The following is a 57671-nucleotide window of genomic DNA, read 5'->3' on the forward strand; positions in this document are numbered from 1 at the left end:
CCATGAATAAAATAGTAACATTAATCTGCTACAATTTAGGTCTTTGGGGAATTTTAGGATTCTTCGTTACAATCCTGCTTGGTTTCTTAGCCTGCTGTGCCAATTTATCATCTGCTGTATTTTATACTTCATTAATTGTGTTTGGAATAATTGGCCTTAGTACCACCACAATTTGCGTAGCTCGCGGATGCAGAAAGCACTAAAAAGAAGCAAGATTACCAATAACCTTTCGAGCCGGTACCGTTCGTTGGCCCGGAAGAAGTATGTGTTTTAATACCGCTCCAGTTTTGGGTAAGCTTCGTGCCAGGCATTCCAGCCACCATTAAGCGAATAAACATGTTTGTAGCCGAGTGTCATCAGCGATTTTGTTGCCAGCGCCGATCGGCTGCCACTGCGGCAATACAAAATTATAATATCTGATTTTTGGGGTACTGCATGACGAAAGCCTTCCCAAACCGCTTCTTTCTCAATGTGCGATTCCAACACACCACGCTGTACCAAATAAGCTCCGGGAATATGACCAGCCTGGTATTCATCTTTTGTGCGCACATCAATTAAAATATAACCGGGCTTACGACTTTTCAGTCCTTCCTCATATTTTTCATGAAATCCTTCCGTATCCACCTCATCTATTTCCTGTTTTACAGCAGCAACCAATTCTTTATAACCGTTATAAACCTTGGTTTCCTGAGCCGAAAGCACAGTAAGCATCGCCATCATCAGTAAGATGACAACTCCAAATTTCTTCATCATATCAAAGCTATTAACACATTCCTCAATGCAAACCATCACCACTTGCTATCCAACGCCAAAATGGTTGGTTCAAAAACAATTTCGGAGATTGTAGGTATAAAGAATTTCTGCCTTATTTTAAGTTTCGAATCCTTAATTCTGTTTTGTTTTGATTTTTTAATAGTGCCACCAATTCATCGGTATTTGTCTCTCCGAAATGATACGGATAAAGCACTTTGGGCTGAAACATTTTGGTAGCATCGGCCACCATTTTCGGTGTCATGGTATAAGGCAGGTTCATGGGCAGAAAAGCCACATCAATGTCTTTCAACGCTGCCATTTCCGGAATATTTTCGGTATCGCCGGCAACGTAAACTTTTTTATCGCCAAAATGAAGCACGTAACCATTTCCCACGCCTTTGGGATGGAAAGGTTGCCCCGCTTCGCGTTCATGTTTAATATTATAAGCAGGTACGGCATCAACTTTAATACCTGCAAAAATTCCCGATTCGCCATTACTAATCACATTGGTTCCGGTGTATTTTTCGTTGCATTTTTTTGTGAGCACCACCAGAGTTCCCTCTTTCTTAACAGCATCAATTGCTTTGGCATCCAAATGGTCGCCATGCTCGTGTGTTATCAGAACTATGTCGGCTTCTGGCATTGTTTCATAATCGGCATACCACGACACCGGATCGATATGAATTACTTTTCCGTTAAAATGCATCATCAGTGTTCCGTGAGCAATAAATGTAATTTCCAAATCGCCTTCTGAAGTAGCAAAAATATCCTTTTCAAATTGCTGCGCCTGCGCAGAAACAGCAAATAAAAACAGTGCCAGTAACGTAAGTATATTCTTCATAACCTTTGCTTTAAAATTTATCGTAAGATAGGTATAAAATCATTTTTTTGCATCTACTTTAATAAAAAACAGAACATATGTGTATGTTTCCAGCACCATTAAATTTGTACTTTCGAAGCAAAATTTAAAACTATCTGATATGAAAAAACTATCGCTATTAATTACTCTTATTGGCCTTGTATTCACCCTTTCGGCCAAAGAATATTCGCTTGAGTCGCCGTCAGGCAAAATTCAAGTGAAAGTAAATATCGACAAAAATGTTTCCTACTCGGTATTGTTAAACGGAACCCCAATTATTGCACCGTCGCAAATTTCGATGGAATTGTACGACGGAACAGTTTGGGGCGTAGATGCCAAAGTGCGCAAAGCAAAAACCAACAGCGTATCGCAGGTGCTTACGCCGGTTGTTCAACGTAAAAGTGCAACGATAAAAGACGAATACAAGGAGTTGACCCTGTCGTTTAAAGGTTATGCGCTGCAATTCAGAGCATACGATGATGGTGCTGCTTACCGCTGGGTGTCGGATAAAGATGGCGAATACAAAGTGAAAAGCGAGCTGGCTTCTTTCGTTTTTCCGGCCGATAACAAGCTTTGGTTCCCCGAAGAAGAAAGCATGTACACACACCAGGAACGTGTATACCTGAACGAAACGCTATCGGATATTGGCAGCAATCGTTTTGCCTCGACAGGCTTGCTGGTTGACTGCGGCAACGGTGTTAAAACCTACATTTCGGAATCGAACCTGATGGATTATCCGGGAATGTTTTTGCGTGGTTGCAACGATAATCAATATGCATTGATTGGGAAATACCCGGGTGTTGTACTGGAAACCGAGCAGTTGAGCGACCGCGATGTAAAACCTACAAAATATGCCGATTACATTGCCGAATGTAACGGACCACGCGATTTTCCGTGGCGTGCTATGGTAGTTGCCGAAAACGATGGTCAGTTGATTGAAACCGAAATGATTTATAAACTGGCGCCCGAGTGCAAACTCGAAAATACCAACTGGATTAAACCCGGAAAAGTAGCCTGGGACTGGTGGAACGCCAACAACATTTACGGTGTTGATTTTGTGGCCGGCGTAAATAACCCGACCTATAAATACTACATCGATTTTGCATCGGAATACGGATTGGAGTACATTATTCTTGACGAAGGCTGGTACGTACTTTCTGATATTATGAAGCAGGAAAAAGACATTGATGTAAAAGAACTGGTTGACTACGGAAAAGAAAAAAATGTTGACATTATTCTTTGGGTTACCTGGAAAGCGCTCGACGACAAACTGCAGGAAGCACTCGATCAGTTTGAAGCATGGGGAGTAAAAGGGATTAAAATTGACTTTATGCAGCGCGACGATCAGTGGATGGTAAATTTCTACGAAAAAATTGCCCGCGAATGTGCGGCACGTAAAATGCTGGTCGATTTTCATGGCGCGTACAAACCTTGTGGCCTCGATCGTGCTTACCCCAACGTAATTTCGTACGAAGGCGTAAGAGGAATGGAAAACAACAAGTGGAGCCAACTACCTGATCCGGAGCACACTGTAACCCTGCCGTTTATCCGAATGGTAGCCGGTGCAATGGACTTTACTCCGGGAGCCATGAAAAATGCCAACAAAACCAATTTCCGCGATGTGTTTACCGAGCCCATGAGCGCCGGAACACGCTGCCACCAATTGGGCATATACGCGATATTTGAAAGCCCGCTGCAAATGCTGTCAGATAATCCGTCGAACTATTACCGCGAGCCGGAATGTATGGAATTCCTTGCGGCAGTTCCATCGGTTTGGGACGAGACTAAAGTGTTGGAAGCAAAAGTTAGCGACTACATTGCCGTTGCACGCCGCTCGGGCGACAAATGGTTTGTGGGTGCTTTAACCGACTGGGATCCGCGTGAGATGGAATTAAAACTCGATTTCCTTGGCGAAGGAACCTACACCATGAAAGTTTGGAAAGACGGCCTGAATGCCGATAAACATGCTGCCGACTTTGCTCAGGAAACGCTTGAAGTAACTGCAGGATCAACTGTAAAAGTTAAAATGGCTCCTGGTGGTGGCTGGGCTGCTATTATTGAGAAGAAATAGATACGTGTTCAAAAGAAAGGATCCGATCCTTATTATTCTGAATAGATACGGATCGGATCCTTTTTTTCGAATTACATAAGGATGGAATCTTTTTACAGGGATGGGCGGTTTTTAACCGCCTTTTTTCGTGCGGATGCAAACCGCAGATCCAATTTATTGAAGCATGAATTTTACAGTAAAAACAAGTGTTTCGCTTTTAAATTCCGGAATATTCAGTTTTGGAAGTTGAAGAAGTACCCTTTTGGCTTCACGATCGAATCTTCCCTGAACACCCAATACATTTGTATCAGCCGGTTCTTCTGCTTTGTATCCAACCACCACCACCTCATCAACAGGCACGGCTCCTTCTACAACCTTATCATCAACCGATACAATACTTCCGCTTTTATTCACCTTTACATAGAGTTTGCTTACGCCTGTGGCATTTGCGTCGCGTAATTCTGATGGATATTTAATCTTCTTCGCAATAAATTTACGCATGTCCATATCCGAAGTTATATCGGACAATTTTGTTCTAATAAGTATCACACCATCTTTCCCTTCTTCGCCATAACTTTCAATAGCTGACTCATCTTTCAGAACAGTGATTGATTCAATGTCATTCGAATCAATATCACCCATATCTCCGGTAAATTTTTCACCATCGAGAAATATCAGCGGCGACTTTCCATTAAAATCAGCTGAACCCTTTAGTTTAATCGATATAGCGCCGTTTTTCGCTATTGGTCCAAATCGCTTGGTAGCACTTTCGTCCTTCAGCACTTCCATTGATTCTATTGTTTCCGGATCAATATCGTGAATATCGCCATCGTATGGAATACCTTCAACCATTACTACAGCCTCGTCCATTTTGGCTTTGGCTGCGGCTTTTGTGGAGATAACGATTACGCCGTTTTTGCCTTTTTCGCCATATAAAGCAGTAGCCGATTCATCTTTTAAAACCGAGATGGATTCAATCTCTTCTGCAGAAATATGCGCCACATTGCCCATTTCTTTTCCATCAACGAAATATAAAGGAGCCTCGCCGGTGGTGGTTTCAAAGCCCAGCTTTTCAATTTGTACATTCGAAAAGCTTTTGCTGGTTTGTTCTCCTAAACCAATGAGTTTTACGTTTGCCGAATTTTTTGCTGCTGCTTCTTTGGTGGTAACAATTACCACCCCATTTTTACCACCAACCGAACCGTATAAAGCCGTAGCCTGCGCACCTTTTAATACCGAAACGCTCTCAATCTTTTCGGGAGGAATGGAATTAATGTCGGTAACCGGCACCCCATCAACAATATACAGCGGCTCGTTATCCAACGGATCGGAAATAGGCATACTTGCTTTTTCAATTATCACCACTTGTTTTGTCTGCTGGCTGTTTCCGGTTACTTTCGGCTCTTTGGTTTTTTCGCTTCCATCAGCTTTTAACTGCACATTAAGCTCCGATTTTCCATCGATAGCCACTTCTTTTTCAGCATAGCCTATCATTTTAAAAACCAGGGTGCTGTTTTCGTCGGTTTTAATCTCATAATTTCCTGAAAAATCAGAAATAGTCCCAATTTTGGTTCCTTTTACCAACACTGCTACAGCTGGAATTCCTTCATCATCTTCGTTGGTGATCTTGCCGGTAATGGTAAGCTCTTTCTCCGAGTCGCTCTCAGCAAGAACTATCTTCAGTTCCTTTTTGTTGCCATAATAAGCAACGTCATTTTTGTAATAACCGGGTGCCGAAAAGCTTAAAACCAGCGGTTTTTCGATTTCGTTAAACGCAAGTTCAAAGTTGCCTTTTTCATCTGCCACAAATTCTTCCGACGTTTCGTTGTTAAGGATTTTTGCATTCGGGATCGCCTCGCCCAAACCATTTTCGACTGTGCCTTTTACGGTAAAATTCCCGTTGCGAACAAGAACTACAGGCTTGTTTATCATTTTATCAAACTCGGGAACAGTGCCTAGCTCATAGTCGCTGGTTTGAATGCAGTAAACTCCATCTTCTCCCGGATTTTTATCGAACGACATGGCATTGGCAACCACTTTGTCTTCCAGACCGAGTGCTCTTATTATTTCGCCTCCATCAAATCCATTGGAGAAATCAAGTTTCATCAGGTCGGGATGATCGGCAGGAAGCTCAACACCATCAACAACTACTTTTAGTTGTCCGGCATCGTGAAGCACTTCGGTTCGTACTTCTTTGTTCGACAAGCCCATAATTAAAACGGCCAGCAGGGGGAGTACAACCAGCTGTTTGAGCAGGCTGTAACGATTTTCTGTTTTCTTTTTCATCATGATAATACGATTTTTTAATTGTGAGCCGTTAAGCGCAGTTAAAAAGGGAGCCACTCCTTTTTTATGCGCTAATCCTACCATGGCCAATTGATAAGCTTCGGCATTATGATTTTGGGCTACCTGATGATCAGTCAGGTATTCCAGGTTATTTCGCATCGCATCGCGGGTTAACCAGGCAAAGGGGTTAAACCACTGGAAGAGAAACAAAAGCTCGGCAAAAAGGATATCAAGCGTATGACGTTCCCGCACATGCACCATTTCGTGATCGACGATCATTTTCAGATCGGGATTCTTCAATGTTTTCTCCGACAGCACAATTCGCGAAAAGAAAGAAAACGGATGCACATCTTTTCCGGTCAGGTTAACTTGTGCGCCAAACAATTCTTGCAGGCGGCTAAAACGGATAATTTTTATGGCTTTGAGGTGCCCGATGAGCAGATTCAGGAGAAATACAATTATTCCGAGTGCGTAAATCGCCAACAGGTAATGATACCATTCGAAGGTAAATTGCGGTTCGCCAGCTAATGCAGCTTCGGGGAGAAAAGCAAAACTTTCGGAAGCAGCCACCGGAATCGGCTGTATGTAATTTACTTTAGTGAAGGTAATCAGCGGAATAAGGAAACTAACCAGAAACGACACCGGCAAATAAATGCGGTTAAACAGAAACTGTTTCTGGTGCTGGAAAAGTGCCAGGTAAGCCAGAAAAAAGGCACCAAGCGCCAAAGCGGCTTTTCCGATGTAGAGGATAAAATCTTCCATTACTTTTTATTTTTAATGAGCTTAACCAGTTCGTCGATTTCTTCGTCCGACAGGTTTTTCTCTTTTACAAAAAAAGCCACGGCACTTTTATACGAGTTATCGAAATAGTCGCTTACCACCTGGTTCATAAACGAGCGGCGGTACTCTTCTTTCGAAATGAGCGGGAAATACTGGTAAGTGTTGCCGTATTGTTTAAAGCCGATCACACCTTTGTCCTGTAACAGGCGCACCAACGACGAGATGGTGTTGTAATGCGGTTTCGGATCGGGATACAATTCAACAATATCTTTTACAAATGCTTTTTCCAGTTTCCAGAGGATCTTCATCAACTCCTCTTCCTTTTTTGTTAGTTTTTTCATTTTTCCTTCTTTTCAGGTTTATTGTCATTTCGAGCAAGAAACGAACGAGAAATCTTTTTCCAAAGCAATGAGATTTCTCCTCCTCAGTCGTCGAAATGACATTTTGCTCAACATGGAAACAAACATACAACTGTTTTTTCAGTTTTCCAACTGCTTTTTCAGTTGCCAAATGCGTTTTTATCTGAAAAAGATACATTTAGCACCTCAACACCCTTGTTTTAGTACGTTTTCTTGAAATAAAAAAAATGCCATTCTTTTAAAAAGAACGGCATCTTGTAGTATTGTCTTTGCTAATTAGCGTTAAAATTCTCCTCCTCCCATATCCATTCCGCCATCGCCGCCACCTTCGCCACGACGTTCTTCTTTAAAGTTGTTAATCTTGTAGCTCAACGTAAGCATTACTACACGTGGTTCGCGTTCAAAACGAAACCAGCTATTAAAGTCGTCGCCATAGCTTGTACGTTCAAAACGCCCCGTTCCCAAAGGATCGCGAACGCTAACCGTAGCCGAAAGTTTTTTATTCATAAACTCCTGACGGTACGAAACATTGGTGAAGAACATGGCTCCGCTTTCGCCCTGCGCCGATACTGATTTACCGCGGTAAAATGCATTTACCTGAAGCCTCGAATTTTCAGCAAATTTAAACGTGGTATTCATTCGCCCTCCCCAGTTGGTGCTTTGCCTGTCGATGGATTCGCCATTCAACTCGCCGGTAATTTTATAATCGTAAACATTCACACTGGCATTAACAGTCAACCACTTTTTGTAACTCAGGTTTCCGGTTACTTCAAGGCCGGTGCTGTAGTCTTTATCAAAATTGTCGGTGTATAGGTAAAAAATGCCATCTTCGCCCAGTTCCTGTGTGCGGTCGATTTTATTGTTGGTTACCCTGCGAAACACATCGACCGAAACAAACGAACGTGTTTCCCCGAAACGTTTCATAAAACCCAGTTCGTAAGAGTTGGTGTATTCCGGCTCCAAATCGGGATTTCCGTAACGAATGGTGTAACGGTTGTAGTAGTTCGGTGTTGGGTCGAGATCGCGGCCACCTGGTCGGTTTATCCTTCGGCTGTAACTTGCGGTAACATCGGCAGTTTGTGCCAGCGGATACGAAAAGTGCGCTGTTGGGAACAGGTCGAACCGATTTAGCGACGAAACATTTTCGGCACTTGTATTCTTAATTTCGCGAATGGTCAGCTCTCCGCGCAACCCGGCCATGTATGCCAGTTTGCCCACCTTGTTGCTGTAGGTAGAATAGGCAGCATGTATATCGCGCTGAAAATCGGTAGCACTCGAATAATTTTCGTTTATGATCCAGGTGTCGGTTGCCTGATCGTAATCGCGAAATTCAAGCGTTTCCATTTCACTTTCCAGGCGCCCCTGGTAACCGGCCTCAAAACGGCCATCTTCGCTAAACGGATAGGTATAATCCAATTTTAAACGAATGTCTTGCTCATCTTCGGTTTCAAATGTCGAAACATTCGACAAATACTCGTTGGTAGGATTAAAATTGCCGTCGGCGAGCAATTCACCTTCAATTTCGTTGTCGGTTCCGGTCTCATCCGAGTAAAAGGCGGTGGCTTCAATACGGTGTCCCTTATCATCGAATTTATGCTGAAAATTCATATTCAGTGTGTAAAAGTCGTTATTACGTTCCGAGGTTTCTTCGCTGATTGACAAGATTTGTTCTGATGCCGGAATTGTGAAGTTTTCCGTTCGGCCACCCCCTTCGTTTCCACGTTCTGATGTTCCGGTTTCTCCTGAAAGAGTTAAGGTAGTGTTAGTGCCCAGGAAAAAATCTGCACCTCCCTTAAAACGGTGTCCTCCCCGAATCCACTTCCGATCGCCAGCCATATTCAGATATTCGGTGGTATCGCTGTAATACGTTTCGCGTTCCGAGGCCATTTTTCCGTGATTGATCTCATCGCGCCAGTCGGCTCCAAAAAACAGGTTCAGTTTTTCAAAGCGGTAATTCAGCATTAAATCGACAAGGTATTTATCGCCCGTTCCAACACTGGCGTTTACAATACCGTTCAGTCCGTTCATCGAGTTCTTTTTCATTACCAGGTTAATGATACCGGCTGCCCCATCGGGTTCGTATTTTGCCGATGGATTGGTAATGATCTCGATATTCTCGATTGCGGAAGAAGGAATCTGGCGCAACGCATCGCTACCACTCAAAACACTCGGGCGGCCATCTATTAATACGGTAAAATTTCCCGATCCGCGTAACGAAACATTTCCTTCAATATCAACCTGAACGGAAGGAGTATTCTCCAGAACATCGACGGCAGTACCGCCAATGGCACTGATAACCTGGCTAACATTAACCACCTTTTTGTCGAGTTTATATTCTACTGCAGCTTTATCGGCAACCACGTTAACCTCGCCAATGGCAACGGTTGAAGGAGCCAGATTGATCTCGCCCAAATCATGTACACGGTTGGTACGATCCAGCTTAATATCCACTACATTTCCCTCATCGAAACCTATAAAATTGGCCACAAGGTAATAATTGCCATAATCTAAATTTGTTATTTCGAATACGCCTTTTTCGTTGGTAATACCTCCGGTTACGAGGGTTGAATCGGCCTCTTTATAAACGGCTATATTGGCAAATTCCATGGGAGTCTCTGTATCCTTTTCCACGATCGTACCAACGATCTTCCCCTTACCATCATCGTTTGGGTCGTTCTCTATTACAGGATTTTTAAGTAAGGCATAAGAATTTACCCCTATAAATAAAAGGGCAATTAAAATTACGTTCTTCAAGTACTTCATTGCTGTTTAAATTGTTTCCTTTTTTCTGTTTATTATATTAAGACCGTTATTTCCTTATTAAGTTTAACCCAAGCGTGTTAATTAGTTGTTAACGTATTTCAGCACTGCTGCCGGCTTTAAAAAGTGTGGTTTCTCAGTAGTTGGTGTGGTTTCGGAATCGGCCCATTTCTAAAAAAACAACGACGTCCATTTGGGTAGGCGCTAAAAAAAATGCCACCCTCCCGGATGGCATTCTACCAAAACTTAAAATCTATGGAAAAAGTGCCTTCTGCTGCTTAATCCATAAGGATTGCAAAAATAATGCGAATGGAATCACCACAAATTAAGACAACAAATTGATGGTTAATTTTAATATATTTTAAGATTTAGTTTAACATTCAAGATATATAAGGTTCAAATTTCAAGCTGCATTTTGCAACATATACTTTGTTATACTTATTCGTTCGTTTAACTTTGCTATTCATCAAGTCTTAAAAAAACTACTTATCATGAACGAACAAATAAACAAACCACAAGTACCACCGCCTAATTATTTGGTATTTGCCATTCTTGCCACCTTGTTTTGTGGAAAAATTTTTGGAATTGTAGCCATTGTTTTTGCCGCGCAGGTAAATTCGCACTGGAATGCCGGAAATTACGAAGCAGCCAAATCAGCAAGCAGAAATGCAAAAATATGGGCCTGGGTATCGTTTGCTGCCGGACTTGCCTGGATAATACTTTTTGCAATGCTATCAGTATTTGGCGTACTTGCAGGAATAATGCAGGGAGCTTTTAATTAATAATAGATGAAACAAACCATCAATAGCATACTGCTACTCGTAATTATTGGGGTAGCAGTTCTTTTTTTTGTAGTCGACCCGGCCCAACACGAAATATTCCCGCAGTGCCTGTTTCACTCGCTAACCGGGGGTTATTGCCCGGGATGCGGCTCGCAACGCGCCTTACACAGTTTATTGCACTTCGATTTTGCCGGTGTGGTGGGGTATAACTTTTTGTTTCTTCCGGCAGCGCTTTTTATTTTGTACCACTACCTGTATCCTTTGCTGAATAAAGCTTTCGGGTGGAAACTTCCGAACCTGTTCTACAAAAAACAAACGCCCCTGATTGTTTTAGCCATAGTAATTGTGTTTTGGATTGCGCGAAATCTGCCGTGGTATCCGTTTAATGTGCTTGCACCTGTAGGCTAGGAACAAAAAAACGGATGCGAAAACGCACCCGTTTTGTATATTCAATTTGGTTAGGATCACTTCACGAATGAAGCTTCATTTAAAAAATCGAAACATTTTTCAACACCTTCAAACTGAGTCATACTTCCGTCCCTGATTCCTTCCAGTTCCACATAGAAACCTTCCAAACCATTTTCGTACGCTTTGTTAAAGATGTTTTTAAAGTTCATCATTCCCGACTGGCCAAGAACCGAGCGGTCTTTTATATGCAGCACAGGGAATCTGCCTGCATACTTCTCGAAGTATTCCAACGGATCGTTAGCTCCCATCACCGTCCAGTAAACATCCATTTCGAAGAATACCAGATCAGGATCGGTACCATTCAGGAACAAGTCGTAAATTACGTCGCCAACCGGCATCCACGGATTACGTTGTTTATCCTTGTCTTCCGGTTTTACGATTCGGCCGAATTCCATATGATGGTTATGGTAGCCAAATTTAATACCTGCTGACTTTGCAATCTCGCCAGCCTGGTTAAACGATTCGCAAACCACTTTTACGGCATCATGTGTTGGCACATTTGGCATCATTGGCTGAACCAACGTTTTCACGCCAAACTTTACATGGTCTTCAACGGTTTTTTTCCAGAAATCAGCAAGCTCACCCAGTTTATCTTTTGTAATATCACGGGTAGGAGGATTTACGTGCGATCCTGTAATTTTCAATCCTGCATCATCGGCGAGTTTGCGGTACTCTTCAACCGAATACTCACCCATTTTGCGATTGCCGTAACCGGCCAGCTCAATGGTGCTGTAACCGATATCTTTTATTTTCTTTAAGCCATTCGGAACATCAGCATTCAATTCACGCATTACCGAGTAAATTTGCAAACCAATTTCCTTTTTGCCCCTTCCAACCATAGCCGCAGCACTGGCAGGCTTAATGGAACCTGCTACCATACCTCCGGCGGTAAGCAGACCCATTTTTTTCAAAAATTCTCTTTTATCCATAAGGTTTAATTGTTGGTTGATTTATAGTTTATACGAACCACGGTATTCGTAATCATACAAACGGTGGTTCCATGCTTCCTTATCGGTTCCGAAGCTGTGTGTTGCAGGATTCCATTTTACCGAACGCTGTAATTCGGTAGCCATGTTTCCTAAACAACAAGTGATAGCTGTACTTGCACCAACTTCAACCGGAGCAATTGGCTTTTGACGAGAACGAACACAGCTGATAAAATCTTCCATGTGTGGAGAACTGATCTCGAAGCTGCCACCGCCTTTTGCCTGTGCTTTCTGCATTTCTTCGAACATTTTTCTGCGCTCTTCCGGAGTCAGGTTTCTCGGACGATTTCCTCTTAATTCATCAGGTACTAATTCTGATTTTGAACAAGCCAGGTATCCGCGAGCTACTTCAATCCAACCATCGTCGCCGATGAATTTAATTCCCTGTGCAGCAGGCATGTCTTCTAAATAAGGTTGCTCTGTCATTACCACACCATTCAGGTATTTGAAAGTCAGGTAGTCGGCACCATCAACTCCTTTAGGAATAATTTCAGCAGGGCCTGAACCATCCATACCAATAGCAGCCTGTGCAATATCGAACATGTGCGCGCCCCAGTCGGCAGTAAATCCGTTACCGGTTTCGCGGTACCAACGCCATGCACCCCATAATTTTTCTCTTTCCGCCGGATCGAGCGAAATAGGAGGACAAAGATCAGGGTGGTAATGTATTTTAGGATCATTCAATGGTCCCATCCAAAGGTTGAAATTCAGGTTACCGGGAACTTTCATTTCAGGTAAATCAAGTGGTGCAGGCGGATCGCCCACCTTAGCATATACTTTGTCGATATGACCGATAGCGCCACTTTGAACCAATGCGATTGCTTTTTGGAATTCAGCACTTGAACGCTGCTGGCTTCCTACCTGAACAATACGTTTTGTATCGTTTGCCACGCGAACCATTTTTTCGGCTTCGGCAATGGTAAAAGAAAGTGGTTTTTGAACATACACGTCTTTACCGGCCTGACAAGCATGAATAGTCATTAAAGCATGCCAGTGGTCGGGCGTACAAACTTCTACTGCATCAATGTCTTTACGCTCAAGTAGCTCTTCGTATTGCTCATACTTGTCAACGCGTGGAGATAAGCCAAGACCTTTTTGCCATTCTTCAACGGTACGTTTAAAACGCTCTGTTTTCATGCTGTCAACATCGCAACCTGCAACTACTTCTACTCCGGGAACTGCCGAGAAACTGCGGAAGTCGTTCATGCCTTGCTGTCCGAGGCCAATAAAACCCATTGTAACTCTGTCGCTTGGAGCGATTTTAACACCGTTGATTGTCCAACTCGGAAGGATGGTCAAACTGGATAAACCCAGTGCTGAAAGACCCAGGAATTTCCTTCGGTCTAATTGATTTGATTTCTTCGAATCCATAGGTTTAGATTTTTATTAGTGATCAAATGTTTTTCGAAATTCGACACAAGATAATTGAATTTGTCAAAAGGACGCAATGAAAAATTAAAAAATGTATTCGCCCTGATAATGTTAATTCTATTTAGATGCCTTAAAAGAAAACAAATTTCCCTGAAGTGGCTTTTTAAGTTCCTCAATATCTGAATAATGAATAAGTACAACGTCTTTACTCCCGGCAATCATAGCTGATAAATTGTGTTTTGGCCCTTCGCGAAAAAGACATAGCACCGGTTTTCCCATTTCCACTGCCCGGCCAATTTCGTAACCAACTCCCATCGAAACGGCAGTTACTTCAGCCACAATTACATCGGAGCTTTGCAGCCATTTCAAATCGCGATCGTGAATAAACTGATCGTTTGGCCCATCGTCGCCGGCACTGGTTAATGCCGGATCGCCAACATGCTCAGTCAGCACTTCGCCAAACGATTTCAGGTATTGAATGATTTGTTCGTACAGGGCGGCATCTTGTCTGCCTCCACGTATAGAACCGGCAAAATAAATCTTCATTAATATTTAGGCTTTTGTTTTGTTTAGCAAATCGGTGGTTGACTTTTGTTCTCCCTGTTCAAATACAACACGCGTTCGCGGTAAACTTTCGGGGTAATTCTTCTGAATAAATTCAATCATTTTCTCGCGGATAAAAACCCGCAAATCCCATGCAGTTGGCGAGTCTTTGGCACTTACCAAAGCTCGTATTTCAACACCATATTCTTTGGCATCGGTAACCTGCAACACATTCACCCGTTTATCCCACAGCGGAGTGCTTTCAAGCAGGCGGGTTAGCTCTTTGCGCAACGCATCGAACGACACATGGTAATCGGTATATAAAAACACGGTTCCCAAAATCTCAGCAGAGGTTCGTGTCCAGTTCTGAAATGGTTTTTCGAAAAAATACGTGGATGGAACCACCAAACGGCGCTGATCCCAGATTTTTACCACCACATAGGTAAGTGTAATTTCTTCAATTCGTCCCCATTCATTTTCAATAACAACCACATCGTCGATACGAATGGGCTGGGTAATGGCAATTTGCAACCCGGCCAAAACGGTTGCAATAAGTTTTTGTGCTGCAAAACCAATAATAATACCGGCAACACCTGCCGATGCAAAAAGACTGATTCCCAGCTGCCTCACTTCTTCGAACAACATTAACGAGGCTCCAATTGCGATTAAAACAATCAGGAAATAAATAATACTTTCCATGATATTGAATTGCGTAAGAAACTTGCGCTGGCGTAAATTATCTTCTTTTGAAGTGTCGAATTTGGAAAGGATAACCTTTTTAAAGGCACGCAAAATGGCCATCAAACTCCATGCAATACTTACGATGAGCAAAATGGAACCTGCTTTTTTAAAAAAGTTATAATAATCGGGTGAAACCAGTTCGCGCTTTTCGACAAAAACCAGAAAATATACCGCTATAAGCAGCAATAAAAACGGGATAATAAATTTGATGATTTTCTTCATATAAAAAGTGTAGTTTATTTTGGTTGTTCAACAGTACTTTTAATGTGTATATCGTGCTGCGGGAAAGGAATTTGCACGCCATTTTTCCGAAACTCATCATCGATGGCGTAACGCAACTCGCTCTTTGTATTTTCAACGTAAAACGATTCGCGCACCCAAAAGAAAACCTGAAATTCGAGTGCCGAATCGCCAAAATTATTAAACCTGACAAAAGGTTTTGGCGAATGCGAAACATTGTTGTTTTTTGCAGCACAATCGAGCAGAATCTGAGTTACCAGCCTGGTGTCGGATCCGTAAGCCACACCCACATCAACCGAAAAGCGGGTGTTGTAATCCATGTGGCTCCAGTTGATAATTTTATCGTTTACAAAATTAGAATTAGGCACAACCTGAATAATATCGTCGCGGGTTTTTAATCGCGATGTGCGTAACCCGATATGTATTACCCGCCCCACGGTTCCGTCTTGCAGCTGAATAACATCGTTAATCTGCAGGTTGCGTTCTACCAGCAATACAATCCCCGAGGCGATATCGCTGAACAGCTGCTGAATACCAAAACCAACACCCACCAAAAGGGCCGTAATACTGGCCAGTAAAACCGACACTCTAAATCCCGACGACTCTAAAAGAAAAACGATAATAATCACCCATACGATATACCTCAATATCAGGTAAATCGACCAATACGAGCGCCGTTCGGCTTCTTGCTTATTTATGAAACGCTTGAAAAAACGCCGGACTATTTTTAGCGCAATTAAGGTAATCAGAACTACAATTAGTATCAGAAAGATGTTGTAAACTGTAATTGTAAAATCTCCTTTGCTGTATAGTTCAGTATTTAAAATCTCTTTAAATGTCATAACTCTTTATCAAACAATTGGAGTTAGAAAAGTACTAAAAACCGACAGATTTGAAAAGTTTTAAGGGCGTTAATGATTTCGTTTAATTATTCCAACAACGAATGGGCAGTATGGTTGAAAAAAAAGGAGACCTTTTAAAAAAGACCTCCTTTCTTCCTGTAAGAAACGTATTTCTTAGTTCATTCCAACTACCAGCCCGGGCTTAAAATAAGCGGCATAAGCTGTTTCAGAATGTAATGCTTCTATTGTTTTTGCAATTCCTTTGTCGTCGTTAATCGATGCTCTTATCGATCCTTTTTGGTAATAAAAACGCGAAACAATCTCGCTTTCGAGCAAATCGCTGATTTCCGGTCTGAACGCCGCTAAGTCTTTATCCAAATCCGGTTCAATTTTGGCTGCCAGTGCATCAAACTCCTCTTTCGCCAGCTCGTAATACTTTTCGTATTTTGCCGTCTCCAACAACTCTTTTAAATCGTCTTGCGATGCCGATTCGTAGTTAAAGCCGCTTTGTTCAACAAAATCGGCAAACTGCCGGTAAATGTCATCGGTAATCGAAAATTCTTCCGGCTCCGGAATACTTTCGTTTTCGTTTGAATATTTAGTGGCAAAATCGAAAATTAAAAAACGGGTAACCAGCTCGATACTTAAACTGCTGAGTTTGTCGCCTTCAATTTTCACATCAGGAACAACACCACCGCCATCGTAAACTTTACGGCCTTTTTTTGTTGTAAACTCAGAAATAAGCGAATCAGGAACGTGTCCTACACTACCGTCTTCGTTGCGGTGTGAGTAATCCAGCGCCTGAATACAACGGCCACTCGGAATGTAATATTTAGCGGTAGTAACTTTCAGTTTTGTATTGTAGCTTAAATCGCGCGTGGTTTGTACCAATCCCTTTCCAAATGTGCGTGTACCCACAATAATTCCGCGGTCGAGATCCTGAATAGCCCCTGAAACAATTTCGGATGCCGATGCCGATCCGCTGTTTACCAGAACGGCAATTTTCATTGTGGTGTCCAAAGGTTCAGCCGTTGCTTTATACACTTTGTCCCACTGTTTTACTTTACCGCGGGTGCTAACAATTTCTTCGCCTTTCGGCACAAAGAGGTTTACGATTTTTACAGCTTCAACCAATAAACCGCCCGGATTGCCTCGCAGGTCGAGGATTAGTCCGTCAGGATTATTTTCTTTTAGTTCCAGGAAAGCCTTTTTTACATCTTCGCTACAGTTGGTTGTAAAATTCGATAACCGAATGTAGGCCGTATTCTGATCGATCATTCCGTAATAAGGAACAGCGTCGATACTGATTTTTTGGCGAACAACATCAACGGTAAAAGGCTTTTTCTGGCCGGGTCGCTGTAATTTTATGGTAACAGGTTTGTTGGCCGGCCCTTTTAACAGCGTGCTCACATCCTCGGTGTTCATATCTTTGGTATCTTTCCCCGAAACCTCAAGAATAATGTCGCCCGCTTTTATGCCAAATTTCTGTGCCGGAAATCCCTCGTAAGGTTCGGCAATAATAATGTTGTCGTTTTGTTTGCTGATTAACGCTCCGATACCTGCATATTCGCCGGTGGTCATAAACCGAAAATCTTCCATCTGATCTTCCGAAATATAATTCGTATAAGGATCAAGCGAGGATAACATTTCATCAATACTGGTTTTTACCAGGTCGTTCGGATTCACTTCGTCAACATAAAACATGTTCAACTCGCGAAACAAGGTATGGTAAATATCCAGATTCTTTGCAATTTCAAAATTCTTCTCGTCGCGGGTAAAGCTGAAAAAGCTAATACCAATTACCGCAACTATCGTTATTCCTATTAATAATCTTTTCTTCATAATTCCTTCTTTTCTGAATTCACTTTCAGCACAATTGTACCGAACTGCCAAAAGTAACAAATCTTGCCTGATATCGGTAACGCCAGCCGGTAATCCATTACGTTAATTTATATTAAAACCAACTGTTTATGCTTATGGTAGAACATTTTTAACGCCGAAAAGTTAAAGGTCGTTAAAAAAACGCAGCATTAAACCTTTTTGTAACTACGCCGTCAAAATCTTAAAAATCGGATGTAATTTCCACGAAACCAACAACCCGTGATCGTTTTAAACACGGTGCTTAGTGGTTAATAGATAGATGTTTTGGGAGCCGGTAATTTAATTTGCCGGCTTTTTTCTGATTGAATATTTAAACACTAAGACGCCAAGACACTAAGTTTTTTTGAACTACATAGAAACATAGAACACAATAGATTCGATTTACGCGCTAAGCGCATAGAATTGGCGCTGCTAACTGCCAACTGAGAACTTTCTTCCTACTGCAATCGAATTTCATTTGGGTAACGAGTTTCGGGCTGCAAGTTTCGGGTTTTTCGTCTTTGTGCAACTTTGTGCCTTCATTGTGCAACTTTGCGGTAGAAAATTTTTAAACACGAAGACGCCAAGACGCTAAGTTTTTTTGAACCACTTAGAAACATAGAACACAATAGGTTCGATTTACGCGCTAAGCGCATAGAATTCACGTTGCTAAACTGCCAACTGAGAACTTTCTTCCTACTGCAATCGAATTTCATTTGGGTAACGAGTTTCGGGTTTTTCGTCTTTGTGCAACTTTGTGCCTTCATTGTGCAACTTTGCGGTAGAAAATTTTTAAACACGAAGACGCCAAGACACTAAGTTTTTTTGAACCACTTAGAAACATAGAACACAATAGGTTCGATTTACGCGCTAAGCGCATAGAATTCACGTTGCTAAACTGCCAACAGAGAACTTTCTTCCTACTGCAATCGAATTTCATTTGGATAACGAGTTTCGGGCTGCAAGTTTCGGGTTTTTCGTCTTTGTGCAACTTTGTGTCTTCATTGTGCAACTTTGCGGTAGAAAATTTTTAAACACGAAGACGCCAAGACACTAAGTTTTTTTGAACTACATAGAAACATAGAACACAATAGGTTCGATTTACGCGCTAAGCGCATAGAATTCACGTTGCTAAACTGCCAACTGAGAACTTTCTTCCTACTGCAATCGAAATTCATTTGGGTAACGAGTTTCGGGCTGCGAGTTTCGAGTTTTTCGTCTTTGTGCAACTTTGTGGTAGAAAACTTTTAAACACGAAGACTCAAAGGCACGAAGATTTCTTTGAACCACATAGAGACATAGGACACAGTAGATTCGATTTACTGTAAACTGAAAACTTTCTTCCTACTTCTAAAAAAGTTAATTATCATTCTAAATTCTCTGCGTTCAATTCCTGCTTACCGACAAAATACCCCGGTTTAACGAAATAATCTCCGGTATTCGTATGGTTTCAATAATTTGCATAACAATTATAAACCAGACAATAAGTTATGAAACAGTTTACAGTATTGCTTTCGGCCATCATTTTATCGCTTTTTACTTCTTCGTGTTTATTGCAATCAACCGTTAAAGGAAATGGAAATGTAACCACCGAGGAGCGGAATCTTGAAGATTTTAATGCTTTAGATGTAAGTCGCGGAATGAATGTTTATGTTACCATGGGAAACGATTATAAAGTAGTTGTTGAAGCCGATGAAAACCTGCACAACAGCATTGTTACCGAGCTACACGGTGAGGAACTACAAATAAAAGCCATCGACATCATTCGAAATGCAAGCAGCCTGAAAGTATTTGTTACACTGCCACAACTCGAAGCAGCGAAATCATCATCGGGCAGCAATGTGTATTCTGAAAATGTATTAAAAGTAAACGACATCGATCTTTCGGTTTCGTCGGGTGCCAATTTAACCTTCTCGCTTAATGCCGGTGCGGTAGAAGCGAAAGCCAGTTCGGGATCGAATATTTTTCTCGAAGGAAATGCCAGTTCAATAAACGCCAAAGCCAGTTCGGGATCGAACATTAAAGCCGGAGATTTAAAAGCAAAATCGGCCCGGGCAAATGTTAGCAGCGGTGCCAACATTTGGTTAAGCACCGAAAACGAACTGCAGGCAACTGCCAGCAGCGGTGGCAATGTTTTTTATAACGGCAATCCGCCAAGTATAGAAATAAGCAAATCGTCGGGCGGAAATGTGATAAAAAATTAGCCACAACTGTAACTTTCCATTTTTGGCTACGTCTTTTCAACAGTCTCAATTCAAAAAAAACAAAAAATAAAGCACATGAAATGAGCATATAATATGGATTCACACCAATTGAAATTTAAATTAAATTCAAAATGCGAATTCCATACGATGCTTAATAAGCAAACAATTTAATCGTATGAAAACATTCTCAAAATTTCTATTCCTGGTTATGATTGCTGTTACCAGCTACGGAACAGTACTTGCCGGAAACCGCGACGAAACCCAAACGCGCCAAATCAGTGGTTTTAATGCCATAAAAGTATCAACCGGAATCGACCTTTACCTTACAATGGGCAATGCCGAAGAAGTAAAAGTTGTTGCCGACGATGACCTGATTAACGATCTGATTACCGAAGTGGAAGGCGGAACACTTAAAATTTACATGAAACGCCGCAACTGGTTTAACTGGAGCAGCGGCAACGAAACCAGAAAAGTTTATGTTACCGTAAAAGAGCTGAAAGAGCTTTCGGCCTCATCGGGCTCCGATGTGGGATCGACCAATACGCTGGAAGGCGAATCGCTTGAGGTAAGCTGCAGCAGCGGCTCGGATTTGGAGATTGAAGTTTTTTACAAAAATCTGTCGGTTGATACCAGCAGTGGCAGCGATGCCAGATTACATGGCAAGGTAAAAACACTTCGCGTTGATGCCAGCAGTGGCTCAGATATTAAAGCCGGCAGTCTTGAATCGGTAATTTGCCATGCCAATGCCAGCAGCGGATCAGATATTACCGTGAGTGTTAGCGACGAACTGTATGCCAATGCCAGCAGCGGATCGGACATTAATTACCATGGAAATCCCGCCATCAGAGACATCGATGAATCGAGCGGTGGCGATGTTAGCCAGCGATAATTAGCAGAACGCTGATGACACAGATTTTTCTGATTTTCGCTGAAAACAGGTAACAACAAGTTTGCAATCGAAAAATTAGCAGACATACAAATCAGCAAAAATCAGTTTAATCAGTGTTATCACCGTTCGTTTTTCTAAACATATCAAGGTGGAGACTCCACCTTTTTTTTGCGACCAAAACATTCCGAATCAAATAGAAACCATATTTTTACGTTGTATTTAAACAAAAAGGTAAAATGATTTTCCTGAAGGGAAATGATTATTTGCGTATTCTCCGCCAGCGGCGTGTTAGCGTATAAATAATCGTTATCGTTAAATGAAAAACTTAGCCGTAAAAATAGGATTCGTACTCATTCTGCTTACTGCACTTTGCAAAATTCCGGCAACAGCACAAAGCGGAAATCCGCTGCAATTTTTGTCGGAGGTGAGTCAATCGTCGCAGTCCAATCCGGCATTTCATAATAAAACCGAAAAGCTGGTGATTGGTCTTCCGGTTTTGTCAGGAGCCGCACTTCACTGGAATGCTAATTTTTCGGCCGATTATTTCTTTACCGAAAACTTCGATTATAGCTTCGATAATTTTTACACGTCTCTAGGCAAACCCGGCGATGCTGTAGCTTATGCAACGCTGCCACTTGTTTATTTAAGTCACCGAAACGATAAACGAACCTTAAGTTTTTCCCTTTCGGAACGAGCTCTGGGTTGGGGAAATTTCGATCACGAGTTTCTGAAATTTATCGATCAGGGGCTTCTTCCCTATTATGGGCAGGAAGAAGAATTTGGCCCCTTCTCGTTTAAAACACAAGTTTTCAGAGAACTGGCTTTTTCGTATGCCAAACAAGTTAACAGGAAACTAAGTGTTGGCATACGACCAAAAGTGCTGTTTGGCCGCGCGTTTTACGACATCCAAAACCTAAATGTAATAGTACACACCGATGAAGACAGGAAGGTTCTGCAAGTTATTCCGGAAGGTAGTTATCGAATTTCAGGCCCAATTGATGTGCAGTACGACCCGCTTAAAGGAAAAACAAGTATAAAAACCGATTTTACTGCCGGAGATTACTTTTTTAAGTTCAAAAATATGGGAGCCGGCATCGATTTGGGGTTCACCTACCAGCTAAACAAAGAAACCACCGTTGCGGCGGCAATTACCGATATTGCTTTTACCACCTTAAACTACAAGGCTTATAAAAATACCTTCGTCGGGTCGATAGATTATACGCATCTCTACCAGTCTTCCGACTCTGCTGCCGCTTACTATTTTGAACCCCGGGCAGCTTTAGATGCCCTAACTGATTCGCTGCCCTATAAAACAACATCTGAGGCTTTTGCCCAGCGCCGGTACGAACTGCTTCCGGTAACGCTAAACCTGATGGTAACACACCGGATAAACGATGGAATGACGCTGAATTTTGCCAACAACTTCACTTACTACAACGGAGATGCCAACAACTATTTAGCGGGCTATTTCAATCTGCTTTTAGGAACCCGTTTCGAATTAAGCAGCGGACTGAATCTTTATAACATTAAGCAGGTTATGCCCGGTTTTGCCTGTAGCTACACGGCCAGAGGAGTACAACTTTACCTGGCAACAAATAATATTGCCCGGCTGGTGCAACCATCTAAGGCAAAAAATTTAAATTTGTCGTTTGGTGTGAACTTATTATTTTCCACCGAGCCAAATTAGTTTTTGTTATGACTTTATTTATTACACTATACATCGTCGGATTCCTCAGAACACTCGTTATAATTGCTGTTATCTACTTCGGATTTCGCTTTATTGTGCGCTATCTCTTCCCTAAAATAATCGACAAGGGCATGAAAAATATGCAGCAAAAAATGCAGGAGCAGCAACGCCAGCAACACCCCAAACGCCCTGAAGGCGAAGTTACGGTTGAAAACCGACGTTCAAGCAACAGGAACAACCAGGACAATGGCGAATATGTTGACTTTGAGGAAGTAGATTAAGACAAGGCAAAAGGAAAAAGTTTAAAGGAAAAAGTAAGAAATAACGTGTAAAGATTAATGTTTTTTACTTTCATAAACAGGAAGAAAGTTTGCAGTCTGCAGTTAACATCATTACAATTTTGCAATAGAACAATTTAGCAGTGCTAATTCTATGCGCTTAGCAGTTCTAAATCGCTTAGCGCGTAAATCGAATCTACTGTGTCCTATGTTTCTATGTGGTTCAAAAAAACTCCGTGTCTTAGCATTTTCGTGTTTAAAAGGTTTCTACCACAAAGTTCCACAAAGACGAAAAACCCGAAATCCGTAGCTCGTAACTTGTCCCTGAAATGAATACGGGCTGAGACCTACAATTTCACAGTTTATCAATTTCGCAATCTTCTTTCAATCTTAAAATCAATCTCCATTCAATCAAATCCAATCGCTGAAGATTTTCCGTTCCTCATTTCCTCAATAACTCACTCCCTAATATTCTATTAATCTTTAATCACTAATCCTTAATCTTCCGGCTCTCTCCCCTGTACTTTAGAATTTTATCCTATTTTTGCGTTCACAATTCAGAAATTATAGTTAGATGGCACAAGAAGATATTTTCAAGAAACTGGTAGCGCACTGCAAAGAATACGGATATGTATTTCAATCGAGCGAGATTTACGACGGGCTTGGCGCAGTGTACGATTACGGACAAATGGGTGTTGAACTGAAAAACAACATCAAAAAATACTGGTGGGACAGCATGGTGTTGTTGCACGAAAATGTGGTTGGGTTGGATTCGGCCATTTTTATGCACCCCACAATCTGGAAAGCATCGGGCCACGTTGATGCTTTTAACGATCCGTTAATCGATAACAAAGACTCGAAAAAACGCTATCGTGCCGATGTACTTATTGAAGACCAGCTGGCAAAGTACGAGGAAAAAATGAACAAGGAAGTGGCCAAAGCAGCAAAACGTTTTGGCGATGCTTTTGATGAAAAACAATTCCGCGAAACCAATCCTCGCGTTCTGGCTAACCAGGAAAAATGGAACACGCTGCATACCCGCTTTTCTGACGCACTGAACGACAACAACCTGGCAGGATTAAAGCAGATTATTGAAGACGAAGGAATTGTTTGCCCTATTTCAGGCTCGCGCAACTGGACCGATGTACGCCAGTTTAACCTGATGTTTGCTACCGAAATGGGATCGACTGCTGAAGGTGCTTCAAAAATTTTCCTTCGCCCCGAAACGGCACAGGGTATTTTTGTGAACTACCTGAATGTGCAAAAAACCGGCCGTATGAAAATTCCGTTTGGTATTGCCCAAATTGGTAAAGCTTTCCGTAACGAAATTGTAGCCCGTCAGTTTATTTTCCGTATGCGCGAGTTCGAACAAATGGAAATGCAATTCTTTGTTCGTCCCGGCTCCGAGCTCGACTGGTTCGAAAAATGGAAAGAAACACGTATGAAATGGCACCGTGCACTTGGTTTTGGCGACGAAAACTACCGTTTCCACGAGCACGAAAAGCTGGCGCACTATGCCAACGCTGCTGTTGATGTGGAGTATAAATTCCCATTCGGGTTTAAAGAAGTGGAAGGTATTCACTCGCGTACCGACTTCGATTTATCGCAACACGAAGAATATTCAGGCAAAAAAATACGTTACTACGACCCTGAACTGGGCGAATCGTACGTTCCTTATGTTGTGGAAACATCGATTGGTGTCGACCGCATGTTCCTGCAGGTAATTTCAGCAAGTTACTGTGAAGAGCAACTGGAAAAAGATACCCGTGTAGTATTGAAATTACCTCCGGTACTGGCTCCGGTAAAACTGGCCGTTATGCCGCTGGTTAAAAAAGACGGTCTGCCTGAAAAAGCACGCGAAATTATCGACGAACTGAAATTTGATTTCAACTGTCAGTACGACGAAAAAGACTCGATTGGTAAACGTTACCGCCGTCAGGATGCTATTGGTACGCCGTTCTGCGTAACTGTCGATCATCAATCAGCCGAAGACAACACGGTTACCATCCGCTACCGCGATACCATGGAGCAAGAGCGTGTTGCCATTGCCGATCTGGGTAAAATTATTGGCGAGCAGGTGAGCTACAAAACGTTGTTTGGAAAATTGTAAACATCTACAAAAAATTATACAAAAAGGGGATAGGCATTGTGCTTATCCCCTTTTTATTAAAAAACAAAACCTGAACTGTTTAGGTAAATTCTAATATCTTTATCCATCGAAACAACATAATCGCCAATTCATTTTTTTTAGAATGACAAATGATGATTTAAAAAATATTATTTTTCAAGGAGAAAGTAATACTGTTGAATATAAACAGTCATTCAATAAAGCAGTAATAGAAACAATCGTCGCATTTTCAAATACTGACGGAGGAAAAATTCTGATTGGAGTGAACAACAAGGGAATACCGACAGGAATCTCCATCACGGAAGAAACAATTCAGAAATGGTTAAACGAAATAAAACAAACTACCGAACCTGCAATAATTCCCGATACCAAAATCATTAAATATAACAACAAAACAATTGTTGTATTTTCGGTTAACGAATTCCCTATAAAACCTGTATCGTGCAAAGGCAGACACTATATAAGAAAAATGAATTCAAATCATATCTTGTCTGCCGACGAAATTACCGAACTTCGACTTACAAGTCTGAATTATTCGTTTGATTCATTTGAAGTTGACACAGACTTTGAAGAATTAGATAAAGATGCCATCGAAGTCTTCCGTAACAAATCCGGAAATTCAGGCCGATTTCAGTTATCAGGCAACATTAAACACGATTTTGCCAGGCTTGGTTTAATTAAAAACAACAGGCTAACACGGGCCAGCGAGTTGTTATTCGGGAACCACCTGACGAATATTCACTTGGGACGTTTTAAATCAGAAACGACAATTATTGATGATTTAATGATTCGAAGCCCCTTGGTTCTGGCGGTAGAAGAAGCATTAACATTCATCAAGAAAAATATCAGGCTTGGTTTTAAATTTGGGGGAACAGGTTTACAACGAACCGAACATTGGCAGTATCCCATTCCTGCGATCCGGGAATTATTGCTAAACGCCATTGTTCATCGCGATTATTCCACCCCTACCGATGTTATTGTAAAGATTTTTGATGAAAGCATTGAAATTACAAATCCCGGGAAACTCATGGAAGGACTTAAAATTGAAGACCTTTATACCGACAACTACATTTCCCGACACAGGAATAAACTGCTTACAGAAGCTTTTTACCTTACAGGCGATATCGAGAAATACGGAACAGGCTACAAAAGACTCAGAGAATGGTTCTCGGACTATCCCGACTTACAGTTTAGCGTCTCAGATTTAAGTGGTTATATACAGGCTAAAATTACATTGTCATTGGCTAACAAAAAGAATGAGCCTGCAAATGAGCCTGTAAATGAGCCCGTAAATGAGCCTGTAAATGAGCCTGTAAATGAAAGACAGAAACAGATTATCAATCGAATAAAAATTGATCCGTCGATAACCATTGCCAAACTTGCAATAGCTTGCAGTGCCGGAAGAGAAACGATAAAAAGAGACCTCAAACTATTACGCGAACTTAATATTATCCAAAGGGTTGGAAGCGCAAAAACCGGATATTGGGAAATTGTAAAACCAAAACAAAATGACTAAGGAAAAAAGAAAAATTGCCATTGTAGGTTCGGCCTACCCCCTCCGAGGCGGCGGAATTGCCACTTTCAACGAACGAATGGCAAAGGCTTTTATCGATAATGGCGACGAAGTAAAAATATACACATTCAGCCTCCAGTACCCATCGATTTTGTTTCCCGGGAAAACGCAATATTCGGAAGAAACACCTCCCGAAGGCCTGGATATTGAGGTAATGGTTAACTCCATCAATCCGTTTAACTGGATAAAAGTTGGCCGGTACCTGAAAAAACTAGCACCCGATCTGGTGATTCTGCGCTACTGGATACCGTTTATGGGACCGTGCCTTGGAACGATTTCCAAAATCGTCAGGAAAAACAAAAAGACCAAAGTTATCGCGATCACCGACAATGTAATTCCACACGAGAAAAAGCCGGGCGATTCGTTGCTGTCGAAGTACTTTGTGAAAAATGTTGATGCTTTTATCACCATGTCGAAAAGTGTGCTGAACGACCTGAATCAGTTTGACACCACAAAACCACGCAGCTATACACCGCACCCGCTCTACGACAACTTTGGAGAAATAATTCCCAAAGCAACAGCCAAAGAACAACTTGGGCTGGATGCAAAAACAAATTACATTCTGTTTTTTGGATTTATCCGCGATTACAAAGGCCTCGATATACTGCTGGAAGCTTTTGCCGATAATAAATTGCGCGAACTTCCGGCAAAGTTATTGATTGCCGGAGAGTTTTACTCCAAGCCGGATAAGTACCTGGAAATCATAAAAAAGAATAAACTGCAAGATTACATTGAACTGCGAACCGACTTTATTCCGAATACCGATGTGCACAAGTATTTCTGCGCTTCGGATGTGGTGGTACAGCCCTACAAAACAGCCACGCAAAGTGGAATAACACAAGTTGCCTATCATTTTAACAAACCCATGATTACCACCAACGTTGGAGGCCTGGCCGAACTGATACCCAACGAAAAAGTGGGCTATGTGGTAAATTCCGATAAACAGGAAATTGCCGATGCCATTTACAGATTCTATGAGCTAAAAAAGGAATCGGAATTTAGCACCAATGCTGCAGAAGAGAAAAAAAAATATTCGTGGGAGGTGTTTGTGGAAAAGTTAATACAAATCTACCAATCGCTTTAGCCATGAAAAAAATTCTGATTATAACTTATTACTGGCCACCAAGTGGAGGAGGCGGTGTTATGCGCTGGTTAAAAATGTCGAAATATTTACCCGAACAAGGATGGCAGCCAATAATTTACACGCCCGAAAATCCGGATGCCTCGGTTAACGACGAAAGCTTATTACAGGAAATTCATCCAAATACCACGGTGTTAAAATATCCCATATGGGAACCCTACGATATTTACCGCTTTTTAACCGGGAAAAAGAAAGATACAAAGTTTAAAGCCGGCTATGTTTCGGAAGCTTCTTCGGGTAACTGGAAAAGCAAACTCTCTGTTTTTATCCGCGGAAACTTTTTAATTCCCGATCCCAGAATGTTCTGGATAAGGCCTTCAATTAAGTATTTATCAAAATATTTAAATGAGAACGATATTGATGCCATCGTTTCAACAGGGCCACCACACAGCATGCATTTAATTGCTTTAGGTTTGAAAAAAAGATTTCCGGACATTAAGTGGATAGCCGATTTTAGGGATCCCTGGACTGATATTGATTTTTACTCAAAATTAAGGTTGACCAAATGGGCAGATAAAAAACACCGGAAGCTTGAAAAAAAGGTGCTAACGAAAGCAGATAGCGTAATTACAGTAAGCCCGGGCTGTGCACGAGATATTTCGAAAATTGCAAACAGGAAAATTGAAATTGTTAACAACGGTTATGATCCGGCAGACTTTGAATTTGCAGAAGATAAGCTTGACAAGGAATTTACAATTTCACACTTTGGGGCCTTTAATAAAGACAGGAATCCTGTTCATCTGTGGAGTATATTGCAGAAACTTGCAGAGGAGGACAACAGTTTTAAAGCGAACTTAAAAATTCAACTTATTGGCCAAACAGATAATACCATATTGGAGAGTATCAGAAATTGCAATTTGTATGATAATGTGTGTATCATTGAGCATCTTCCCCATAAAAAAGGCTTATCCCTACTGAAATCTTCGCAGGTTTTGCTACTTCCGTTAAATAATGCGCCTAACGTTATGGGAATTCTTCCCGGGAAAATGTACGAGTACCTTGCCTTAAAACGCCCCATTTTGGCGATTGGTCCAACAATTGCCGACTATGCAAAAATTATTAGTGAAACACAATCCGGTTCCTGCCATAACTTTAACGACAAAACAGGCATGGAAAAAACCATTCGGGATTACTATGAGTTATTCAAAAAAAATGCATTACGGGTAAACAGCAACTCCTTTCAAGAATACTCAAGAAAAAATCTGGCAAAAAAAATTATTGATATTGCAACAAAATAGCCTTATCCTTTCAACAATGGATGATAATCCCCTTTCAATCCAACTGGTTTTGTGTTACGGGCATAATCGGTAAGCACAATACTTTCGCGCGCATCATCCAAGCCAAAACCATTACCATTCAATATATTCTGATAGGTTACGGTATGCAAATCAGTAAAGCCGCCACTAAATTCCACTTCGTCGCCGTTTACGGTAATCGATCGAAAAGTACGCATTCCCCGCTCTGTAGCATACGCCGGCAAGTCTCTGGCATCGAGGCTTAAAAACCAACGCACACGGGCTTTTTCCAACTGAAGATAACCGGCGGCTTTGTCGGCCTCGTAAACATGAATCACATTTTCTTTTACCGCTCCGAAAATCCAGGTAAGCATATCAAAAAAGTGAATTCCTATATTGGTAGCCACTCCTCCTGATTTTTCCATCTCGCCTTTCCAGCTTTTAAAGTACCATTTGCCGCGGGTAGTCATGTAAGTTAAATCTACATCATACATTTTATCCCCACCCGCATCAACTTTCTTTTTCAGATCGAGAATAGTTTGATGGTAACGTAATTGAAGGACGGTATTTACCCGCTTTCCGGTTTCCTTTTCAATTTCCTTTAACACATCCAATTCCCTGGGGTAAATCACCAAGGGTTTTTCGCAAATTACATCGGCACCATTTCGTAAAGCAAAACGAATATGCGAGGCATGCATGTAGTTCGGTGTACAAATACTTACATAATCAACAGGATTTCCGGCCATACGGAGGTCGTCCATGTACTTTTCAAAGTTCTCGTGCTCCAAAAAAAACTCGGCCTCGGGGAAATAACTGTCAATACGCCCCATTACGTCGAACCTGTCGGTGGCGCAAATCAAATCATTGCCGGTTTCTTTAATGGCTCTCATATGGCGGTCGGCGATGTATCCTGCCGCTCCTATTAGTGCAAATCGTTTACTCATTAATACTACAAATTGGTACAAAGCCCTGAATACTACACTGACTTTGAATTAAAACTATAATTTATATACTTTGTCTGACGCCTCTTTAATTACATTTCTTAAATCGACCACAAGTTTCGAGTTAAGCTCAATAAACTCAGCGTCAAATACCGAGTGGTGGGTGGTAATTACAACACAATCGGCATCATTCAGGATTTCCTCGCTTAGGTTTGTGCTGGTAAAAATTCGGTCTCCTTCTGTCTTTATTTCCGGAATATAAGGATCGTGATAACTCACCTCTGCCCCCTTATTTACCACTTCATCAATAATTTTTAATGCAGGAGATTCTCGTTCGTCATCAATGTTGGGTTTATAAGCTACTCCCAAAAACAAAACTTTACTTCCGTTAAGCGCTTTTTTCTGACGATTTAAAGCCGAGGTAATTTTTAGGGTCATACGGTGCGCCATCAACAGATCGATATGCCCGGCCGTATGTATCATACTTAATTCGAAATTGAATTTTTTTGCAATATGCTCCAAATAAAAAGGATCGAGCGGAATACAATGCCCTCCTACTCCCGGCCCGGGATAAAAAGCCTGAAATCCAAAGGGTTTGGTTTTGGCGGCATCAATTACCTCCCAGATATTAATGTCCATTTTGCCGGCCAGTAATGCCAACTCGTTGATAAGACTAATATTAATAAGGCGGTAGGTGTTTTCCAGAATCTTAACCATTTCGGCTACCCGCGGAGAACTTACCAGATGTACGTTCTCGATGGCCAGTTTATAGATCGCTTCGCCAATCTCTAGTCCATCGGAAGTTAAAGCGCCCAGCACCTTGGGGGTATTCTTGGTTTTAAAATCCTGGTTTCCCGGATCTACCCGCTCCGGAGAGAACGCCAACCAAAAATCTTCGCCCTGTTTTAATCCCGATTCACGTTCAATAATGGGCAGCATAAAATCTTCGGTAGTCGTTGGATACGTTGTACTCTCAAGGCTGACAAAGGTACCTTCTTTCATGTTCCTGCCTATTTCTGTACAAGCCGCCTCAATGTAGCTCATATCAGGCTTTTTGTAGCGATCAAGAGGTGTTGGTACACATATAAGTATGGCATCGCAATTTTTTAATTCCGAAAAGTCGCTTGTTGCCTTAAGATAATTGGATTCTGCCACCTGCTCCAACTCCCAGTCCTCTATATCTCCTATAAAGTTTTCTCCTGCGTTGACTTTTTTTACCTTTGCCTCGGCTTTGTCGAAACCCAGCACTTTATTTCCTTCCTGTGCAAAACTTACGGCCAGCGGTAATCCCACATAGCCCAAACCCACAACTCCTATTAACAGTTGCTTTTCGGCTACTTTATCCAGTATTTGCTTTTTATATGTCATTCGCTCACTAATTCTAAATTATCGCCTGCTAATTTATACTTTTCTCCGGTTTCAGGACAAACCAGATCTGCGCCCAAAATCGCACCACTCCGGCTTACCCATCCCTTTTGCACTGCAGGAACACCAACCATCAGCGCAAATGGCTTAACGTCTTTTGTAATAACTGCGCCTGCACCGATAAAGCAATATTCTCCTAAGGTAGTTCCACACACAATAGTTGCATTGGCACCAATACTGGCCCCTTTCCTGACAAGAGTTGGCTTAAACTCAGTTTTTCGCTCAACGGCGCTTCGCGGATTGATTACATTGGTAAAAACCATCGATGGCCCGCAAAAAACATCATCTTCACAAATTACACCTTCGTATAACGAAACATTATTTTGCACCTTAACATTACTGCCCAGCTTTACCTTGTTGCCAACAAAAACATTTTGGCCTAATATGCAGTCTTTCCCCATCTCGGCACTTCCCATTACATGGCAGAAATGCCATATTTTTGAGCCCTCGCCAATCCTTGCTCCTTCGTCTATGATGGCCGTTTCGTGTGCGTAATATCTTTCCATAATTATTTCTTTTACCGCTGAGACGCTAAGGCGCAATGTTCAATTTATTATGCCTTTACAATTATCATCTTAAAAATCATATGCAAATCTTCTAAACCCTTGTTTTAGCAGTGGAACATTAAAATTAATTAAAAATCCAAGTCGCTTATCAGTAAGTTTTAAATGTGAAATTATTTGTGCTTCATGAACCGGCAACAAAACCTCAACAGCTTTTAGTTCTATTATTACTTCATTTTCTACCAAAATATCAATGCGGTAATCCTTATTTAATTCATATCCTTTGTATATTAATTGTACCGGAACCTGATTCCTGGCAACAATACCGCGTAATTCCAATTCTTTCATCAAACAAAATTCGTAAACCGATTCCAACAATCCCGGCCCCATTTCTTTATGAACAGTGATTGAAGCATCTAAAATTTCTTTTGAAAGTTGATTGTATCTTTCTTTATTCATGTTCTTCCTTTTTCACCGCGTAGGCGCTAAGGCGCTATGCGTACTTTCATTGCGTCTCCGCGTCTCTGCGGTTAACGACTAAAAAATTCTTTAGTGTTTCCGACGATATACTCCAGCTGCTCCTCATCCAATTCAGTATGCATAGGCAACGATAAAACTATTTTTGTTAATCGTTCACTCACCGGGAAATCACCTTCCTTATACCCCAAAAACTTATACGCTTCCTGTAAATGAAAAACCTCGGGATAATACACCATCGATGGTATTCCTTTGGATTTCAGAAAAGCCTGTAATTCATCCCTTTTTTCGGTTTTAATGGTATATTGATGAAAGGTGTGCGTACTGTATTCCACCCTTTCCGGAATTTCAATTCCTTCCAACTCCGAAAGATGTTCATCGTAATATGCTGCTGCCTCCTGACGGGCTTTTATATGCTTATCGAAATACTTTAGCTTCACCTCAAGAATAGCGGCCTGAATACTGTCTAAACGCGAATTTACACCAATGCGTTCGTATTGGTATTTGGCTTTCATGCCGTGGTTGGCAATCGACCTTATAATACCCGCCAATTCTTCATCTTTTGCATAAACAGCCCCGCCATCGCCAAAAGCACCAAGATTCTTCGAGGGGAAGAACGAATTACAACCAATAGCTCCAATAGTGCCGGCTTTTTGTTTTGTCCCATTTTTAAAAATATAATCGGTTCCCAGGGCCTGGCAGGCATCTTCAATTACATACAGATTGTGTTTTTGGGCAATGCCCATAACCGCTTCTAAATTGGCACACTGCCCAAACAAATGCACCGGAACAATAGCTTTTGTTTTTGGGGTAATCAAAGCTTCAAGCTGATTGACATCCATATTAAACGTGCCCGGGTCAACATCAACAAAAACCGGTTTTAATCCCATTAGCACAGCCGTTTCAACCGTTGCCACAAAAGTAAAGGGTGTTGTAATCACCTCATCGCCTGGCTTTAAGCCGAGGGCCATATAGGCCATTTGTAAGGCATCGGTACCATTTCCACAGCTAATTACATGGGTGTTTAAATAAGTTGCCAGTTTTTCCTCAAAATCGAGTACTTTCCCGCTTTTTATAAATAAGGTTGATTTTATTACGTCTTGCATGGCCGCATCGATCTCCTCTTTTAGCGTGAGGTATTGGCCGTAGAGGTCGCACATGTGTATGGTTTTCATATCAATTCTTTTACGCCAGATTATTCTTTAAATAGCTGGCAATTTTTTCGGCAGCATTACCATCGCCGTATGGCTTTTCATTAAACTTGCTGCTAACATTTGCAAGTTCAATCGCTTTTTGTTCTATTGCTTCGCGGTTTGCTCCCACCATAAAGTTATAATTCAGGTCAACCAGTTCAGTCCATTCCGTTTCATCGCGTGTAACCAAACAATGTTTCTTAAAAAAGAAAGCCTCTTTTTGCAGGCCTCCACTATCGGATACCACCATGTTGCAGTTTTTAAGCAATTCTATCATATCGAAATAGCCAACCGGTTGAATGGGCTGAAAAGCTAACTTGATATTTTCTCTTTCGATAATATTTTTTGTACGTGGATGTAAGGGTAAAACGATATGAAACTTATCGGTTAGATTGTTAAATGCTTCAATTATTGCATTTAAGCGATTTAAATCGTCGGTATTTTCCTGGCGGTGCAGTGTTGCCAGAATAAACGGTTTGTCTTTCAGGTTTAAGTCCTCTATTATAGTCGATTTATTTTCCGATGTTTGACTATAATACATGGCTACATCGTACATTACATCTCCAATGTTCTCAACTTTACAATTAAAATTACTAAACCCCTCGTTATGCAGATTTTTAACAGCTGTTTCGGTAGGGCAAAAAAGAAAATCGGAGATACGATCGGTTAAAATACGATTCACTTCCTCGGGCATATGCATATTAAAACTTCGTAATCCGGCCTCCACATGGGCAACAGGAATATGCAGTTTGCTGGCCGCCAAAGCCCCGGCAATCGTCGAATTGGTATCGCCAAACACAACAACCACCGAAGGTTTTTCCACCAGCAATACCTTTTCAATTTCTTCCAGCATACGGCCGGTCATGGCTCCATGCGAAAGCGAATTAATGCCCAGGTTATATTTCGGCTCGGGAATTTCCATCTCGGTAAAAAATATTTCGGCCATATTTTTATCGAAATGCTGGCCGGTATGTACCAACACCTCTTTAATGCCCTGTTTTTTTAATGCCCTGCTTAAAGCTGCTGCTTTTACAAATTGTGGCCGGGCGCCTACTATCGTGAGTATCTTTAGCATGAATTATTACCTTTGTAGAACATCAAAAGTACAACATTTTTAATGTTTCCTTGAATGAAAAAAAATATTCTGCTGGTTTACACAAACTTCTCCACTTTCGTAAAAACAGACCATGAGATTTTGTCTGAAAGGTACCATGTTGAGAAGTACCAATATAAACCGGTAAAAGGACTTTATCGAAACTTGCTGGAGTTTCTGAAACAGTTCTTTTTTTTGTTATTCCATATTCGAAAATTCGATGCAGCTTATATATGGTTTGCTGACTATCATTCCTTCTTGCCGGTTTTATTTTCCATGGTTTTCAAGAAAAAGTCCTTTGTGGTAATTGGAGGTTACGATGTAGCCAGAATACAACACTTAGCTTATGGAGTTTTTACCTCCAAATTAAGAGGTTTTTTTTCGTTATATTCCATGAACCATTCTTCCGTGAACCTTACAGTTTCCAAATACGTGGATCGAAAAGTAAACTGGATAGCCCCAAAAGCAAATACGGAGCTAATTTATAATTGTGTTTCCCTTGATAAAAATGCTGCGAAGGAGATTATCAAAAAAGAAAACTTAATTGTTACAGTTGGTCTTATTGAAAAAGAACAGACATTTTACATCAAAGGAATTGATACCTTTATTGAAGTAGCCCGGCTACTTCCGCAATACAAATTCCTTATTATTGGATTAAACTCGGAAAAACTGGCACATTTGCTAAATAATTTGCCTGACAACCTAACAATAAAAGAGAAGATTCCTCATCCGGAACTTGTTGCCTATTACCAAAAAGCAAAAATTTACTGCCAGTTGTCGCGTTCCGAGTCTTTTGGCATGGCACTAGCCGAAGCCATGTATTTCGGATGTATTCCGGTTGTGACAAACGTAGGAGGATTACCAGAAATTGTTAGTAGCTCAGGAGTTATTGTTAAACGTAATATTGAAAATATAGTCAACGCCATTCATGATTTATTAATACTTAGTATAGTTCCAAAATGTAATAGTAAGCATCAGATTCTTTCTGACTTCAAATTAGAATATAGAAAGAAAAGTATCTATGACATAATATAATCAACTAAGATAGAAGAGCTTCTTCAATCGTATTTATTCTATGTTTCCACAAATTTTCAGACAGTAATGATTGCCTAATATTTTTTCGAAACTTATTAAGCTTTTCGGGACTGTCAGATAATTCAATTATTGACCTCGCCAAACTCTCAGCATTATCTTCCGCAACAATTCCGATCTCGTTTCTTTGCACAAAATTGGCCATTTCAGTACAATCTGTAACAACCATCGGCTTACCGTAAGACATATATTCAAGTAACTTAACAGGCATTGAAAAATCGAAATATGGATTCCTCTTTCTTGGTATTATAGCAAAATCTGATTTATTATAAATTTCTTTTAAATGATCACCACTAAGATGAAGAACATTTAACCAACTCTTGTTATGGTATTCACTAATATCTTTTGTATCCTGATCTCTACAAATTAGATTTAGTTGTAGTTTTTTACCTTGATTATTTACTAAATCCATAGCCTCAAGCAAGATCCTGGATCCCAGCATATTGTTAATTCCTCCAACGTAAATTATCGAATGGTAAAACTCCTCATCCCCTTCAAATTCAAGATTGCCTGCCGGAGGTAATGGCACTTTTACTTTAAATTTGAAATAACTGGCCATTAGTTGAGAAGGAAAGAACACAACTTTGAATAATCTTTTAAATAAAACTAAATCAAATTTATATCGCAATAACAAGATATGCTTATTCAATCCTTCCAGTTTAAATAAATCAGGAAAACGGTAATACATGTCCCGGTAAAAATAACCCATTGGGATATTCTTATATTTGAAATAAAAGAACATAATATAGTCCAGCGGATTTGCTGGATAAGTAGAAGGCTCTACATAACAGTAATCGGCATTTCTATATGCTTTACTTTTAAGTAAAGAAAAAAACAATTTTAGCCTTTGCTTAATCCTTCCGTTTATTAAAATAACGTCATCCCCCTTTTCTAAAAAAGTCTTATAAACTTTATAAGGACGTACTTTTGACCCACTCGTAAAATCTGAAAAATCTTGGTAACAGATGTATATAACTTTCATATTTTTGCGACACTAATTATCATCAACAAGTACTTTCTCAATCACTTCCCCAGAACTCCCTACAATGATACAAAAACCTTTTTTTATACTTTTTACAAAACTGATCCAGTACCCAACAGCTTATTATCTCCCATTTCAATTTCCGGTAATATAACAGCATTCTTTTCAATCAATTGCTTCTTCCCAATCATTTCATCCTCCTTTTCAACCAACACTATCCTCCAAAAAACTAAACATCAGACAATAGTTATTCTATCAATAATTCTTTTAACCAAACCATCAATATCTTCTGAGATTTTCAGAAAATAAGTAAGAAATAAATAAACCATGGAAAACACCGCACTTCGAAGTAAAATATCGGGAATTAAATCGAGCTGCGGAATCAGAAATGATGCCCCCCAGGAAAGTGCAAATACCAGAACAACAGTAAGAAACTTTAAGGTAAAGGGCTGCATCCCCAATTTTACTTTTACATAAATAAACTTCATGAAATTATTTAAGAGAAATGTTAGAGTTATAGCGGCTGCGGCTCCACTAATCCCCCAAGCCGGAATAAATAAGAGCATTAAAATAATCATTACAACAACCAGAGATAGCCACAACCAAAGCGTCATACGGTAGTACTTCGAATAACTGATAACATTACCGTTTGCCCCGGTAGCCATATCAATAACATACGCCAGCCCAATAAAAAAGATCACCCATTTGCCACCCGCATAATCGGGGCCAAGGATTTCAAGAATATTATCAATGTTAATCCAAATGCCTCCAAACAAAAAAGCGGCTATAATAAACTGATTTAAACAGCTTTTATGGTAGATATCTTCTATCGTTTTAAGGTCGTTATTTTTAAACGCATCGGCAATTAAGGTTCCCGAAATCCTTAACAAGGTGCGCGATGGTATTACTACCAGCGTTCCAAAATAAAAGGCAATGGTATAAACACCTGTTGCGCTTAGCCCCATTACCTGGTTAATGATAATCTTATCGATTTGAAAAACGATGGTGCCGCTAATACCAGTCAATACACTAAAAATGGCCACGGTCACCATTTCTCGCTTCAGGCCTTGATCAATAAAATTAAGTTGTGGCCGAAAGTTTAGTTCTTTCCGAAACAAGAGATAAAAAAAGATAAAGACTCCTTTTAAACCGATGGCCCCGGCGTAGGCAAGAATCAGTGCATTTGGTGTAAGCCATCCAAAGATGTAAAGCAACAATAGCAGTAGAATTAATACACGCTGCACAAATTCGGTTAGCAGTGCTCCCAATACGGCGTTGTACAACATTTTAGTAAAACCATCGAGAAAGGCAAAAACAAGTGCCAGAAAGGTTAACGGCACCAGCAAATCAACATAGTGGGCGAACAAAGCCGATTTTTCGAGGTTACTTTCCACCAGCCAGGGACGTAAAAATAAAAAAGCTATTAGGAATAAAACAAAGCCGGTAAGCATAACCATTAAAGCGATAAACAGAAAGCCGTTATGTCCCTTCTCTTTATCGCGAAAGCGCGGAAACAAACGGGCCGTTACACCATGAAATCCCAGGGCCGAAAATGATGCAAACAAGTTCGACCAGGCCAGCAGCAAGGCAAACAGACCCACAATTTCCGGCGTAAGGTAATTCGGATACAAATATGCAGTAGTGACAAACCCAACTCCCACGCCCAAGTACGACCAGATTGCCCCTTTTATTGATTGTTTTATAATAATTCCCATTAGGTAAGTATGAAGATTCCAAAAATAGTAAAAGCAATTAGAATAAAAGTAGTGGTACAAATGCAGGCTAACAAACATTGCAAATTTTTCAACCTCTTCTCTTGCAAACTTCTCCGACAGATAATCTTCCCAAATCCCACATTAAATAAGGGTTACAGAACAATTCGCCACCAAAAGATCATCATCATCTGACGGCAGCGAACGATTATCTTATGGAAGATCGCCATTATCTTGTGCCCGATGGCCTTCCTCTTATGCCAGCGAAAGGCTATCGGGCATCAGCGCATCATCATCTTATGGAAGATCTGCTTTCGCTGATGGTTTTTCACGATTATCTTCTATCAGACGGAGGCTATCTTATGGAAAATGAAGTATATCTTCTAAAAGATGATGACTATCTGACGTTTTGGAAGGATAATCATACGTAAGACAATTTCTATCGGGAGGGTAAGATTGTTACGGTAGAATACACCACCTCATCCGTCAGCCGACGGATACCTCTCCTCCTGTCAGGAGGAGAAATTAACGAAGCCCAATTAATTTATGAATTTCAAATCCTGATTGAAGCACGAACTTTCTCCGCCTCCCAGCCGGAGGGGACCGCGTTTACAGCGGTGAGGCGGTTGTTTTTTATTTCGATTAGCTTTACTTTTAAATCAAAAATGAAACTCCATAACCGCAAAAAGCTAAAAAACATCCGAAAACACCTCAGAAACCATTCAACAGCAGCTGAAGCAACACTTTGGAAAATGCTGAAAAACAAACAAATCGGTGGTTATAAATTCAGACGACAACATTCTATTGACATGTATATCGTTGATTTTTTTTGCTATGATTTGATGTTAGCCATTGAGTTGGATGGTGAAGTTCATGCCGACCTTAATAGTATCGCGTGGGATACGGAACGTGATGAGAAACTGCCAAAATTGGGAATTACCGTTCTCCGTTATGAAAACAGATGGGTGTATGAATACCCGGAGATTATTAAAAGTGACATTTTAAAACACGCCAGGAAAATGTTTGAGGATATTTAATACACCACCTCACCAGCTGCGTTGGTCCTCCCGATGCTCGCTTTTGCCCGATCGGGACAGGCTCTCCTCCTGTCAGGAGGAGAAATTTCTTTTTCCAAAACAAATTTTACAGTAAAGCAGAAAATTTGTGCATGAAATATTTCCACTCCTTGCAGGAGGGGTGGCAACGACACCTGATCTGCTATGAAAAATAAGAATTCAAATTCGCTGACGGGGTGGTGTCTTATGAGGCTAAAAAATAACAATCTCAGACCGACCACCTCAGCTGCGTTGGTCCTCCCGATACTCGCTTTTGCCCGAAGGGGACAGGCTCTTCTCCTGCCCCCTTCGGCAACAGCCCCTTAAAAAGACTTACACTGCTGCCGTATCTCCATGAAAGGGGCGAATAAGGTATTTTATTATTGTTGGAGGAGAAATGTTCGAAGCACGATCCCTGAATTTCAAAGCCTGATTGAAGCACGAACTTTCTCCGCCTCTCAGGCGGAGGGGACCGCGTTTACAGCGGTGAGGCGGTTGTTTTTTATTTCGATTAGCTTTACTTTTAAATCAAAAATGAAACTCCATAACCGCAAAAAGCTAAAAAACATCCGAAAACACCTCAGAAACCATTCAACAGCAGCTGAAGCAACACTTTGGAAAATGCTGAAAAACAAACAAATCGGTGGTTATAAATTCAGACGACAACATTCTATTGACATGTATATCGTTGATTTTTTTTGCTATGATTTGATGTTAGCCATTGAGTTGGATGGTGAAGTTCATGCCGACCTTAATAGTATCGCGTGGGACACGGAACGTGATGAGAAATTGGCAAAATTGGGAATTACCGTTCTCCGTTATGAAAACAGATGGGTGTATGAATACCCGGAGATTATTAAAAGTGACATTTTAAAACACGCTAGGAAAATGTTTGAGGATATTTAATACACCACCTCACCAGCTGCGCTGGTCCCCTCCTCCTGTCAGGAGGAGAAATTTTTTTTCCAATTTAATATTTAAAAAAAATTCCGCCCCGAAATCAGGGCGGAATTCAATTTTCACAGCGCTTTTACTTTTTGCGCAGCTGACGCAACTTACGCACCAAACTGTGGTCTTTTCCCAGCAAACCTTCTATCAGGTTTACAAAAGCAGAAGCATCGTCGTAAGCCAACTTCAACGTTTCGTTGGCCAGTTTTGTAGCATCGAGTGCAGCTGCCTGGGCTTTTTGCTGCTCGCCCTCGGCATCGTCGGCAGTTTGCAGTTTACCCTGCAACGTTTCGATTCTTGCTGTAGGATCGAAACCGGCATCAGTAAGCAATCCTGCATTCTGATTGACCATTACAATCATCTGCGATACAAAATCACGACTTTCCTTTTCATTTAATGTTGCCATTTTAGTTACTTTTGGCGTTTACAATAACGAAGAAATTCGTTGTTAACTGTGGGCCGCCTGTAAGTTTCGAAGCTGTGGGCGGCCTCTTTATCGCCGGCAGTATTAAAGCCGGTGTACACGCCAACTAAATGGCATGTGAGTCGATCGGTTATTAAATCTTAATTCTTGAAAAATTCTGATTTACAGGATTAACCGAGCCTGGTTCTTAACGTTAGTGCAAATTATGAAAAATACAGTTTAGAATCAATTTGAATAAAATAAGGAGGTACAAAAAACTTCATTAATCCCTATGCTCTCGTTGCATTCGGGGGCAGCAGCCTTAAAAATATTGTCATACTCGTTTCAATGGTTATATTTGCTCTACATTCAAATAGCACTCGGCAATGAACAAAAAACTCATTAAATATTTAGCCCCCGTTTTACTGTGTTTAATTACTTCGTCAGTTTACTTTTTCCCGGTTCTGGAAGGTAAAGTTTTGCAACAATCCGATATTATTCATTTCACAGGAATGTCGAAAGAAATTGTTGACTACCGTGCCGAAACCGGAGATGAAGCTCTTTGGACAAACAGTATGTTTAGCGGTATGCCGGCTTTTCAGATTTCAACATTGTATAAAGGAAGTATTACCAAGAAATTGAAAGAATGGATTTTGAAAATCCCCCGCCCCATTAGCTACCATTTCCTGTTATTAAGCTTATTTTACCTCATGTTTATTGCCCTGGGCTATAATCCCTGGTTAAGTCTGGCCGGAGCAACCGCTTATGGTTTTACCACCTTCTTTTTTGTTATTCTTGAATCGGGCCATAACTCAAAGGCCGATGCCATCACTTATATTCCTTTGTTGATTGCCGGCATATTACTTGCCTTCCGAAATAAACGCGTCGCAGGATTCATGTTAAGTACGCTGGGCATTTCGTTTATGATTGCAGCCAACCACCTGCAAATGACCTATTACGCGGCCATACTGGCGTTAATTATAGGAGTGGTTTATTTTATCGATGCTGTTAAAGAAAAAACACTTCCGGATTTTGCAAAAAACTCAGGTGTACTTATTGCTGCAGCTCTTTTAGCATTAAGTATGAATCTGGCCCCCTTATGGACGACCTACGAGTACGGAAAGTACACGATAAGAGGCGAGTCGGAACTTACTCCAAAATCAACCAATGATAATGCCGCCGGCCTGGATAAAGATTATATTCTCGATTACAGTTATGACGTGGGTGAAGCCTTAACAGCTTTTATTCCCCGCCTTAAAGGTGGAAGCATGCGCGAGTCGTTAGGAGAAGATTCGAATGTGTATCAACTGCTAGCAGGCTCGCAGGGAAAACAAAATGCCTTACGTATTGCCAACAATCTTCCGTTATACTGGGGCAGCCAACCCATTGCCGGAGGTTATATGTATTTTGGCGCTGTACTCTGCTTTTTATTTGTTTTGGGCCTTTTTGTAATTAAGGGCAAAGACAAATGGTGGATTGTTGCAGCAGTAGTCATCTCGTTTGCCTTATCGTTAGGGAAATACTTCCCGGCACTGGCTAATTTTATGATCGACTATTTCCCGCTTTACAACAAGTTCCGCGATGTAAAAAACATTATTGTTATTCAGCAATTTGCCATGGCCTTTATGGGCGTAATGGCAGTTTCGGCCCTATACAAACGCGAGATTAGCGACAAACAATTCAATAAAGTACTGTTATACTCTTTTGGCATTACCGGAGGACTGGCTTTACTTTTTGCGTTAATCCCAAGTGTTGCCGGAAATTTTACGGCCCCATCAGATGCCCGCCTGGTTCAGGCCGGATGGCCCGAGCAACTTTTAAGTGCGCTGCAGGCCGATCGTAAAATGGTGGTACAAAAAGATGCCTTCCGCACCTTTATTTTTGTGGCCCTGGCAGCAGGTGTACTTTGGGCTTTCTGGAAAAAGAAATTAAAAGCAGAATATGCATTGGCAATTTGGGTGATACTGATTTTTGCCGATATGTGGCCGGCCAACAAACGCTACCTGAATAACGACAGCTTTGTGGCCAAGCGCCAAATGAGCAATCCTTATACATTGAGTAATGCCGACAAAGCTATTCATCAAGACAAAGCATTAAGTTACCGCGTTCTGAATCTCACCGTAAATCCATTTACCGACGCATCAACTTCGTATTTCCATAAATCGCTGGGCGGTTACCACGGAGCCAAACTGGGCCGCTACCAGGAAATTATTGAAAATCATATTACTCCGGAAATGCAACTGATAATAAATATGCTGAACACAGGAATTGATCCGAACCAGTTTGGAAATTTATTTAACAGTGCCCCGGTTATTAAAATGCTGAACACCAAATACCTGATCGTTAATCCTGACGGAGCACCTGTTCAGGATCCAAATCCTTTAGGCAACGCCTGGTTTGTCGATAATTTTCAGATTGTTGAAAATGCCGATGCTGAAATTGATGCACTGAAAGGTTTCGATCCTTCGGCAACAGCTATTGTTGATCAACGCTATAAATCATATGTTGAAGGAAAGTCGTTTAATAAGAACGGCGCTATCGCACTTACTGAATACGAGCCCAATTACCTGAAATATGAGTTTAACTCGAACTCAGAGCAGCTTACCGTCTTTTCAGAAATCTTCTACAATAAAGGATGGGATGCTTTTATTGATGGGGAAAAAGTTCCTCATTTCAGGGTCGATTACTTGTTAAGAGCTATGATTATACCGAAAGGCGAACACACTATCGAGTTTAAATTTGAACCACAATCGTATTTCCTTGGAAATAAAATATCGTACGCCGGTTCTATCTTTTTTATACTGTTGGTAATAACCTACCTCTTTTTACTTTTAAAAAAACGTGGAATAAGCATACAAAAAGAGAAAGATAATCCTTTAAGGGGATAATATCCGGCTTAAGCCTGCTATGTGGTGTATTTGAAAAATTAATTTGCAGGCCGGGAATGGTAGGCTCTTCTATATAACCATGCTCCAATTCCCCTCCGCTCAGTAGGCCGCAACAAAGGATTTGCTAAGAAAGAGACAAATCCCGAGCACACGGAATCGATCGATGCTAAATTCGTATTTCGCGTATCTGATCGGTTAGTTCAATACCAGCCCGTGCCTCCTCAATGCCAAAACCATTGCCGGCCAGTACCTGGCGGTACGATTCGGTATGAAGATCGGTAAAGCCATTGCTGAATTCGATCTCTTTACCATTAACTTTTATAGAACGAAAAGTACGCTTGCCGCCATTTACTGCAACTTGTGGCAGGTCGCTGGCGTCGAGACTTAAAAACCACCTTACTTTTGCTTTTTCGAGGATCAAGATACCCGATGCTTTTGTGGCTTCGTAAAGCGAAACGTTATTTTGTTGCACCGCGCCAAAAATCCAGGTAAGCATATCAAAAAAATGAATGCCAATATTGGTCGCAATGCCACCCGACTTTTGCTCATCGCCTTTCCAGCTTTTAAAGTACCACTTGCCCCGCGAGGTGATATAGTTTAGCTCGATATCAAAAAAGTGTTTGTCCGATTGCTCTATTTCCTTCTTCAAATTAAGAATGGCTTGGTGATACCGGAGTTGTAAAACCGTATAAACCCGCTTTCCTGCTTCGGCTTCCCAGGTTTTTATCTTTTCAAGGTCAGCAAAAGTAATCACCAGTGGTTTTTCACAAATCACATTACACCCATTTTTTAATGCCAGCTCAATGTGTTTTATATGAAGATAATTGGGCGAACAAATACTTATATAATCTACCGGTTCACCTTTTTCTTTTGCTTGTTGAAGGAAATTCACCAGTTCCTCTTCCGAAGTGAAAAATTCGGATTCAGGGAAATAGCTGTCCATGCGGCCCATTACATCGAAGGTATCCATGGCGCACACCAACTCGTTACCGGTTTCTTTAATGGCTCGTATATGTCGTTCGGCTACAAAACCTGCCGCTCCTATTAGTGCAAATCTTTTCATATTCTTTTTCACCGCTAAGACGCAAAGTCGCTAGGTTCTTTCTTTATTTGTTTTCGCTTTAAACAAACTTATTCTTTGCGCCTTCGCGTCTCTGCGGTTAACTCTAAAAATTATTCACAAACCGTCGAAATCCCTGTTTCAATAAAGGAACATTAAAATTGATTAAAAATCCCAGCCTCTTGTCGGTAAGCTTTAAATGAGATATGATTTGAGCTTCATGGACTGGCAAAACGACCTCCACGGCTTTAAGTTCAATTATAATCTCATCTTCTACTAAAATATCAATTCGGTAATCCTTATTTAAATCAAATCCTTTATATATAAGTTGAACAGCAACCTGATTTTGAGCATAAATTCCGCGCAATTCAAATTCTTTCATCAGGCAATGTTCATAAACTGACTCCAATAAGCCAGGCCCCATTTCTCTATGAACTGCTATTGCTGCATCAAGAATCTCTTTCGAGAGTAAGTTATATTTTTCTTTATTCATATTAGATATTTCACCGCTGAGACGCTAAGGCGCTGAGTTTTTTCCTTATTCATTTTTTTCTTTGCGCCTCTGCGTCTCTGCGGTTAACTCTATTATAATTTATAAACTTTATCCGAAGCCTCCGTTATCACATTTCGCAGATCAACGATCAATTTTGAATTCTTCTCAATAAATTCGGCGTTGAATGATTTATGGTTTGTTGTAATAACCACACAATCGGGATCGGCCAAAACCGTTTCAGACCAGTCAACAGATTCGTACCGACTTCCAGTATCCAATACTACAGAAGAAATATAAGGATCATAATAACGCACTTCTCCCCCTTTACTTTCCACCTCCTTCATAATCTTTAATGCCGGCGATTCGCGCTCGTCATTAATGTTGGGTTTATAGGCCACACCCAAAAACAGTATTTTACTGCCGTTTATCGATTTTCGGTGCCGGTTTAGCGCCGAAGTTATTTTTAAGGTCATCCGGTGTGCCATCAGCAAATCGATATGCCCGGCGGTATGAATCATTGACAAATCGAAATTAAATTTTTTGGCGATGTGTTCCAGGTAAAACGGATCGAGCGGAATACAATGCCCGCCAACCCCAGGCCCCGGATAAAAGGCCTGAAATCCGAATGGTTTTGTTGCGGCAGCATCAATCACTTCCCAAATATTGATGTCCATTTTCCCGGCTAACAGCGCCAGTTCATTAATTAAACTGATATTTACCAAACGATACGTGTTCTCCAGAATTTTCACCATTTCGGCAATACGCGGCGAACTTACAGGGTGAATTTTGGAAACGGCAATTGAATAGATCGCTTTCCCAATTTCCAAACCGTCGTTACTTATGGCCCCCAAAACTTTGGGTGTATTTTTTGTCGAATACTCCTTATTTCCGGGATCGACACGCTCGGGAGAATAAGCCAGCCAAAAATCTTCACCACCTTTCATCCCCGAATATTTTTCAAGAAGAGGCAACACAAAATCTTCAGTAGTGGTTGGATACGTTGTACTTTCAAGACTGATAAACGTTCCCGACTGCATCGTTTCTCCTATTCCCTTACAGGCTTTTTCGATAAACGACATATCGGGTTTCCGGAATTTATCGAGTGGGGTGGGAACACAAATGAATATGGCATCGCACTCTTTCAGAAAGGAAAAATCGGTTGAAGCCTTTAATTTTTGCTGACGAACCAGGTCCTGCAACAGCTCATCGGAAATATCGGCAATATAATTCTGTCCTGAATTTACCTTTTCAACCCGTTCGGCCGATGTGTCCAGCCCACATACCAAAATTCCTTTTTCGGCAAAACAAACCGCCAGCGGCAGCCCCACATAACCCAGTCCGACTACCCCAACCTTTAGCGATCGATCTTTTATTTTTTGAAAAAGTCTGTTTTTATTACTCATCCTTCTATAAGTATCAGTTTCCCATTTTCGATGCAATATTTTTCTCCCGTTTTCGCGCAGGTTAAATCGTGCCCTAAAATTTCCCCGCTCCGGCTTACCCATCCCGTTTGGCGGGCCGGCACACCAGTAAGCAAAGCAAAAGGCAACACATCTTTTGTTACCACCGCCCCGGCTCCTATCATGCAATATTCGCCTAAAGTAACGCCACAAACAATGGTTGCATTGGCGCCAATGCTTGCCCCTTTTTTTACCAGCGTCGGTTTGAATTCATCTTTTCGCTGTACGCTACTCCGAGGATTGATAACATTCGTAAATACTACGGAAGGCCCCAGAAAAACATCGTCTTCGCAAATTACACCTTCGTACACCGAAACATTATTCTGAACTTTTACATTATCACCCAGCTTTACCTGATTGCCAATAAAAACATTTTGCCCTAGAATACACCGGGCTCCAATGTGGGCAGAAGCCATCACATGTGAAAAATGCCATATTCTTGTGCCGGAACCGATTTGTGCTCCTTCATCAATTATGGCTGTTTCGTGTTTATAATAACTCATCATTTCTATTTTTTCACCGCTAAGTCGCAAAGTCGCGGAGATACCTTTGCGCCTCAGCGTCTCTGCGGTTAAAAAAACTCCTTAATATTATTCACAATATATTCCAACTGCTGCTCATCCAATTCGGTATGCATGGGCAGCGACAGCACCGTTTGCGTTAGTTTTTCTGCCACCGGAAAATCTCCGGCCTTATACCCCAAACTTGCATACGCTTCGTGTAAATGCAATGCTTTGGGATAATACACCATCGACGGAATTCCTTTTGATTCCAGATATTTTTTCAACTCATCTCTTGCTTCTGCCTGAATGGTGTACTGATGAAAAGTATGCTCACTGTATTCTGTTCTCCCCGGAAGCTTAATTTCGGAGAGACCATGTAAATGTTCATCATAAAAACGTGCAGCTTTTTGTCTTGCTTTTATATGCTCATCCAGATATTTCAACTTAACCTCAAGAATGGCAGCCTGAATACTGTCGAGGCGCGAGTTTATACCCACACGTTGATATTCATAATTGGCCTTCCTTCCGTGATTGGCCAACGAACGTATCGTTTCGGCCAAAAATGTATCGTTTGTAAATACCGCTCCGCCATCGCCAAAAGCACCCAGGTTCTTTGAGGGGAAAAAAGAGTTGCAACCGATATGCCCGATTGTCCCTGCTTTCTTTTTTGTACCGTCAGCAAAAAGATAATCCGTCCCCAAGGCCTGACAAGCATCTTCAACTACAAACAGCTCATGTTTTTGGGCACTATTTAATATTGCTTCCATATTCGCACATTGTCCGAAAAGATGAACCGGTAAAATCGCTTTCGTTTTTGGCGTGATGGCATTTTCAATTTGTGTTTCATCAATATTAAAAGTAGCGGGACAAACATCAACAAAAACGGGTTTAAGCCCCATCAATACCAGAACTTCAACGGTTGACACAAACGAAAAAGGCGTGATAATTACCTCATCGCCGGGCTCCAGGTTTAAAGCCATAAACGCCAGCTGAAGGGCATCGGTACCATTTCCACACGTAACGACATTGGTATCGAGGTAGTCGGCCAACTTCTTCTCAAAATCAAGCACCTTTCCACTTTTCAGGAAGCGGGTAGATTTAATCACCTCCTGAATAGCATTATCAATCTCCGCCTTCATCGTAAGATATTGCCCGTAAATGTCGGACATATGGATGGTTTGCATACCGTTTAACTTGTTTCTAATAAACTATAAAAGTATAAATTTAGTGTACAGAATTAGTCAAACGATTTTTATTTTGCATATTCCCGTATCAATAAAAACAAAATATGACAACTGATTCAGTGCGCTTAACAAACTCCTTCTTCCAGCGCGAAGTAACCGAAGTTGCACCCGATTTACTCGGCAAGATACTGGTACGACGTTTTGAGGACGGGACGATACATAAATTCAAAATTACTGAAACCGAAGCCTATCGTGGTGGCGAAGACAAAGCCTGCCACGCCAACAAAGGCTTAACGGCTCGCACCAAAGTAATGTTTGATGCGGGCGGACTGGTATATGTTTACCTGATTTACGGAATGTACTGGATGCTCAATTTTGTTACCGGCGAAACAGGTGATTCCTCTGCCGTTTTAATTCGTGGCGTCGAGGGTATCTCCGGTCCGGGACGAGTTGGCCGGGCACTGCAACTCGACAAAAGTTTTTATGGTGAAGATCTGGCAAATTCGACAAGAATGTGGATTGAAGATTCGGGATTGAAACCACAATACACAACTGCCCCACGTGTTGGAATCAACTATGCCGGCGAACCCTGGATTAGCAAGCCCTGGCGGTTTATTGTAAAATGATGAATACTACATTTCCAATAATTGGTTATTCTATATTGGACATTGAATATTGGAAATTCCACTAAAATCCGCCCACTAATACCAGTTAATTTCGTTAGTTTGAGATTATACGGCAACTTATACCAATTATACTTTATTTTGCCGCATAGCAATAAGCAAGTTTACAATAGCCTGTCCCGAAATCTTTTCGGGAGTTAATGCCAATTATACAACAAAGGAGGAGACTGAACGAAGTGAAAGTATGCTACCTTTTGTTGTTAAATCGGTATTTTTATTGTCGTTTTCCTTTCATCACAAACTTATCATACAAGAAAAGTGCGACAACAGCCGCCAGACCAATAACAAGGATTACCATCCAGATTTGCGACGGGTTATATTTATCCCACAACAGGTTCGTCAGCTCCGCCGGTGTCATACCCATTTTTTGTGCTGCGGCAGTAAAATATTCATTTTGTGTGAGTCCGTCGGCCAGCTGAATGCCTTTTTCGGCCACCTCTTGTTTTACAAATACATTTTTGTCCGACATGCCGCCATACACATTTCCTGAAATAATTCCGGCGAATACATTACCCAAAAACACCGGAATAAACGAGTAACCCATGTAAAGCGCCTTTTTATCGGCCGGGGCAATGCGCCCAATGTATTCGGTAATTTTTGGCGACCCCGCCATTTCGCCAATAGCAAAAACATAAATGGCCACCAACGTAAACAGTACATTTTGCGTGGCAAGCGTTAATGCCATACCAATGGCACACACCAAAAATCCTGTCATCATCGATCGTAACGGACGCCATTTCATTACAACCGTCGATACGATAATCTGGAATATAATGATGAACATCGCATCGAAGTTGGTTATAAATTCAGCTTCCATCTGCCCGGTTTCGGCAATTCCGTAATTTTCGCTGAAAAACGGAAGGTACTGATGGAAGAAATTGTAAACCGCACTGGTATCAACCCACTGGGCAATAAATACAGGTAATGTAAAGAAAAGCTGGTTATACATGGTCCAGAACCCGGCCACAATAACCAAAAACAGTAAAAATTTAAAATCTTTTACTACCAGAACAATGTTGGTAAAAACCTTCCCGATCGACTCCCAAATTGAATCGGTATTAGCTACCCGGTCGGGCTCTTTGTAAAAAATGAGCAAAATAAAATTCAAAGCCACAATACCTGCTGAGATATAAAAAATCAACTCCGATTGCCCTTTGTAAATTAAGGTAACCAACGGACCGAAGAAGGCACCAATGTTTACCATCATATAGAAAATACCAAAACCAATTGATGCCGTTTCATCGTTGGTTGTTTTGGCAATTGTAGCCGAAATAATTGGTTTAAAAAGTGCCGCTCCCAAAGCCAGATAAAGGTACATTACAAAAACCCCGGTAAAAGTGTTAAAATGCGGCAATAAAATAAACGCCGAAGTATAAACTACAAAGGCAATAAACAACACGCGTTTATAACCATATTTATCAGCAATCGATCCGGTAATTACCGGCAAAAAGTAAAGGATTCCGGTACCAATACCCATAATCAACCCTTTTTGCTCCTGCGAGAATTCCAGCCCTCCCATATCGGCCGAACCGGTGAGGTAGTTGGCAAACAGCATAAAAAAGCCGTACCAGGCCCAACGTTCAAATAATTCAATTGTGTTCGCAATCCAAAAACTGCGGTTGTACTTTTTTAATACCGAAACAAATGCCATTTTGATAAATTTTAATGAAGCACGAAAGGTAACATTTTTCAAAATATGTTCTGCACCACAACGCCGAAGAGCTGACATAACACATAGAAAATCGCAAAAAAGGGAAAAGGAAGAAACAGTTATTGAGTAAATGAGGAAAGAATTAGGGAGATTGAATTTCGATTGAAGATTAACGATTTTAGATTGCAGAACCAGAAAAAAAGCTAACAGTTTGCAATCGCAATTAACAGTTAGCGCGTAAATCGAACCTACTGTGTCCTATGTTTCTATGTGGTTCAAAAAAACTTAGTGTCTTTGCGTCTTCGTGTTCAAAAGTTTTCTACCCCAAAGTTGCACAATGAAGGCACAAAGTTACACAAAGACGAAAAACCCGAAACTTGCAGCTCGGAACCCGTTATCTAAATAAATTTCGATTGCAATAGGAAGAAAGTTTTTAGTTGGCAGTCGCAGTTTACAGTTAGAAAAGTCAATTCTATGCGCTTAACGGTTTCGAACTGCTTAGCGCGTAAATCGAACCTATTGTTTCCTATGTTTCTATGTGGTTCAAAAAACTTAGTGTCTTTGCGTCTTCGTGTTCAAAAGTTTTCTACCACAAAGTTGCACAAAGACGAAAAACCCGAAACTCGTTACCCAAATGAAATTCGATTGCAGTAGGAAGAAAGTTCTCAGTTGGCAGTCGAAGTTTACAGTTTAACACTAGAACAATTTGGCAATAGGCAAATAGCAATAGGCAAAAACTATACCTTCAAGAGTTTTTAAAATTGTGAAGTGTTTAAATTCTAATGATTCCTATGTGTCTATGTGGTTCAAAAAAACTTAGTGTCTTTGCGTCTTCGTGTTTAAAAGTTTTCTACCACAAAGTTGCACAATGAAGGCACAAAGTTGCACAAAGACGAAAAACCCGAAACTCGTTACCCAAATGAATTTCGATTGCAATAGGAAGAAAGTTCTCAGTTGGCAGTCGAAGTTTACAGTTTAACACTATAACAATTTGGCAATAGGCAAATAGCAATAGGCAAAAACTATACCTTCAAGAGTTTTTAAAATTGTGAAGTGTTTAAATTCTAATGATTCCTATGTGCCTATGTGGTTCAAAAAAACTTAGTGTCTTTGCGTCTTTGTGTTCAAACAATTAAGCAGCCAAAAATCACAATCCCACGCCGAAAAAAACAGAAACAAAGGTGATGATCATTATAATAAGGAACAATACAATAAAGAAAACAACTACTCCCAGTTTAAAGCTATATCTTTTTTTCTCTAGTTTTGTCGAGTCTTTAAGTCGCTCAATTGACTCAACCAGTTTTTTCGGTGCCTGATCGTTTTTAATAATGTAGTCGGCCGCACCCAACTTCATAATTTTTACAGCTGTATCAACTTTGCTTTGCGCACTCAGAAAGATAAAATCAACTTGGCTGTGTTCACGCTCCACCTGAAGCATAAATTCCAAACCATTTGTTTCTTCCGATGAATAATCCAGAATAATGATATCAGGTTTTAAATGAATTTGTTTGAGACATTCTTCTCCGTTTTTAAAAACTTTCAGATTCGAAAACTTTTGCGATTGCAAATAACCAACAATAAGATCTTTGTACACGGTACTGTCTTCGATCAGAAAAATTAAAGGATTTTTTGTCTCTTGCATAGTTATAGAAATACGGTTAGCGCTGCTCTAAAAATAACATTAATTTATTTAGAAAACAACAGGACCGATTTACTCAAAAAACCCTTAATCATTCGCAACTGACGACAGAAAAAGGTACTTTTGAAATTTTAATACACGAATTATGTTACTGGCAATCGATATAGGAAACACAAACATTGTTTTTGGAATATACAAAAATGAAGAATGGGTAAACCACTGGCGCATTCAAACCGATCAGCTGAAAACAGCCGACGAATATGAAGTTATTTTCCGGTCGTTGTTAACCGCCGGAAAGATCTGCCGCACCGAAATATCGCGGATTATTTTAAGCAGTGTGGTTCCATCGCTTGTTCATCCTTTTCGAGAAATGTTATCGGGCTTATTCGACAATGCGGTTATCAACCACCTTAATCCCGAAATTTACGATCGCTTACCCATAAAAGTTCTCAATCCATACGAAATTGGGGCCGACCTGGTTGCCAATGCCACGGCAGCCTACCAAAAATACGGAAACAACACCATGGTAATTGATTTTGGTACGGCTTTAACGTTCACCACTATCGGTAAAGATTCAGCAATATTAGGCGTTGCCATTGCACCAGGATTGCGCACAGCCGTTGGCGCTCTTGCCGGTAAAACTGCACAATTGCCACAAATCCATATTGCGCCTCCTCCATCGGTTTTGGGCGAAAATACCATTCATGCTATTCAATCGGGAATTATTTTCGGATACACAGGATTGGTTGATTCAATGATAGAACGAACCGAAAAAGAATTAGGCGTATCGCTTAATGTTGTAGCTACCGGAGGCCTTAGTGCAGTAATTGCTCCGTTAACAAAAAATATTAAAGCATGCGAGCCCATGCTCACGCTCGAAGGGCTGGTTCAAATCAATTCATTTATATAACATCTGAGATCTCATACGTTTTTACAAGTAATTTTATTTCTTTTGCAATGAACAAACTGTAGCAGAACAGTTGTTATTGTTTCAGTAATTTTTGGAAAAATGGAAGACGCGAAGGGGAAGCTGCTTGAATCAATAAACAATCCCGACGATCTAAAAAAAATATCGGTTGACCAGCTCGAAGACGTTTGTCAGGAGTTGCGCGATTATATTATCGATGTGGTTTCAACCAATCCGGGACACTTCGGAGCCAGTCTGGGAGTTGTAGAGCTGACTGTCGCCCTGCATTATGTTTACAACGCGCCTTACGATCAGTTGGTGTGGGATGTGGGTCACCAGGCCTACGGACACAAAATACTTACCGGGCGAAAAAATCAATTCGATACCAACCGGAAATATAAAGGACTCAGCGGATTCCCAAAACGCACTGAAAGCGAATACGATGCTTTTGGCGTAGGACACTCGTCAACATCAATTTCGGCCGCATTAGGTATGGCCATTGCCTCCAGAATTAAAGGTGAAGAAGAGCGCAAAGTGGTTGCTGTTATTGGCGATGGCGCCATGACCGGTGGAATGGCTTTTGAAGCGCTGAACAATGCAGGTGGCGAAAATGCCGATATTCTGGTAATTCTGAACGACAATAACATGGCCATCGACCCCAGTGTTGGCGGACTGAATAAATACCTGCTCAACATTTCAAAATCCGACACTTACAACCGGATGAAACACGATGTTTGGGAAGGTCTGGGGAAATTGGACGGTTTTGGAAAGAAAGCACGTCGGTTTATCCAAAAAAATCAGCATGCACTGAAAAACATGATCCTGAAAGAGAACAATCTTTTCGAGGCGTTCAACTTCAGGTATTTTGGCCCCATTGACGGACACGATGTGCGGTATTTAACCAGCGCACTGAACGACCTGAAAGATATTCCGGGTCCCAAGCTGTTACATGTAATCACCCAAAAAGGTAAAGGGTTTAAACAGGCCGAGCAAGATCAAACCAAATGGCATGCACCGGGTATTTTCGATAAGGAAACCGGCGAAATTTACAAGTGCGATTGCAAGGCTGATCAAGCACCAAAATTCCAAAATGTATTTGGAGATACCCTGGTTGAGCTGGCAGAGAAAAACGATAAAATTGTAGGTATAACACCCGCCATGCCCACCGGCTGCTCTATGAATAAGATGATAGAACAGATGCCTGGTCGTGCGTTCGATGTGGGAATTGCCGAGCAACACGCCGTAACTTTTTCGGCCGGACTTGCGGCGCAAGGAATGGTTCCGTTTTGTAATATCTACTCTACGTTTATGCAGCGCGCCTACGACCAGGTGATACATGATGTGGCCATTCAGAAATTACCCGTAATTTTCTGTCTCGACCGCGGAGGATTGGTAGGAGAAGACGGACCTACACACCATGGTGTTTTTGATATGGCTTATATGCGTTCGGTTCCGAATATGATTGTATCGGCACCAATGGACGAAATTGAGCTGCGCAACCTGATGTACACAGCACAACTGGGAGAGATTAACCAGCCATTTTCAATCCGGTACCCGCGCGGTTGCGGAATTATTACCGACTGGAAAAAGGAATTTGAAAAAATTGAAATTGGTAAAGGCCGAAAACTAAACGATGGAAGCGATGTTGCATTGCTGTCGATAGGGAAAACCGGAATATTTGCCCAGCTCGCCGTAAAAAGCCTGGCCAAAAACGACATTTCAGCAGCCCACTACGATATGCGTTTTGTAAAACCACTCGATACTGAAATGCTTACCAAAGTAATGCAAAACTTCGATCAGATTGTTACCATCGAAGACGGAACTATTCAAGGGGGATTCGGAAGTGCAATACTCGAATTTATGGCCGAAAACGGCTTCACCAATAAAATTAAAATACTGGGAATACCTGATCAATTTATCGAACACGGAACTCCCGAGGAACTTTACCGCGAATGTGGCATCGATGCACAAGGTATTGTTGATACCGTAAAACAATTGGTAGGCAAAACAAAAGCGATATAACGTAACAACACTCGCTCATTCCAATATTCAACTATTCTCTTATTCTGCCATTCCTCTTATCGGCATAATATTTTTATCTTTAAGTCGTTCTCAGGAATGTACTTAAAAACCATTTGCATTGGACATTTATCTTAAAAGACGACGGGGAAAAATTCTATTGCTCATATTTGCTGTTCTTATCGGAGTAGCATCAATGTTATACACCAACTGGCTGACCAAAAAAATGGCCAGTGAAGAACGTGTTAAAGTTGAAATATGGGCCGAAGCGATTAAGGGGATCAACAATGCTACCTTAGAAGTTACCTCGCCGGAAATGACCCAGCTTCAAACACGCTATCTTCACTTTCTGGGAATGGTTAGCGAAAAAAATACAACAATCCCGATTCTAATTTTAAACCCCGATGGATCCTTCAACTTCGATCGAAATATTACTTATCGCAAAGACCGAAAAGAAGAGGTACTTCAACGCGAACTAAAAAAGATGCAGGATTATGCAGCGCCAATCTCAATTGATTTAGGCGACAGTTATAAACTGATGTTGTACTACCGCGAATCAACCATACTGCGCAACCTGCAGTTGTATCCGGTTATACAACTGGCGGTTATAATGATATTTATCCTTGTGGCCTATTTTGCATTTGTGGCTACCAACCGTGCCGAACAAAACCAGGTTTGGGTAGGAATGTCGAAAGAAACAGCACACCAGCTGGGCACGCCCATTTCTTCGCTTATGGCCTGGATTGAACTGCTAAAACTGAAAAATGTTGATCCCAACCTGATTAAAGAACTGGAGCAGGATACTGCGCGACTGGAACGAATTACTGAACGTTTTTCTAAAATCGGATCAAAACCGGAGTTGCTGCGCGTTAACCTCATCGAAGTACTGAATTCGGCTGTTTCGTACCTGAAACGGCGTTCGTCGGATAAGGTAAATTTTGAGCTGATTTACGACACCAAGGCCTGCATTGAAATACCATTAAACACTGCTCTGTTCTCGTGGGTGATTGAGAATCTGTGCAAAAATGCCATCGATGCAATGACCAATCACGGCACCATAACCATCCGTGTAAAAGAAAAAGAAAAACAGGTAAATATTGACCTTACCGACACCGGCTGCGGCATCTCAAAAAATCATCAGAAATCAATATTCCACCCTGGTTTTTCAACCAAAAAACGTGGCTGGGGCTTAGGGCTTTCGTTGGCAAAACGTATTGTTGAGATTTACCACGAAGGCAAAATCTTTATCAAATCGTCGGAAATGGGAAAAGGAACCACTTTTCGAATTATTCTGAACAAATAAAAACTAAACTCAAAACAGTAAGTCCCGCAGTGTTCGATCACCGAACTTAGCACTTATGCAAATGGCTCAGGTTTAACTGTTTTGATTTGGAAAGAAATTTCAAATATTTCCAAGTTTTCTTTAACTGTTAATAAAAAATTTATACTTTTGCATCCACTTTTTTTGGAATCGTGAGCTGGAAGAGCAAATATAATATTGAGTTTAAAGGTCTTAAAGAAGGCCTGCACGAATACCAATTTGAGGTAAACGAGAAGTTCTTTGAGCATTTTGAGGAGAGTATGGTTGACAACGGGGAAGTTAGCGTAAAAGTTGAACTTGAAAAACGAAGTGCATTTCTGAGATTAAGCTTTGCACTCGAAGGATGGTTAGAGCTTGTATGCGACCGCTGCCTCGACAATTACAATCAAAACGTATCTTTAGAAACCGAATTATTTGTAAAATTTGGCGAAGAAGATGCCTTTGAAGAAGGCGACAATGTAATTTGGGTTTTACCCGAAGAACACGCCATAAACCTGGCTCAAATTATTTACGAATACGTTACACTAAGTATTCCGTTGCGGCATGTTCATCCGGATGAAAGCGGAGAAAACAGCTGTAACCAGGAAATGATTGACAGATTAAACAATATTACACAGCACGAAGCGGACGACGATGAAGAAGAAGAAATTGATCCGCGCTGGGCTGCATTAAAAAATTTAAAAAATAATAATTAAAAATACATAACAATGGCACATCCAAAGCATAAAACATCGAAAGCGAGAAGGGATAAAAGACGTACGCACTACAAAGCAGTTGCCCCTACTCTGGCTACTTGCTCAAACTGTGGAACAACTGTAAAATACCACACAGTATGTCCTGAATGTGGTTACTACAGAGGAAAACAAGTAATTGAAAAAGAAATTGCATTATAGTTAAACAAGCATCCGGAAGCTCCGGATTTAACTAACAAAAATCCATCTTTGGCAAGTTCCGAAGATGGATTTTTTGTAAACACCCGCCCGCATTTCCTATTTTCTGATTTTTCGAACGATGTTATAAATAGTTCTGCCTTTAAGAACATTTTTTCACCTTCCCATACCATATCTGCTGGCATTTCTTTGCTGTCTCCTGTAAATCGCTCTACATTTAACCCCGGTAAAAAAAAACACCACAACTTTTATTTTCAGTAAACAAAAATTAGTATTTGAATAATGGCTAACATCAGGGCAGCAATTACAGGAGTTGGAGCCTTCCTCCCGGAAT

General features: G+C 41.0%; 50 protein-coding genes (1 of these 50 only partly in view). 23 read left to right on the plus strand and 27 right to left on the minus strand.

The features are described from left to right. Positions 1-270 precede the first annotated feature (270 nt). Entirely contained in the window at positions 271-753 is a 483-nt protein-coding gene (locus BMW53_RS01745) for a rhodanese-like domain-containing protein (RefSeq protein WP_168136404.1), read from the minus strand. Positions 754-865: 112 nt separating this feature from the next. Next, positions 866-1594, minus strand: a complete 729-nt coding sequence (locus BMW53_RS01750) for an MBL fold metallo-hydrolase (protein WP_038557696.1) — start codon at positions 1592-1594, stop codon at positions 866-868. Positions 1595-1733: 139 nt separating this feature from the next. Here BMW53_RS01750 and BMW53_RS01755 point away from each other — a divergent pair, with 139 nt between their 5' ends. Continuing rightward, positions 1734-3683: a glycoside hydrolase family 97 protein gene (locus BMW53_RS01755; RefSeq protein ID WP_038557692.1), complete on the plus strand. Its 1950-nt coding sequence runs from the start codon at positions 1734-1736 to the stop codon at positions 3681-3683. Between the two features lie 153 nt (positions 3684-3836). On the opposite strand, the gene BMW53_RS01760 is transcribed toward BMW53_RS01755, so the two are convergent. From BMW53_RS01760 to BMW53_RS01770, 3 genes are all read right to left on the minus strand, one after another. After that, entirely contained in the window at positions 3837-6710 is a 2874-nt protein-coding gene (locus BMW53_RS01760) for a TonB-dependent receptor plug domain-containing protein (RefSeq protein WP_038557687.1), read from the minus strand. Next, positions 6710-7069, minus strand: a complete 360-nt coding sequence (locus BMW53_RS01765; RefSeq protein WP_038557684.1) for a BlaI/MecI/CopY family transcriptional regulator — start codon at positions 7067-7069, stop codon at positions 6710-6712. The genes BMW53_RS01760 and BMW53_RS01765 overlap by 1 nt, the downstream gene beginning before the upstream one ends. Positions 7070-7369: 300 nt before the next feature. Beyond that, on the minus strand, positions 7370-9850 hold the full coding sequence (locus BMW53_RS01770) for a TonB-dependent receptor (protein ID WP_038557681.1): 2481 nt from the start codon (positions 9848-9850) through the stop codon (positions 7370-7372). A gap of 488 nt (positions 9851-10338) precedes the next feature. Here BMW53_RS01770 and BMW53_RS01775 point away from each other — a divergent pair, with 488 nt between their 5' ends. Further along, positions 10339-10629, plus strand: a complete 291-nt coding sequence (locus tag BMW53_RS01775) for a CD225/dispanin family protein (RefSeq protein ID WP_051567735.1) — start codon at positions 10339-10341, stop codon at positions 10627-10629. A 6-nt stretch (positions 10630-10635) separates the two neighbouring features. Continuing rightward, positions 10636-11037, plus strand: a complete 402-nt coding sequence (locus BMW53_RS01780) for a DUF2752 domain-containing protein (RefSeq protein ID WP_051567734.1) — start codon at positions 10636-10638, stop codon at positions 11035-11037. A gap of 56 nt (positions 11038-11093) precedes the next feature. Here BMW53_RS01780 and BMW53_RS01785 read toward each other — a convergent pair whose 3' ends face one another. From BMW53_RS01785 to BMW53_RS01810, 6 genes are all read right to left on the minus strand, one after another. Beyond that, complete coding sequence (locus tag BMW53_RS01785) at positions 11094-12026, minus strand: sugar phosphate isomerase/epimerase family protein (RefSeq protein ID WP_038557678.1); 933 nt, start codon at positions 12024-12026, stop codon at positions 11094-11096. A gap of 21 nt (positions 12027-12047) precedes the next feature. Further along, the gene (locus BMW53_RS01790) at positions 12048-13454 is read right to left on the minus strand and encodes a Gfo/Idh/MocA family protein (RefSeq protein WP_038557675.1); all 1407 of its coding nucleotides are present in this window, start codon (positions 13452-13454) and stop codon (positions 12048-12050) included. A 117-nt stretch (positions 13455-13571) separates the two neighbouring features. Next, a complete protein-coding gene (locus BMW53_RS01795) occupies positions 13572-14000 on the minus strand; it encodes a nucleoside 2-deoxyribosyltransferase (protein ID WP_038557672.1) in 429 nt (142 codons plus the stop codon). 6 nt (positions 14001-14006) lie between these two features. Then, positions 14007-14960, minus strand: coding sequence for a mechanosensitive ion channel family protein (locus BMW53_RS01800; protein ID WP_051567733.1), 954 nt, complete (start codon positions 14958-14960; stop codon positions 14007-14009). Between the two features lie 14 nt (positions 14961-14974). Next, entirely contained in the window at positions 14975-15820 is an 846-nt protein-coding gene (locus BMW53_RS01805) for a mechanosensitive ion channel family protein (RefSeq protein WP_038557669.1), read from the minus strand. A gap of 174 nt (positions 15821-15994) precedes the next feature. After that, complete coding sequence (locus BMW53_RS01810) at positions 15995-17662, minus strand: S41 family peptidase (RefSeq protein ID WP_051568159.1); 1668 nt, start codon at positions 17660-17662, stop codon at positions 15995-15997. A gap of 1508 nt (positions 17663-19170) precedes the next feature. Between BMW53_RS01810 and BMW53_RS01815 the strand changes: the two genes are divergently transcribed. The 8 genes from BMW53_RS01815 (at position 19171) to BMW53_RS01850 (ending at position 28818) form a co-directional block, all read left to right on the plus strand. Beyond that, positions 19171-19884 (plus strand): head GIN domain-containing protein, encoded by a 714-nt coding sequence (locus tag BMW53_RS01815; protein WP_038557666.1) that lies wholly within the window; start codon positions 19171-19173, stop codon positions 19882-19884. A 175-nt stretch (positions 19885-20059) separates the two neighbouring features. Further along, positions 20060-20773, plus strand: a complete 714-nt coding sequence (locus tag BMW53_RS01820; RefSeq protein ID WP_038557663.1) for a head GIN domain-containing protein — start codon at positions 20060-20062, stop codon at positions 20771-20773. Between the two features lie 316 nt (positions 20774-21089). Beyond that, complete coding sequence (locus tag BMW53_RS01825) at positions 21090-22460, plus strand: DUF5723 family protein (RefSeq protein ID WP_038557660.1); 1371 nt, start codon at positions 21090-21092, stop codon at positions 22458-22460. An 8-nt stretch (positions 22461-22468) separates the two neighbouring features. Next, positions 22469-22741: a DUF4834 family protein gene (locus tag BMW53_RS01830; protein WP_074780126.1), complete on the plus strand. Its 273-nt coding sequence runs from the start codon at positions 22469-22471 to the stop codon at positions 22739-22741. Between the two features lie 571 nt (positions 22742-23312). Then, the gene (locus BMW53_RS01835) at positions 23313-24848 is read left to right on the plus strand and encodes a glycine--tRNA ligase (protein ID WP_038557657.1); all 1536 of its coding nucleotides are present in this window, start codon (positions 23313-23315) and stop codon (positions 24846-24848) included. Positions 24849-24990: 142 nt separating this feature from the next. Next, the gene (locus BMW53_RS01840; RefSeq protein ID WP_038557654.1) at positions 24991-26382 is read left to right on the plus strand and encodes an RNA/DNA-binding domain-containing protein; all 1392 of its coding nucleotides are present in this window, start codon (positions 24991-24993) and stop codon (positions 26380-26382) included. Beyond that, a complete protein-coding gene (locus BMW53_RS01845; protein WP_038557651.1) occupies positions 26375-27523 on the plus strand; it encodes a glycosyltransferase in 1149 nt (382 codons plus the stop codon). The genes BMW53_RS01840 and BMW53_RS01845 overlap by 8 nt, the downstream gene beginning before the upstream one ends. A gap of 2 nt (positions 27524-27525) precedes the next feature. Beyond that, positions 27526-28818, plus strand: coding sequence for a glycosyltransferase family 4 protein (locus tag BMW53_RS01850; RefSeq protein ID WP_038557647.1), 1293 nt, complete (start codon positions 27526-27528; stop codon positions 28816-28818). A 2-nt stretch (positions 28819-28820) separates the two neighbouring features. On the opposite strand, the gene BMW53_RS01855 is transcribed toward BMW53_RS01850, so the two are convergent. From BMW53_RS01855 to wecB, 6 genes are all read right to left on the minus strand, one after another. Then, a complete protein-coding gene (locus tag BMW53_RS01855) occupies positions 28821-29759 on the minus strand; it encodes a Gfo/Idh/MocA family oxidoreductase (protein ID WP_038557643.1) in 939 nt (312 codons plus the stop codon). A 54-nt stretch (positions 29760-29813) separates the two neighbouring features. Continuing rightward, on the minus strand, positions 29814-31124 hold the full coding sequence (locus BMW53_RS01860) for a nucleotide sugar dehydrogenase (RefSeq protein ID WP_038557639.1): 1311 nt from the start codon (positions 31122-31124) through the stop codon (positions 29814-29816). Further along, positions 31121-31687, minus strand: coding sequence for an acyltransferase (locus BMW53_RS01865; protein ID WP_038557633.1), 567 nt, complete (start codon positions 31685-31687; stop codon positions 31121-31123). Before BMW53_RS01865 ends, BMW53_RS01860 begins: the two co-directional genes overlap by 4 nt. Before the next feature lie 69 nt (positions 31688-31756). Next, complete coding sequence (locus BMW53_RS01870) at positions 31757-32143, minus strand: GxxExxY protein (RefSeq protein WP_038557628.1); 387 nt, start codon at positions 32141-32143, stop codon at positions 31757-31759. 71 nt (positions 32144-32214) lie between these two features. After that, positions 32215-33336 carry a DegT/DnrJ/EryC1/StrS family aminotransferase gene (locus BMW53_RS01875; RefSeq protein WP_038557624.1) on the minus strand — a complete coding sequence of 374 codons (1122 nt, stop codon included), beginning with the start codon at positions 33334-33336 and terminating at the stop codon, positions 32215-32217. A 10-nt stretch (positions 33337-33346) separates the two neighbouring features. After that, entirely contained in the window at positions 33347-34429 is a 1083-nt protein-coding gene (gene wecB, locus BMW53_RS01880) for a non-hydrolyzing UDP-N-acetylglucosamine 2-epimerase (protein ID WP_038557620.1), read from the minus strand. A gap of 54 nt (positions 34430-34483) precedes the next feature. Between wecB and BMW53_RS01885 the strand changes: the two genes are divergently transcribed. Further along, positions 34484-35482, plus strand: a complete 999-nt coding sequence (locus BMW53_RS01885; protein ID WP_074780130.1) for a glycosyltransferase family 4 protein — start codon at positions 34484-34486, stop codon at positions 35480-35482. Positions 35483-35486: 4 nt separating this feature from the next. On the opposite strand, the gene BMW53_RS01890 is transcribed toward BMW53_RS01885, so the two are convergent. Beyond that, positions 35487-36521, minus strand: a complete 1035-nt coding sequence (locus BMW53_RS01890; protein WP_038557609.1) for a glycosyltransferase — start codon at positions 36519-36521, stop codon at positions 35487-35489. A 236-nt stretch (positions 36522-36757) separates the two neighbouring features. Further along, complete coding sequence (locus BMW53_RS01895) at positions 36758-38236, minus strand: lipopolysaccharide biosynthesis protein (RefSeq protein WP_038557606.1); 1479 nt, start codon at positions 38234-38236, stop codon at positions 36758-36760. A 212-nt stretch (positions 38237-38448) separates the two neighbouring features. Here BMW53_RS01895 and BMW53_RS01900 point away from each other — a divergent pair, with 212 nt between their 5' ends. The 3 genes from BMW53_RS01900 to BMW53_RS01910 all read left to right on the plus strand — a co-directional run bounded on the left by BMW53_RS01900 (position 38449) and on the right by BMW53_RS01910 (position 40194). Continuing rightward, positions 38449-38664, plus strand: coding sequence for a hypothetical protein (locus BMW53_RS01900; RefSeq protein ID WP_038557603.1), 216 nt, complete (start codon positions 38449-38451; stop codon positions 38662-38664). A 234-nt stretch (positions 38665-38898) separates the two neighbouring features. Beyond that, positions 38899-39270, plus strand: a complete 372-nt coding sequence (locus BMW53_RS01905; protein WP_038557600.1) for an endonuclease domain-containing protein — start codon at positions 38899-38901, stop codon at positions 39268-39270. A 552-nt stretch (positions 39271-39822) separates the two neighbouring features. Then, the gene (locus BMW53_RS01910; protein WP_038564351.1) at positions 39823-40194 is read left to right on the plus strand and encodes an endonuclease domain-containing protein; all 372 of its coding nucleotides are present in this window, start codon (positions 39823-39825) and stop codon (positions 40192-40194) included. A 124-nt stretch (positions 40195-40318) separates the two neighbouring features. On the opposite strand, the gene BMW53_RS01915 is transcribed toward BMW53_RS01910, so the two are convergent. Then, positions 40319-40642 carry a hypothetical protein gene (locus BMW53_RS01915; RefSeq protein ID WP_038557597.1) on the minus strand — a complete coding sequence of 108 codons (324 nt, stop codon included), beginning with the start codon at positions 40640-40642 and terminating at the stop codon, positions 40319-40321. A gap of 383 nt (positions 40643-41025) precedes the next feature. On the opposite strand from BMW53_RS01915, the gene BMW53_RS01920 reads away from it, so the two are divergent. Then, positions 41026-43527, plus strand: coding sequence for a YfhO family protein (locus tag BMW53_RS01920; RefSeq protein WP_074780132.1), 2502 nt, complete (start codon positions 41026-41028; stop codon positions 43525-43527). A gap of 166 nt (positions 43528-43693) precedes the next feature. Here BMW53_RS01920 and BMW53_RS01925 read toward each other — a convergent pair whose 3' ends face one another. From BMW53_RS01925 to BMW53_RS01945, 5 genes are all read right to left on the minus strand, one after another. Beyond that, on the minus strand, positions 43694-44590 hold the full coding sequence (locus BMW53_RS01925) for a Gfo/Idh/MocA family oxidoreductase (protein ID WP_038557593.1): 897 nt from the start codon (positions 44588-44590) through the stop codon (positions 43694-43696). A 103-nt stretch (positions 44591-44693) separates the two neighbouring features. Continuing rightward, a complete protein-coding gene (locus tag BMW53_RS01930) occupies positions 44694-45080 on the minus strand; it encodes a GxxExxY protein (RefSeq protein ID WP_038557592.1) in 387 nt (128 codons plus the stop codon). Between the two features lie 92 nt (positions 45081-45172). After that, positions 45173-46483 (minus strand): nucleotide sugar dehydrogenase, encoded by a 1311-nt coding sequence (locus BMW53_RS01935; RefSeq protein ID WP_038557591.1) that lies wholly within the window; start codon positions 46481-46483, stop codon positions 45173-45175. Further along, the gene (locus BMW53_RS01940; RefSeq protein WP_306453040.1) at positions 46480-47046 is read right to left on the minus strand and encodes an acyltransferase; all 567 of its coding nucleotides are present in this window, start codon (positions 47044-47046) and stop codon (positions 46480-46482) included. Before BMW53_RS01940 ends, BMW53_RS01935 begins: the two co-directional genes overlap by 4 nt. 65 nt (positions 47047-47111) lie before the next feature. After that, a complete protein-coding gene (locus BMW53_RS01945; protein WP_038557588.1) occupies positions 47112-48227 on the minus strand; it encodes a DegT/DnrJ/EryC1/StrS family aminotransferase in 1116 nt (371 codons plus the stop codon). A gap of 104 nt (positions 48228-48331) precedes the next feature. Between BMW53_RS01945 and BMW53_RS01950 the strand changes: the two genes are divergently transcribed. Further along, positions 48332-48853 carry a DNA-3-methyladenine glycosylase gene (locus BMW53_RS01950; protein ID WP_038557586.1) on the plus strand — a complete coding sequence of 174 codons (522 nt, stop codon included), beginning with the start codon at positions 48332-48334 and terminating at the stop codon, positions 48851-48853. Between the two features lie 271 nt (positions 48854-49124). On the opposite strand, the gene BMW53_RS01955 is transcribed toward BMW53_RS01950, so the two are convergent. Further along, on the minus strand, positions 49125-50561 hold the full coding sequence (locus BMW53_RS01955; RefSeq protein ID WP_038564349.1) for an MFS transporter: 1437 nt from the start codon (positions 50559-50561) through the stop codon (positions 49125-49127). Positions 50562-51708: 1147 nt separating this feature from the next. Then, complete coding sequence (locus tag BMW53_RS01960; protein ID WP_038557584.1) at positions 51709-52203, minus strand: response regulator; 495 nt, start codon at positions 52201-52203, stop codon at positions 51709-51711. A gap of 142 nt (positions 52204-52345) precedes the next feature. Here BMW53_RS01960 and BMW53_RS01965 point away from each other — a divergent pair, with 142 nt between their 5' ends. The 6 genes from BMW53_RS01965 to BMW53_RS01990 all read left to right on the plus strand — a co-directional run. Further along, the gene (locus BMW53_RS01965; RefSeq protein WP_038557579.1) at positions 52346-53110 is read left to right on the plus strand and encodes a type III pantothenate kinase; all 765 of its coding nucleotides are present in this window, start codon (positions 52346-52348) and stop codon (positions 53108-53110) included. Between the two features lie 99 nt (positions 53111-53209). Continuing rightward, positions 53210-55129, plus strand: a complete 1920-nt coding sequence (gene dxs, locus BMW53_RS01970) for a 1-deoxy-D-xylulose-5-phosphate synthase (RefSeq protein WP_038557576.1) — start codon at positions 53210-53212, stop codon at positions 55127-55129. Positions 55130-55247: 118 nt separating this feature from the next. Further along, complete coding sequence (locus BMW53_RS01975; RefSeq protein WP_038557572.1) at positions 55248-56429, plus strand: sensor histidine kinase; 1182 nt, start codon at positions 55248-55250, stop codon at positions 56427-56429. 170 nt (positions 56430-56599) lie between these two features. Then, a complete protein-coding gene (locus BMW53_RS01980) occupies positions 56600-57142 on the plus strand; it encodes a YceD family protein (RefSeq protein WP_038557569.1) in 543 nt (180 codons plus the stop codon). Positions 57143-57154: 12 nt separating this feature from the next. Then, positions 57155-57340, plus strand: a complete 186-nt coding sequence (gene rpmF / locus BMW53_RS01985; protein ID WP_074780135.1) for a 50S ribosomal protein L32 — start codon at positions 57155-57157, stop codon at positions 57338-57340. 279 nt (positions 57341-57619) lie between these two features. Continuing rightward, positions 57620-57671: the start of a beta-ketoacyl-ACP synthase III gene (locus BMW53_RS01990; protein ID WP_038557562.1), read on the plus strand. It continues 947 nt past the right edge of the window; only the first 52 of its 999 coding nucleotides appear in the window; the start codon lies at positions 57620-57622; its stop codon lies beyond the right edge, outside the window.

The organism is Draconibacterium orientale, from assembly GCF_900111425.1.
GTDB classification, from domain to species: Bacteria; Bacteroidota; Bacteroidia; order Bacteroidales; family Prolixibacteraceae; genus Draconibacterium; species Draconibacterium orientale.

Bases quoted from the DNA above. Each gene is read 5' to 3' on its own strand.
- BMW53_RS01745 (WP_168136404.1), bottom strand. From the start codon at position 753: ATGATGAAGAAATTTGGAGTTGTCATCTTACTGATGATGGCGATGCTT.
- BMW53_RS01750 (WP_038557696.1), bottom strand. From the start codon at position 1,594: ATGAAGAATATACTTACGTTACTGGCACTGTTTTTATTTGCTGTTTCT.
- BMW53_RS01755 (WP_038557692.1), top strand. From the start codon at position 1,734: ATGAAAAAACTATCGCTATTAATTACTCTTATTGGCCTTGTATTCACC.
- BMW53_RS01760 (WP_038557687.1), bottom strand. From the start codon at position 6,710: ATGGAAGATTTTATCCTCTACATCGGAAAAGCCGCTTTGGCGCTTGGT.
- BMW53_RS01765 (WP_038557684.1), bottom strand. From the start codon at position 7,069: ATGAAAAAACTAACAAAAAAGGAAGAGGAGTTGATGAAGATCCTCTGG.
- BMW53_RS01770 (WP_038557681.1), bottom strand. From the start codon at position 9,850: ATGAAGTACTTGAAGAACGTAATTTTAATTGCCCTTTTATTTATAGGG.
- BMW53_RS01775 (WP_051567735.1), top strand. From the start codon at position 10,339: ATGAACGAACAAATAAACAAACCACAAGTACCACCGCCTAATTATTTG.
- BMW53_RS01780 (WP_051567734.1), top strand. From the start codon at position 10,636: ATGAAACAAACCATCAATAGCATACTGCTACTCGTAATTATTGGGGTA.
- BMW53_RS01785 (WP_038557678.1), bottom strand. From the start codon at position 12,026: ATGGATAAAAGAGAATTTTTGAAAAAAATGGGTCTGCTTACCGCCGGA.
- BMW53_RS01790 (WP_038557675.1), bottom strand. From the start codon at position 13,454: ATGGATTCGAAGAAATCAAATCAATTAGACCGAAGGAAATTCCTGGGT.
- BMW53_RS01795 (WP_038557672.1), bottom strand. From the start codon at position 14,000: ATGAAGATTTATTTTGCCGGTTCTATACGTGGAGGCAGACAAGATGCC.
- BMW53_RS01800 (WP_051567733.1), bottom strand. From the start codon at position 14,960: ATGAAGAAAATCATCAAATTTATTATCCCGTTTTTATTGCTGCTTATA.
- BMW53_RS01805 (WP_038557669.1), bottom strand. From the start codon at position 15,820: ATGACATTTAAAGAGATTTTAAATACTGAACTATACAGCAAAGGAGAT.
- BMW53_RS01810 (WP_051568159.1), bottom strand. From the start codon at position 17,662: ATGAAGAAAAGATTATTAATAGGAATAACGATAGTTGCGGTAATTGGT.
- BMW53_RS01815 (WP_038557666.1), top strand. From the start codon at position 19,171: ATGAAACAGTTTACAGTATTGCTTTCGGCCATCATTTTATCGCTTTTT.
- BMW53_RS01820 (WP_038557663.1), top strand. From the start codon at position 20,060: ATGAAAACATTCTCAAAATTTCTATTCCTGGTTATGATTGCTGTTACC.
- BMW53_RS01825 (WP_038557660.1), top strand. From the start codon at position 21,090: ATGAAAAACTTAGCCGTAAAAATAGGATTCGTACTCATTCTGCTTACT.
- BMW53_RS01830 (WP_074780126.1), top strand. From the start codon at position 22,469: ATGACTTTATTTATTACACTATACATCGTCGGATTCCTCAGAACACTC.
- BMW53_RS01835 (WP_038557657.1), top strand. From the start codon at position 23,313: ATGGCACAAGAAGATATTTTCAAGAAACTGGTAGCGCACTGCAAAGAA.
- BMW53_RS01840 (WP_038557654.1), top strand. From the start codon at position 24,991: ATGACAAATGATGATTTAAAAAATATTATTTTTCAAGGAGAAAGTAAT.
- BMW53_RS01845 (WP_038557651.1), top strand. From the start codon at position 26,375: ATGACTAAGGAAAAAAGAAAAATTGCCATTGTAGGTTCGGCCTACCCC.
- BMW53_RS01850 (WP_038557647.1), top strand. From the start codon at position 27,526: ATGAAAAAAATTCTGATTATAACTTATTACTGGCCACCAAGTGGAGGA.
- BMW53_RS01855 (WP_038557643.1), bottom strand. From the start codon at position 29,759: ATGAGTAAACGATTTGCACTAATAGGAGCGGCAGGATACATCGCCGAC.
- BMW53_RS01860 (WP_038557639.1), bottom strand. From the start codon at position 31,124: ATGACATATAAAAAGCAAATACTGGATAAAGTAGCCGAAAAGCAACTG.
- BMW53_RS01865 (WP_038557633.1), bottom strand. From the start codon at position 31,687: ATGGAAAGATATTACGCACACGAAACGGCCATCATAGACGAAGGAGCA.
- BMW53_RS01870 (WP_038557628.1), bottom strand. From the start codon at position 32,143: ATGAATAAAGAAAGATACAATCAACTTTCAAAAGAAATTTTAGATGCT.
- BMW53_RS01875 (WP_038557624.1), bottom strand. From the start codon at position 33,336: ATGAAAACCATACACATGTGCGACCTCTACGGCCAATACCTCACGCTA.
- wecB (WP_038557620.1), bottom strand. From the start codon at position 34,429: ATGCTAAAGATACTCACGATAGTAGGCGCCCGGCCACAATTTGTAAAA.
- BMW53_RS01885 (WP_074780130.1), top strand. From the start codon at position 34,484: ATGAAAAAAAATATTCTGCTGGTTTACACAAACTTCTCCACTTTCGTA.
- BMW53_RS01890 (WP_038557609.1), bottom strand. From the start codon at position 36,521: ATGAAAGTTATATACATCTGTTACCAAGATTTTTCAGATTTTACGAGT.
- BMW53_RS01895 (WP_038557606.1), bottom strand. From the start codon at position 38,236: ATGGGAATTATTATAAAACAATCAATAAAAGGGGCAATCTGGTCGTAC.
- BMW53_RS01900 (WP_038557603.1), top strand. From the start codon at position 38,449: ATGGAAGATCGCCATTATCTTGTGCCCGATGGCCTTCCTCTTATGCCA.
- BMW53_RS01905 (WP_038557600.1), top strand. From the start codon at position 38,899: ATGAAACTCCATAACCGCAAAAAGCTAAAAAACATCCGAAAACACCTC.
- BMW53_RS01910 (WP_038564351.1), top strand. From the start codon at position 39,823: ATGAAACTCCATAACCGCAAAAAGCTAAAAAACATCCGAAAACACCTC.
- BMW53_RS01915 (WP_038557597.1), bottom strand. From the start codon at position 40,642: ATGGCAACATTAAATGAAAAGGAAAGTCGTGATTTTGTATCGCAGATG.
- BMW53_RS01920 (WP_074780132.1), top strand. From the start codon at position 41,026: ATGAACAAAAAACTCATTAAATATTTAGCCCCCGTTTTACTGTGTTTA.
- BMW53_RS01925 (WP_038557593.1), bottom strand. From the start codon at position 44,590: ATGAAAAGATTTGCACTAATAGGAGCGGCAGGTTTTGTAGCCGAACGA.
- BMW53_RS01930 (WP_038557592.1), bottom strand. From the start codon at position 45,080: ATGAATAAAGAAAAATATAACTTACTCTCGAAAGAGATTCTTGATGCA.
- BMW53_RS01935 (WP_038557591.1), bottom strand. From the start codon at position 46,483: ATGAGTAATAAAAACAGACTTTTTCAAAAAATAAAAGATCGATCGCTA.
- BMW53_RS01940 (WP_306453040.1), bottom strand. From the start codon at position 47,046: ATGATGAGTTATTATAAACACGAAACAGCCATAATTGATGAAGGAGCA.
- BMW53_RS01945 (WP_038557588.1), bottom strand. From the start codon at position 48,227: ATGCAAACCATCCATATGTCCGACATTTACGGGCAATATCTTACGATG.
- BMW53_RS01950 (WP_038557586.1), top strand. From the start codon at position 48,332: ATGACAACTGATTCAGTGCGCTTAACAAACTCCTTCTTCCAGCGCGAA.
- BMW53_RS01955 (WP_038564349.1), bottom strand. From the start codon at position 50,561: ATGGCATTTGTTTCGGTATTAAAAAAGTACAACCGCAGTTTTTGGATT.
- BMW53_RS01960 (WP_038557584.1), bottom strand. From the start codon at position 52,203: ATGCAAGAGACAAAAAATCCTTTAATTTTTCTGATCGAAGACAGTACC.
- BMW53_RS01965 (WP_038557579.1), top strand. From the start codon at position 52,346: ATGTTACTGGCAATCGATATAGGAAACACAAACATTGTTTTTGGAATA.
- dxs (WP_038557576.1), top strand. From the start codon at position 53,210: ATGGAAGACGCGAAGGGGAAGCTGCTTGAATCAATAAACAATCCCGAC.
- rpmF (WP_074780135.1), top strand. From the start codon at position 57,155: ATGGCACATCCAAAGCATAAAACATCGAAAGCGAGAAGGGATAAAAGA.